Below are 57671 nucleotides of genomic sequence, written 5' to 3' on the forward strand. Positions count from 1 at the left end.
AGCACAAATTGAAGCTGACCCGAACTCACTGACCGGGCAATATATCAGTGGCAAAAAACAGATTACCTTCAAGCTGCCGCGTACAAAACCAGACCCCAAGCGCATGATGAAACTGAATGGCGCAACGGGTAATAACCTGAAAAACGTGAGTGTTGAAATCCCGGTGGGCTTGCTGACCTGCGTCACCGGCGTTTCCGGTAGCGGCAAATCTACTCTCATTAACGATACCTTATACCGCGTGGTTGCCATGCATTTATACGGCAGCACCACCGAAGCGGCGCCACACGACAGCATTGAGGGCCTGGAATTTTTTGATAAGGTCGTGGATGTGGACCAAAGCCCGATTGGCCGTACGCCACGCTCTAATCCGGCGACCTACACCGGCTTGTTCACGCCTATCCGCGATTTATTTGCCAGCGTGCCAGAAAGTCGAGCTCGCGGTTACGGCCCGGGTCGTTATTCTTTCAACGTCAAAGGTGGCCGTTGCGAGGCGTGCCAGGGTGATGGCGTGATTCGCGTGGAAATGCACTTTTTGCCCGATGTGTATGTGCCTTGCGATGTGTGCAAAGGCCAGCGCTACAACCGCGAAACGCTGGAAATCCAATTCAAGGGCAAAAACATCCACGAAGTACTTGAGATGACAGTAGAGCAAGCGCATCAGTTTTTCAATGCGCAACCCGTGATCGAACGCAAACTGAAAACCCTGCTTGATGTCGGCCTCGGTTACATCACCCTGGGCCAATCGGCAACTACACTGTCCGGGGGGGAAGCACAGCGCGTTAAACTGTCGCTAGAACTCAGCAAGCGCGATACGGGTCGCACGCTCTATATTCTGGATGAACCGACGACCGGCCTGCATTTTGCGGATATCCAGCTGCTGCTGGATGTGATTCATCGCTTACGTGATGCTGGCAATACAGTGGTGATTATCGAGCATAACCTGGATGTGATTAAAACCGCAGACTGGCTGATTGATATGGGCCCAGAAGGCGGTGACGGCGGCGGAACAGTGGTCGGTGTAGGCTCACCAGAGGAACTGGCAAAAAATACGGCCAGTTATACTGGCCGTTACCTCACACCCTTGTTGAAACATCTCGCTGTAAAGGGCTAAGGTCAACATGCAACCGGCCCCCAGACGCACATTTAATCCATAGTGCATCCAATACGGATGTGGTTGGCCACATACATATATTTATATCAAATATTGTATGTGGCGGTGATTGGCTTCGATCACCTAAACAAGCGCTGAAAATCAGGGTATTTTGACCAATCGCATGCGTGCCTGTATGGTGGCAGCATGTCGGCTCAGGTAGCGCGTACTGCGATGTAGATCATAAAAACGCGGGTTGGGGATCATGGCCGCGAGTCGTGCAGCCTGCGCTGGCCCAAGCGCCCGTGCACTCCCATGAAAATAATGGCGCGCAGCCGCTTCAGCACCAAACACGCCTTCACCCCACTCAATCACATTCAGGTAAATCTCGAGAATACGGCGTTTGGTCATGAGCTTTTCCAGCATGAAGGTGATCACGGCCTCTTGGGCTTTGCGCCAGGGCGTTCTATGTCCGGATAAAAACAAATTCTTCGCCAGTTGCTGGCTAATGGTAGAACCGCCAGCGACAATTTTGCCTTTCTTGAGGTTTTTCTCAAAAGCGGTTTCTATCCCCACCCAGTCAAAACCCTCATGCTCGACAAATTTGCTGTCTTCCGCCGCGATCACGGCCCGTTTCAAATGGTTGCTGATGCGGGCATAAGGCACCCATTGCTGTTGCAACTTTGCGTCGGGACGGCGCTCCTGGATGACTTCAAGCCGCGTCTCCATAAATGCGGTGGATGCTGGGTTGTGATCTACCCACCACAAAATGTGCAGCAGCACCCAAACCTGGTACAAAAGCACCCACAGCAACAAGATGCCAAAGAAAAGTTTAATGGCTTGTTTCATTGAAAGATTAAGATTGGCGGAAAGACTGAATCACCGGGGCGGTCTCCGGACGCAAACCATGCCAAAGAAAAAACGCTTCAGCTGCCTGTTCCACCAGCATACCCAAACCATCCGCCACCTGCGCCCCTGCCGCACGGGCCTGCTGCATAAATGGCGTTTCACGGCCATACATCATGTCGTAGGCCAGGGTATTGGCCTGAAATATGTCCACCGGGAGTTGTAACGAGCTATCCGTTAATCCGGCTGAGGTCGCATTAATGACGATGTCATATGCTAGAGATAAATCCACGAAAGTCTTCACTTGCAATATTGTCTCACCGGAGACAGGGTGACTGGAAAATTTGTCCAACATCGCTTGTGCCTTGTCGACGCTACGATTGGCCACGGTCAAATGTGACGGCTTTTGTTGCAGCAGAGGCAGCATCACGCCTTGGGCCGCACCGCCAGCCCCAAGCAATAACACTTTTTTTCCAGCTAACAGGGTATGCTGATGCTGGAGAATGTCGTTCACCAGCCCACAGCCATCGGTGTTATCACCGGCGATATGCCGCTCATTAAAGCTTAAGGTATTGACTGCACCAGCTGCCTGCGCACGTGCAGACAATGTCTGGCAGGCATTAAAAGCCTCAAACTTAAAAGGCACGGTCACATTGGCACCCAAATAACCTTCCGCACGCAACCGTTGTAGCGTGACATCGAATCCATCCAGCGGTGCCAAAACCTTTTCATAAACAATCACTTTACTGAACTGTTTAGCAAAAGCCTGGTGAATCAACGGCGATTTGCTGTGTTCAATCGGATTGCCAATCACTGCATATTTTTCAACGGCCATACGATATGAAATTAATTAGTCCAGGGCAATCCGGCATGTTTCCAGCCATTGATCAAAGTGCGTTGTTTGTGCTCGTTTGCCTCACCTTCAAAGCCCTCCAACATATTATAAACTTTGGTATAACCCAGTTTTTGAGCCAATAATGCAGCATTGTGGCTACGGCCACCGGTGCGGCACATAAAGATCACGGTGCTATCTTTGTCCACCTGCTTTTGTAATTGATCGCAGAATTCAGGATTTGCCACCATCCCAGGATAAAAAGCCCACTCAATATGCATCGCCAGCGGTACACGCCCCACTAACTCGAGCTCCGCACGTGATCGCACATCCACAAGCTTGATGGCACTGTCTTGACTGATGGCTTCAAACACTTCTGTCGGCGTCAGGGCACCAGCGTACGGCAAATTATTTTCAGCACCTCTGACATTTGCCTCGTTCAATATTTTTTGTAACTTATCCAAACTTAACCTTCTTCTGAATCAAACTATAAAATAGCGAGTATACCTTTGAAATTCCTACAACTGACAATGCACCATTTAAGTGCTCAATTTGTTGCAATGCACACAAATAGTGCTTACCGTTTTGAATATTTTATGCACGTTCCCCATAAACCACCACAAATGCATATGTTTGCGTGGCATGCTTCCTGCTAATATTACATACTAAGATTTAATGTAATTCCGGATTTCCAGAATCCAGACTCACCAAAATCCATTTGTACTTGCTCACGTTTCGGGACATCCGCAACATGCCCCGTTTTTTGCGTGAGCAATTTGAATCATTTTAGACCTTGATCACTGAGGAGAATGTAATGTCCGTTGCAAACGTAATGAAATTGGTTGCGGAAAACGACATCAAATTTGTTGATTTCCGTTTTACCGACACCAGAGGTAAAGAACAACACGTGTCCGTGCCTGTTTCTCACTTCGACGAAGATAAATTTACTGAAGGCCATGCGTTTGACGGTTCTTCAATTGCAGGCTGGAAAGGCATTCAAGCCTCCGACATGCAATTGATGCCTGACCCAACGACTGCATTTATCGATCCATTCTTTGATGAGCCAACCCTGGTTTTGACCTGCGACGTGGTTGATCCAACAGATGGTAAAGGTTATGACCGTGACCCACGCTCTCTGGCAAAACGCGCTGAAGCTTACCTGAAATCCAGCGGCCTGGGCGATACAGCATTCTTCGGTCCTGAACCAGAGTTCTTCATTTTTGACAGCGTTGAGTGGAATGCCGGCATGCAAGGCTGTTCCGTAAAAATCAACTCCGAAGAAGGCGCTTGGGCATCTGGCGACAAATTCGAAGGCGGCAACACCGGCCACCGTCCAGCGGTTAAAGGCGGTTACTTCCCAGTACCACCCGTCGACTCATTCCAGGACATCCGTTCTGCCATGGTGATGACTTTAGAAGAGCTGGGCGTGCCTGTTGAAGTACACCACCACGAAGTAGCAACTGCTGGCCAGTGCGAAATCGGTACTAAATTCAGCACTCTGGTACAACGTGCCGACTGGACTCAAATCCTGAAATACGTCGTGTTAAACACAGCTCACGCTTATGGCAAAACAGCCACATTCATGCCAAAACCAATCGTTGGCGACAACGGTTCAGGCATGCACGTTCACCAGTCTATCTGGAAAGACGGCAAGAACCTGTTTGCAGGTAATGGCTACGCTGGCCTGAGCGATTTCGCCCTGTACTACATCGGCGGTATCATCAAGCACGCACGTGCCCTGAATGCGATCACCAACCCAGGTACCAACTCCTACAAGCGCTTGGTTCCAGGCTTTGAAGCGCCAGTAAAACTGGCTTACTCTGCGAAAAACCGTTCTGCTTCTATCCGCGTACCATTCGTACACAGCGATAAAGCACGCCGTATTGAAGCGCGTTTCCCAGACCCTACCGCTAACCCATATCTGGCATTCGCTGCCTTGATGATGGCGGGTCTGGACGGCGTTCAGAACAAGATTCACCCAGGTGAACCAGCCACTAAAGACTTGTACCATCTGCCACCAGAAGAAGATGCATTGATCCCAACCGTGTGTTCATCACTTGATCAAGCACTGGAGCACTTGGACAAAGACCGTGAGTTCCTGACACGCGGCGGTGTATTCTCTGACGACTTCATCGATGCATACATCGCGTTGAAGATGGACGAAGTGACTAAACTGCGTATGACACCTCACCCAGTTGAGTTCGGTCTGTACTACTCCTGCTAAGCTAGTCTTGCTAACTTAGAGTACGCACTAAAACAGGGCAGCCCAGGCTGCCCTGTTTTTTTATGTGCGCATTTGTCCGTCAACGTTTTTAGGCAAGCAGACGTTGATACCCTTAACGATCTACTCTAAACTATTGCCATGAAAAGACTTTTTTACATTTGCATCTTCGCGCTCATGTGCAACCAAAGCTGGGCAGATATTTACAAATATACCGACAGCAACGGGGTCACGACCTACACCAATATTAAGCCAGAAGGTAAAAGTAAAGCTGAATTGATTATTAGCGGCCCAAAAACTACAGAGTCTCCTCCAGCACTTCGTGAAAAAAAACCAGCCACCAAAACGCCAACCCCGGCTAACTTTCCCAAGGTGGATAATCAGACACAAAATCAGCGTGACCAGAAGCGCCGCGAGCTGCTAATGAATGAATTAGCTCAAGAAAAACAAGCACTTGAGAATGCACGACTCCTCTATGAAGAGGCCCAGAACACACCAGAAGTTTACAGAGGTGCCAATGGCAAAACATTCAGGAATGTCGCCAAATATGAAGAGAAACTACGCGTGATTGAAGCAGAAATCCAGGCACATGAACGGAATATCGAATTACTGAATAAAGAACTCAATCTTTAACACGCACCATTTTTGGGATTTTTTAAACCTTCTTTGCTAAGTAAGTTAGAATTGGCTTGGGTTTTGCTTTAAAACAGGGCGTGATTCACTCTTTTTAACAAACTTAGGATATGGTTCAAAAATCTCCCCAAGGGTTTAGCGGTTTAGAGCACATTGCGACAGCAGTGATCCTGCTCAACAACCAGCTGGAAGTCACCTATGCCAACTCGAGTGCGGAGATACTGTTCGCCTTCAGCGCCAATCAAATCCAGGGTTTACATATTCACGATGTATTTGTGAATTGCGAGATTTTGCAAATGGCTGTGACCAATGCCATCCAAACACAAGGTCCTTTTCGTGAGCATGAATTCACACTGACCACTCAACGTGGCCATACCACTGCCGTGACATGTACCGTCACACCAATCTCTACCACGTTTAACCAGACAGCTGAAGACATGCTGATTCTGGAATTTGTACAAATGGACCAGCAATTGCGTATTGCGCGCGAAGAGCGCATGCTGATTCAGCAACAGGCGAATTCAGAGTTATTACGTAACTTGGCTCACGAAATCCGCAATCCTTTGGGAGGCTTACGTGGTGCCGCGCAGTTACTCGAATTTGAACTGCCGCAACCAGGCTTGAAAGAATATACCCAAGTCATTATCAAAGAAGCTGACCGACTCCACAGCCTCATGGACAGGTTACTGGCACCGCATCGCGTACCCAAATACGAACCTACCAACATTCATGAAGTCCTTGAGCGCGTGCGTAGCCTGCTTCTGGCCGAATCGCCCAACTATATTCGCGTGATTCGTGATTACGATACCAGCCTGCCTGAAATCATTGGTGACCGCGAAAAACTGATCCAAGCCGTACTCAATATTGCACGCAATGCCGCACAGGCCATGCAACAAAACCAGACTGAGAATGCGAGCATCACCTTTAGGACACGAGCAGAGCGTCAAATCACGCTCGCGAGGAAGCGCTATCGCGTCGGCATCCACCTTGAAATTATCGACAATGGCCCAGGCATTCCAGCTGGTATCAAAGAGCGTATTTTCTATCCGCTCGTTTCTGGCCGCGAAGGTGGCACTGGCTTGGGGCTTGCTCTGGCACAAACTTTTATTACCCAACACCATGGCATGATCGATTGTGACTCGCAGCCTGGCAAAACAACTTTCCATATATTGCTACCCATTGAAAGTACGCAATTAAAATCAGCACAATAATACGAGAATAGCTATGAAGCCAATCTGGATCTTAGACGACGACAAATCAATCCGCTGGGTGTTTGAAAAAGCCCTGGCCCGGACCGACTTTGATTTCAAAACCTTTTCCTCTCCGGCAGAAGCACTCAACGCGTTAAACCGGGAACAACCTCAAGTCATCGTCAGTGATATCCGTATGCCCAACGGTTCAGGGCTGGATTTCCTGTCAGAGGTCAAACAACGCTACCCCGAAATTCCTGTCATCATTATGACTGCCTACTCTGATTTGGAAAGTGCGGTTGCCGCTTTCCAGGGTGGGGCGTTTGAATATCTGGCTAAACCATTCGACGTCGACCAGGCGATTGAGATTATCAAACGCGCGGTTGAAGAGAGCATGCGCCAATCTGTTGAGGCCGTTGAAGACACGGGGCCTTCACCGGAAATCATCGGCCAGGCTCCTGCCATGCAGGAAGTATTTCGTGCTATTGGCCGCTTGAGTCGCTCGCACTCTACCGTATTGATTAATGGTGAGTCTGGTAGCGGTAAAGAATTGGTAGCCAGCGCATTGCATAAACATAGCCCACGTGCAGACAAGCCGTTTATTGCCATCAATACGGCAGCGATTCCCAAAGATCTATTGGAATCCGAATTATTTGGTCATGAACGCGGTGCATTTACTGGCGCAGCGGCGGCAAGAAGAGGGCGATTTGAACAAGCAGATAACGGTACATTATTTCTGGATGAAATTGGTGATATGCCGGCGGATTTGCAAACGCGTTTGTTACGTGTGTTATCCGATGGCCAGTTTTACCGCGTGGGCGGACATCAACCGATTAAAGTGAATGTACGCGTGATTGCAGCCACGCACCAGGACCTTGAAGAACGCGTAAAACAAGGCTTGTTCCGAGAAGACCTGTTTCACCGCTTGAACGTCATCCGCCTGCGCCTGCCACCCTTGCGCGAGCGCAGGGAAGACATCCCCTTGCTCACCAAACATTTTCTCGCCCACAGCGCTCAACAGCTAGGCGTAGAGCCTAAACAATTATCCCAGGCCGCCATCAAATACCTGATGTCAGTGAACTGGAGCGGTAATGTCCGCCAACTGGAAAACGTCTGTCATTGGCTCACCGTGATGGCGCCCGGCCAAAATGTGGACGTCAATGATCTGCCCCCGGAGTTGAAAGAAGATACCGGTAAACATAGTACAGGCGGCTCCTGGCAAGAAGCATTGGCCCAAGAAGTCACTGACTCCCTCAATCGTGGTGAGACCAACATCTTGGATGCCAAAACCAAAGAGTTTGAACGTATTCTTATCACCCGCGCCCTCGCCCATACCGATGGCCGACGTATTGAGGCTGCCAATCAACTTGGGATGGGGCGCAATACGCTCACACGAAAGATTCAGGAATTGGGAATTGACGATTAAAATTGTTAAATGTGTACTTGCTGACTACGCCAAAGTGGGAAAGAACTATATTTTTGAGCGTCAATATTACTGACAAAAAACACTTGGGCCAGGCGTGAGTCTTTGAGGGTTTTGCCAAAAAAATTATTAGCCGCATGAAAATGTCTTCCCTCATAAAGAATTAAAGTGTTGTAGACATTATTAATCCGTACGATCTCGTCAAACATGTCATGATAACCCGTGTCCATTTTAACGTTACCGTCAGCAAATCTTTTGTCGTTTTCTTTCAAGGCTTTTTCATAACTAGTCTGATCAAATGTTTTATTTGGTCTAAAAAGTGAAGTGCCAGAATCGAGTGGTGCGTCAGGACTTAAATACAAAACAGCCGCAAAGACTGCATTTCCGTCAGTGTGGATAACACCACGACCGTATTCTTCACTCACACTCTGAAAGTTGGTTGAAATCGCCCAGCGCATGCGTTCATATTCAGCGTTATGAAACAATGAAATAATCTTCGTGCTGACTTTCTCGAACAAAGGTTTGTTAATGACCGATAAATCCTTAGTCCTGGCGCCAGGGAATACATACGGCACATCTTTTAACTGATGCCGGTATTGATATTTCTGGTTTAGTGCAAAAGTACGCACTGCATCAGGATCTTCATAAAAATTTTCAACAATAGTGACTGGATATAAATTCATAATGCATTAAATACAATTGCTAGAACATCGGGAAATATAAAAAAACGGCAACCGAAGTTGCCGTTTTTTCTTACTTTTAATTTATGCAGAATACTCTGCTATTAAATTAGAAGAACAGGATAGCACCCAGAGAGATGGTTTTTGCACGTGCTTCCAAATCTGTCAATACACGTCTGTCCAACTCACGCTCAGTCTGTGAGTATTCAGCAACCAAGTTCAAGTGTTTGGTCAGTGGGTGATAAGCACCAACTGTCCACATAGAGTCTTGAACTTCGCTGAATGTATCAACACCGTTACCCTCTAATGTGGAACGACCATAGCTTACGCCCAATTTAGTACCAACACCTGGTAATGCGTAAGTACCTTGTACATACCACTGATCAGATTCACGTGTGTTACCAACTGCGTCCAAACCACCTTGGAATTGCAGTGTTTGGCCGATACCGTCGCCTTTACCGTAGTAACCTGTCAAGCCAAAGCCAGCCACGTTAACGGTTGTACCCAAGTCCCATGCCCAGGCTCTTTCTTTACCACCAACGCCGCCAACACCAGAAATGTTCTGTGACAACGCAGATGACCAGACTTTACCAGCTACGTCACCTGTCCACTCGTAAGAAGCTTTTGCTTCATAAGCAGATTGGCTACCTGAACGGTCTGTACTACCTAAGCCGCCCAATGCTGCAATTGCGTTCCAGCCTTGTGTTACACCAGCTGTGAATTGGAAGCCGTTCCAGTTTGGAGATGTGTAAGCAATCTGGGATTTCCAGTCAGCGTACATGAAACCTGTACCGATACGACCCAATGTAGTTGTGTTACCAGCCAGGTTACCAGCGCCAGCACCAACACCCAGCAATGTCATATCGTTCAAGATTGCGTCTGAAGCATAAATACCCAGATCTTTACCAACCTTGATAGAACCCCATGAAGCATCACCGAATGTCAAGAATGCCTGACGGTTTTCTTGTTGTGAACCTTGCACACCTGAGTTAGATGTAGAGGCACCTGGGTTGATGCTGATTGTGAAACCAACATCCAGGTCGTTCTGACGTGTTTTACCAGAAACGCTCAGGTAGTTTGGCAACAGACCTGTAGTGATGTTGTTTTGTGAGCTAGCGTCACCAGCACCCAGACCCAGAGGACCTGTACCAGCACCTGTATCACCAGTGAATTTTGTGGTTGTGTAGTAAGCGTTAACAACGCCACCGATGTCCAGAGTCCAGTCACCAGCTGGGATAGTGATGCCAGCTTGTGCGCCAGTAGCGGCAGCGAACAGAGCTGCTGCAACTGCAACGTTCAATTTTGTATTCATACGAATCTCCAAAAATGTTGTTTTCACAACTTGTGTAAGGATATTGCTTGCTAAGATAAGCGCTAAAAACGCTTATCTTTTAGAACTCCCTCAGATCCGCTCCAGGCATTTCCAAGAAGGTCAGTGCAATTTTTGCAAATGCGGCACTCTGGGCGCAAGTGAATACGTCAAATTGCTTAGTGCAAGTTTGGTTTGTTGCGGATTTGCAACAATATGGCTACTTTGCACAAATGAAAAGGAACGTTTTTACAGGGCTATTCAAATTAAATTTACCTAAAAGTTTCTGCTAGCATAGCAATGCTTTACACTACTCTTAGCCATCCGCTTCCTTTTTATTTTAACTATTATCCGGGATTCAACATGATTTCTGACATTCAGTTATGTAGTCGTTTTATTGATACATTAGACTGGATTTGCCAAGTGCTGATCAGACACTCCGATGACTTTCATGTTGCTTTGGTAAGAATTGCATATGGTGACGATAACAGCCTAGGTGAGACTTATGGTGCACCAGAGGCGTTGCGCCAATTGTCGTCATTGACACATGACTTACAAAACTCTTTCAGGCGTTCGGATTTGGTGGGCAGGGAAGGGACTGACTTCTGGATACTATTCCCGTATACACGGATAAGCGACAATGTTTACGACAAGCTGCTGGATGTGATTCAGGGCTCAGAACATCATAACTTGAATATCGTTGAGCGCGAAATTGCCATTTTCGAGTTACCGGTCATTTATACCAAAGCGTTGGTAAAACCTGATAACGGGCATTCTTTGTTGCAACATCTCAAAACCAATCAAGCTGAGCTGGCCAGTCATGTATTTCGGCTAGCCAATCTATAAAGGATACACGGAATAAGTGGCTATGCGGGCAAATTGCTGCGTTGCGCGGTACTCGCAACCTCGCTGTATACCATATATTATCTCAGTTTCTGCGTTCCGTGCGCCTTGCACTTTATCCCGCTCGCTCACTTATTACGTGTATCCTAAATTTAAATACTCGAGAGTTGCAGCGTTTTAATTAAGGTACGTACCGGCGTTGGCAAAGCTGCGTTTATAGCATCTTGGAGTGCCAGCCACTGCATATTAGGGGGGAGTGAAGATCGCCGCCCGGTCAGCAGCAAAGGTTGTGGTGTAATCTCAAGTTTAAAATGAGTGAAGGTATGCCATAACACTGGCAATACTTCCAATGCTTCAACCTCCATGCGCAATCTTTGTTGCACATGCGGCACAGCAATTTGCTCAGTCGATAACTCTGGCAAACTCCACAAGCCGCCCCATATCCCTTGGTTGGGTCGTCTTTCAAGCAGAATTTCACCCGCGTCCAGTATCATCAGCATGGTGACCTGCTTTTCTGGCAATGCTTTACGCGGTTTGGAAGCAGGCAGTCGAGCAACCTGCTGTTGCTGATAGGCGAGACACTGACTTTGCATTGGGCAATCGGTACAGCGCGGCTTACTCCGGGTACACAGCGTTGCGCCAAAATCCATCAAGCCTTGCACATAAGCGGGTAAGTCTTGCTCAGGTAACAAAGTTTCGGCAAGTTGCCAAAGCCGCTTTTCAACGTCTGGTAATCCAGGCCATCCATCAATGGCATACAGCCTGGCCAGCACACGTTTCACATTGCCATCTAGAATGGTCTGCCGATGATTAAAGGCAAACACGCTAATCGCAGCCGCTGTGGATCGGCCTATGCCTTTGAGTGTTTGAATGGTATCGAAATCTGTGGGAAAAATACCACTATGTTCTCGCATGATGGTTTGTGCGGCATGATGCAGGTTACGGGCACGTGAATAATAGCCCAAACCACTCCAGTAACGCATGACTTCATCTTGCTCTGCCTCGGCGAGACTGGCAATCGTCGGGAAGCGCTGCATAAAACGGTCATAGTAGCCAATCACGGCAGACACTTGGGTTTGCTGCAGCATGATTTCAGAAACCCACACAGCGTAAGGATCTCGCGTCTGTTGCCAGGGTAAATCATGACGGCCATGCGCCTGTTGCCAGGCGATTAATTTTTCTGCAAACGCACTCACAACTAAAAATTCAACAGCTTTTTCAAAGCCTTTTGTTTGAGCTGGTCAGCAGGTTTAGCAGGCTCGGATTCCGTCTCGCTTTCGGATTTAGCGGCATCGCCACTGTTGCTCTCGCTGGATGCTTTGCCATTGAGCAAGCCTTTTAAAGCATCGGCCTTACTACCGCCAAGCTTTTCGGTGATTGCATCCAGTGCCGCGGACTTAGCCAACGCTTGCCCAAGCGCAGCCATATCGATACCAAATTTGGGTGCAGCAAAAGTGCCTGTGATTTTCACCGGGATACCGACACTGCCAAGCTGCTCAGCCTCTTTACCGCCTTGGCCTTTGAGTGAGTTCACCAAAGTGGGTTTGGCCAGGTAATTGATCTGCTCTTTACCCATGTCTATATCGCCTTTGCTTTCACCCTTGGTCAAACGAAAAACCGGCGCCTTCATGGCGAGATCGTCATTATGTGCCACGCCGTTTTTGATATTAAAAGTGGCGGTTAGCTCACTAAAGTCTGTTTTTTTACTCTTGTCTGCGTCAGCATTCGACTGGCCTTTCAGCACATTAAGCTTGGCTTTAGCATCCCGGATCGCGCCAGCCAGATCAAAGCCTTTTACGGCGCCTTCGGCCATACGCAAGTCAACCGAGCCGCCCAGCGACTTTTTTAGCGCAGTCACCGTATTGCCTTGCGCTGTCACATTCAGACTCAAATTACCATTACCTGACAACATGTCATTATTAATAGTATCGACTAACATTGGGCCGACCGCGATGTTTTGCAGGTTTTGCTGAATGGCTATAACAGGGGTAGCGCGAGCATCAAGCTTGACCGATCCGCGCACCGTGCCTTGATAAACATCTACGTTAAGCGGGTCCAGGCTGGCCAGACCATCTTGTGCCTTTAAACCGATATTGAGGTTTTTGGCTTCTGTTTTGCCATATTTGAGCCAACCAATACGAATATTACCTTGGGCATTCAGGGCTTTTAATGCGGATAAATCAATCGCTTGCTCGGGGCTGTTTGCAGTTTTCTCAGCGGCTTTGGTTTCAGAGGCTTTCGCTTCGGCAGCGGGCAAGTAACGGTTAAGGTCCAACTTGTCGATATTCAGGTCAAACGTATACAAAGGCTTACTAAACTGGCTGATGCCCACATTGCCCTGAATATGGCTGTCATCAAGCTTGACGTCCAGACCTTGCAAGGCGAGCTTCTGCCCATCTGCCTTGATGCCGAGATTCAGGCCTGTCAATGTATATGGGCTATACAAAATCTTGCCGATATTAATACTGCCATCAAGGAATAAGGTTTTTAAAGCGCTTAAATCTGCTGGCTTATCTGATTTTCCACCGGCTTTATTGCTGCCCGCCGCCGCTTCTTTTTTGCTGCCTGTATTGCCAAGCAAGGCATTTAAATTCAGCGTATCGGCATGTACTTTAAAACCGATATGCGGTGTGCTGAACCCGGCGACGCTGACATCGCCATTGAGCTTAGTCTCGGCCAGGGTTAAATCAAATGTGCTTTTGACCTGCTCCTGCTTCACGTTGGCAAGCGCCGCCAGCTTGAATTGGCCCTGCATGACACCATTAGGCAAGGCTGGATCTTTAATATCAAACTGACCAGCGAGCGATGGCACTTCAAAGATCATATCGGCCAGGTTGGCCTTTACGGGAGAGGCGAAATGTCCTTCTACTTTGCGCGCACCCGCATTCACCTTCACATCTGCCGTCAAACCCTTGCTTTCTACCGCTTGCTGATTGCCTTTTAATTCTGCGAGTGTCACGTCGACGCCCAGATCACCATTGGCATCTTTTTGCTTGAGTGTCAGTACCACTTTTTCACTGCTGATCAATTGCGGATTCACAGCCAGGGCGGGTGCTTGCAAACTGAGCTCACGCTCAACCCCTTTGAAGTTACCCTGCATTGCCAGCTTGAGCCCAGAAACATCCAGAGCTGTTTTCGCGGCATCCACATCTACCGCACCAATTGCGGTCACGCTTACATCCTGACCATCCAGCAGGGCTCCTTTAAGCTGTGCATCCAGGTCTTTCACTACAAAATGTTTGCCTTCAGGATCAGCCATCACATTAGCTTTGATCACTGCTTTGGCATCGACAGCGGGCTGATTTGCCACCAGGTGGAAATCAGTCGCAATATCAAACGGTTTTTTGAGCGCCACCTGGCCGGTGGTCAGGTTAAACTGGTCTATTGTATATTTGGCCCCGCTTTTTTCGTTGGTAAAACTGGCCTGGGTATTAGTGACCTTGATACCTTGAACATCAAAATTGATCTGCTGTGATTCTTCCTCTTCTTTACTCAGCAAATCATCAAAGTTAAAACTGCCATCCTCATGTTGAATGACATTGACCTGCGCACCATTCAGGTAAACAGTATCCACAACGATTTCATTTTTGAGTAAAGGCAGCACCGCCAACGCCACTTTAGCGCTTTTAATTGCGGCGAACTGTTTATCTGACTGGTGTTCGGACAAGGTAATTTCACCTAAGTCAGCCCCGATTTTGGGCCAGAAACTCAGTTTGATATCACCCTTAATGTCCAGCGTGCGCTGTTTTTTGTCTTTGACCAACTGAATCACGGTTGGCTTGTAATCATTAGGGTTGAACGTGACTGCCAGATACACCACCAACAATAGCAATACGCCTAGCAGTGCGGCGAGAGCAAACGCGATTTTTTTAAACAGCGTACGATTCATGACTCATACCCTAAACAAGTTAATGTGCAAAAAACACTAACACCAGAATCCCAAACACGATGCGATACCAGGCAAACACCGCAAATGAATGCTGGGCCACAAAACGGATCAGCGCACGAATGACCATCAACGCAGACAAAAATGAGACCACAAATCCAATTAAAAAGATCAAGGCGTCATCAGCAGACAACAAGTCTTTTGCCTGGTACAGGTCTAGCCCGGTGGCGGCAAACATAATGGGTAGCGCCAAAAAGAATGAAAACTCGGTTGCGGTCTGACGGCTCAGGCCAAAACACATGCCACCCATAATGGTAGCGCCGGAGCGGGACATGCCAGGGAATAAAGCAAGTGATTGCGCAAAGCCAATCTGCAGAGCCTGCTTTGCAGTGATCTGGTCAATCTCGCGCGTTTGGCCTTCAGGTGCAAATTTTTCAATGAGTAAAATCAGTATGCCGCCCACCACCAGCGCAATACCGACGGTAAATGAGGAAAACAAATGCTCTTTAATTTGATGGTGAAACGCGAGGCCAATCAGCGCCGCTGGCAAGAAAGCAATGATCAGGTTACGGACAAAATGCTGCGCATTGGTATCGGTTTGAATACGTTGTACGGTATGCCACAAGCGTTGCCGATACTCGACACAGACGGCAAGAATAGCGCCTAATTGGATGATGATTTCAAATACATCGCGTTTATCTTTAGAGAGAAAATCCAGCCACTCCCCGGTAATGATCAAATGTCCAGTACTGCTTACAGGAATAAACTCGGTCGCGCCTTCGACCAGGCCCATGATCACGGCCTTCAGCATCAAATAAATATCCATGCCTGTATTCTAGCAGAGCAATGCGACAGTGCGATGATTACGTGTTTACATAAAACAACAGGCGCCATGTTGATACAAGGCGCCTGTTTGCGGCTAACAATAATTACTTCAGGTCAAAACGGTCTGCATTCATGACTTTTGTCCAAGTAGCGACAAAGTCCTCTACAAATTTCTGCTTGGCATCATCTTGTGCATATAACTCCGCATAACTGCGCAGTATTGAATTAGAGCCAAACACGAGGTCGACGCGTGTGGCGGTCCATTTCACTGCGCCCGAGCGGCGATCACGGACTTCATACAGGTTTTTACCTGTCGGCACCCAGGTGTAACGCATATCAGTCAGGTTGACAAAGAAGTCATTACTGAGCACACCTGGCCTGTCAGTGAATACACCATGCTTACTGCCGCCATGGTTGGTATCGAGTACACGCAGACCGCCAATCAGCACTGTCATTTCCGGTGCAGTCAGTCCCAACAGTTGCGTGCGGTCCAGCAGCATTTCTTCCGGTGTCGGCACAAAGTCGCCCTTGAGCCAGTTTCGGTAGCCATCATGCACGGGTTCCAGCACCTCAAACGACTCCACATCTGTCTGTTCAGCCTTAGCGTCACCGCGACCAGCAGCAAAGGGGACTGTCACTGCCACACCAGCGGCTTTGGCTGCTTGTTCAATCGCAGCCGACCCGCCCAGCACGATCAAGTCAGCGATACTGACAGGCTTGGCAAAAAGTTTCTGGATATTTTCTAATACGGCCAGTACTTTTTGTAACCTGACCGGTTCATTGCCTACCCAGTCTTTTTGCGGTGCCAACCGGATACGTGCACCATTGGCACCTCCCCGGTAATCAGAACCACGGAATGTCCGTGCGCTGTCCCAGGCGGTGGCAACCAGTTCCGGTGTACTGAGGCCACTGCCCAGAATTTGCGCTTTCAAGGCAGCAATATCTGCATCGTTCAGAGCTACATTACCTGCAGGCACCGGGTCTTGCCAGATCAGGTCTTCTGGCGGCACATCCGGGCCGATATAGCGTGCTTTCGGCCCCATATCTCGGTGTGTGAGCTTGAACCAGGCTCGTGCAAATACTTCCGAGAAATAGGCTTGGTCATCGCGGAAACGCTCAGAGATTTTCCGGTAAACCGGATCCTTGATCAGGGCCATATCCGCATCGGTCATAATAGGGTTATAGCGTATTGATGGGTCCTCCACATCCACTGGCTTGTCTTCTTCCCTGATGCTGACGGGCTCCCACTGCCAGGCACCTGCCGGGCTCTTTTGCAACGCCCACTCATGATTAAACAGCATGGCGAAATAACCGTTATCCCACTTGGTAGGATGTGTAGTCCAGGCACCTTCAATCCCGCTGGTCACCGCATCTCGCCCCACGCCACGACCGACATGATTGTTCCAGCCGAGTCCTTGCTCATGCACATCAGCAGCTTCGGGATTTGGACCCAGATTACCAGCCTGGCCATTGCCGTGGGCTTTACCGACGGTATGCCCACCTGCCGTTAATGCCACGGTCTCCTCATCATTCATTGCCATGCGCGCAAAAGTGACACGCATATCCTGCGCCGTTTTTAATGGGTCAGGATTACCATCCACCCCTTCCGGGTTCACATAAATCAAGCCCATCATCACAGCAGCCAACGGATTTTCAAGGTCACGTTCACCGGAGTAACGGCTACCCTGGCTGCCAGTTTTTGCCAGCCATTCTGTTTCGTTGCCCCAGTAAATATCCTTTTCCGGATGCCAGATATCTTCGCGGCCAAAAGCGAAACCAAACGTTTTAAGGCCCATGGATTCATAAGCAATGGTCCCGGCAAGCGCAATCAAATCCGCCCACGACAGTTTATTACCGTATTTTTTCTTGATTGGCCAAAGCAGGCGGCGTGCCTTGTCGAGGTTACCGTTATCCGGCCAACTATTGAGCGGGGCAAATCGCTGGCTGCCAGTCCCTGCACCACCACGGCCATCCGCAACACGATAGGTCCCGGCTGCGTGCCAAGTCAGGCGGATCATCAACCCGCCATAATGTCCCCAATCTGCTGGCCACCATTCCTGGCTATCGGTCATGAGGGCATGCAAATCTTTTTTAACGGCAGCGACATCCAGTGTGGCGACTTCCTTACGATAATCAAAAGCCTCCCCCAGTGGATTTGTTTTGCGGTCATGCTGATGCAAGATATCCAGGTTGAGTGCATTTGGCCACCAATTGGTATTGGTTTTGCCTGATGCTGTCATTGCCCCATGTCCAAAAGGACATTGACCAGCTGTATTTTGTTTATTCTCCATGTTGAGCTCCTTTTGATTGCTGTTCATCAAACCAAGATGCACAGGTGATAAATATACTACTTGTTAAATATTGCGATAATAATTCACTATAAAAATAATTAGGTTCATACGCTTGCCGCATAAGCAGCCAACATTTCCTGTACAAGGGATGATTCTTGAGTTAGCCAGGCGAACATATTTCCTCCAAAAGACTTCCTGTGTGGTGAGTGCATGGAGGGCATTCTAGGCCTCGCTGTTGAATTTTCATAATTGTATGTTTTGATATTATTGATTAATAAAATTAATCGTATTAGACTGTAGAAAATACCTTAAGAGATCACCATGACCTTAATTGAGCTGAAGTTTGTGTTAGCCGTGGCGCAAGAGCGTAACTTTCGCCGTGCTGCAGAAAAATGCTTTGTGACGCAACCTGCGTTAAGTTTGGGCATTAAAAAACTGGAAGAAGAATTAGGCGTTTCTTTGTTTGAACGCAACCGGAACGAAGTGACTCCAACCGAAATAGGTGAGCAGATTATTGCGCAGGCAAACGTGGTTCTGGAACAGGCTGCAAAAATCAAGGAAATGGCCAAACAGGGCAATGATCCGTTAAATGGCCCATTCAAGCTGGGCATGATTCACTCAGTGGGCCCGTACTTGCTACCGGAGATTATTCCGCCGTTGATTAAAACCGCACCGCATATGCCACTGGAAGTAGAAGAGAATATCACGGCCACGCTGGAGCAACAGTTAAAAAATGGCGTCATTGATGCTGCTGTGATTGCTCTGCCTTTTGATGTACCAGGCATTGAAACGATACCGCTTTACGATGAAGATTTTAATGTAGTGGTGCCTGTGAATCATCCGTGGGCGAAACGCAAGACGATTGATGCTGATGAGTTAAGTAGCGAAAAAGTATTATTACTCAATACCGGCCACTGCTTTAGTAACCAGGTCACACAGGCCTGCCCGGAGCTAAGCCGCAAAGGGGAGGTATTACAGGGCAATTCTTTGGAAACCATCCGTAATATGGTCGCTTCAAACTTGGGGATTACAGTCTTACCCGCCATGGCAACAGCGGCACGCTACCAGAATCCGCTGATACGCGTGATCCCATTCAGCAAACCTGCACCCAGTCGTCGCATTGCACTGGCCTGGCGCAAAAGCTTTGTGCGTACGGCCGCGATTGAGGTACTCGAAAAAGTGATGGCAGAAGTGGGTGAAGGGCAGGCGCAAATCGCACGCCTGTGACAAACATTTAGTAAGCGATAGCGACGCGGAAACCCGTCACCAATTTTTCGTCTACGCCCAGTAACACTTTCACTGACTGCTCTTGCTGAGGAGCCAGTCCTAAGGTGTGGTTAACCGACGCAGGCAGATAATCCGCTGGTTTCAGTATTTTGCGCAACACTGCTTCATCTGCCGTATTGGTCAAGGTCAACTCCACCTTTGGGTAAGCTTGAGGAACTGAGCCATGATTCATGAGCACGCTGGAGAAAGCCAACACGCCCTGGCGCTCTTTATGCTCCTGAATATCAGCATCATCTATAGTTAACTGGGTGATATCTTGTGGCAAACTCACATCACAATGGAGTTGCTGGCAGAATGCCTGTAAAAAAGGTTTGGTTTGCGGATAATTGGCAGCTAGGCTGGTGCGCGAGAAATAGACGAATTGCAACAATAACAATAGCAGCAACATGCCGGAGAGCGTGACGAATAGCCATTGACTGGCAGGGCTCTCAACGGGCGCTGGCCGTTCATCCGACAGCGAAACATTACGCAAGAATGCAGGGACTTCACGTTCTGCATGTTCCGTTTCATCCACCCGCAGATTCCAGGTAGGTGTAGGTTCTTCCAGCGCTATGTCAGGTTTCAAAGAGATATCAGGCGTTTCAGCCGGAGTATCAATCTGTGCGGCTTCAGCACTCACCTTGAAATAGACTTCGGCATCACTGGCTGTTGCTACAACGTCAGATTCAGACTGAGGGAATGCGCCGGTGACTACTAGATGCGAACGGGCATCAAACACATGGTTGCATTCCCCACAACGTACCTTACCTGCATAAGCCTGCAGTTGTTCGTCGGTGACTTCGAATTGTGTTTGGCAGGCCGGGCAGGCCGTAATCAAGGACATTTTCTGGTTCCCGTCAGCAAGACCCATCCATCTTGCTGGATGGGGGCATCCATTTCAAACCACTGTGAGTAATGTGCCAGCAACATCTCCTGCTGGCTATCCAATATGCCCGATAATGCAACTTTGCCGCCATTTTTGCAAGATTTGGCAATCACGGGCGCCAACACCATCAAGGCGCTGGAAAGAATATTGGCCACCACGATATCAAACGGCTCGTGCAGATAATCTGCAGAATCGTAAAAAATCGCATCTACCTGGTTATTGACCGCATTATCACGGCTGGCAATCACCGCCTGTGGATCAATATCCACGCCTGTCGCCGTTTTCGCACCCAGCTTTTTGGCTGCAATCGCCAAAATACCTGAGCCACAGCCGTAATCCAGCACATTCGCCTGTGCCAACAATGGTTTTGACAATTGTGCCAACCAGCTCAGGCATAAATGCGTGGTCGGATGGCTACCGGTACCAAACGCCAGACCAGGATCAAGCACAATGTTGATCGCCTCTGCATTAGGAGCCTTATGCCACGAAGGCACAATCCATAAATTATCGGTGACGCGGATAGGATCAAACTGGGCTTGCGTCGCGCGTACCCAGTCTTGCTCCTCAATCTGCTCAACCTGGTATTTCAATCCATCCAGTTGCAATTCAGCTTGTACATTTGCCAGTAGGGCCTGCACATCGGCGTCGGCCTCGAGCATGGCCGTCACCACGTTTTGCTGCCAGATACCAGGCGGCGGATCACCCGGCTCGCCGAAAATGGCCTGCTCGGCCATGGTGTCCGCGTGCGCATCTTCGATGCTAACCGATAAGGCACCGTATTCCATCAGCGCATCACTGAGCGCTTCGGCCTGCGGTTCGGTCGATTGAATTTTAAGTAACAGCCAGTGCAAGATTATTTCGAGCTGATACCCAGCTTCTGCTCCAGATAGTGAATGCTGGTGCCACCTTGCTGGAATGCCAGATCGGCCATCAGGTCGGCATGCAGGGGCGTATTAGTTTTGATGCCTTCCACATACATCTCAGACAAAGCGACACGCATCCTGGCAATCGCCTGCTCACGGGTTGCGCCATGCGTGATCAGCTTGCCTATCATGGAGTCATAGTGTGGTGGCACGGTGTAACCACCATACACATGGGTATCCATGCGCACACCCGGGCCGCCCGGCATATGGAAACGATTGATAAAGCCCGGAGAAGGTACAAAAGTGTACGGGTCTTCTGCGTTAATACGGCATTCAATCGCATGACCATTGAGCACGATATCACGCTGGCGGAATGGTAATTTTTCACCTGCTGCAACAAAAATTTGCTGTTGTACCAGATCTATCCCGGTAATCATTTCGGTGACTGTATGCTCTACCTGTAAGCGAGTGTTCATCTCGATAAAATAGAACTCGCCATTTTCATACAGAAACTCGAACGTACCTGCACCGCGGTAACCAATCTTGCGGCAAGCCTCTGCGCAGCGTTCACCAATTTTGTCGCGCAATCGTGCAGGCAATAATGGCGAAGGCGCTTCTTCAATGATTTTCTGGTGACGACGCTGCATGGAGCAGTCACGGTCACCGAGAAATACCGCATTGCCATGCTGGTCAGCCAGAATCTGAATCTCGATATGGCGAGGGTTTTCCAGGAATTTTTCCATGTAAACCATGGGGTTGCCAAACGCAGTTTGTGCTTCGGCTTTGGTCATATTCACAGCATTGAGCAACGCGGCTTCCGTATGCACCACACGCATGCCACGGCCACCACCGCCACCTGCTGCTTTAATAATGACGGGATATCCAACACGCTTGGCTGTTTTGATGATTTCGGCCGGGTCGTCCGTCAGCGCGCCATCAGACCCTGGCACACAAGGCACACCGGCTTTTTTCATGGCGTCTTTGGCAGAAACCTTATCGCCCATTAAACGGATAGTCTCAGCACGCGGACCAATAAAGACAAACCCGCTCTGCTCAACACGCTCGGCAAAATCGGCATTCTCAGACAGGAAACCATAGCCAGGGTGAATGGCCTGCGCATCTGTCACTTCGGCGGCACTGATGACCGCCGGAATATTGAGGTAACTTTTGGCAGAAGGGGCTGGGCCGATACAGACAGACTCATCAGCAAGTTTGACGTATTTGGCATCACGGTCAGCTTCAGAGTGCACAGCAACCGTTTTAATCCCCAACTCACGGCACGCACGCTGTACGCGCAGGGCGATCTCGCCGCGGTTGGCAATCAGAATTTTCTCAAACATAGCGGTTTAACCAATCAGGAACAGTGGCTCGCCATATTCGACAGGCTGACCGTTTTCAACAAAAATCTTTTTAATCGTGCCGGAAAATTCGCTCTCAATTTCGTTGAGCAACTTCATCGCCTCGATAATACACAGAGTATCACCGGTATTCACACTGCTACCCACATCAACAAAAGACTTGGCATCAGGTGAAGACGCGCGATAGAACGTACCTACCATCGGTGATTTCACAACTTTGCCATCCAGCGCCTCGGCTGGTGCGGTCGCGGGAGCCGCTGCTGGGGCAGGGGCGCCTGCAGCCACCGGGGCTGGAGCAGGTGCCGCCACGTATTGTGTCACCGGCGCAGCACCTGGCGCCATGGCGCGACTGATACGTACTTTTTCCTCACCCTCGGTCAGTTCCAGTTCGGAAATCCCCGATTCCTCTACCAGATCAATCAGTTTTTTGAGTTTGCGTAAATCCATAAAAGCCTCGAATGTATAAATGTTTTAAGTGTTATTGGAGTTGTTGGATATAGCGATAAGCGGCGAAATATCCCTCTGCGCCCAAACCGCAAATGACTGCGGTAGCAATATCGCTGAAATAAGAATGGTGCCGGAATGACTCTCGTGCATGCACATTCGAGAGATGTACTTCAATAAACGGCACCTTGACTGCAGAAATGGCATCGCGGATAGCGATAGAAGTGTGCGTGAAAGCCGCAGGATTAATAATGATGTAATCCACACGATTCACGGACAATGCATGTATTTTCTCAATAATCTCAGCTTCGGCATTACTCTGGAATGTTTCCAGACGCACTTGATCAGCACGAGCCAAGGCTTGCAAACGTTGGTCGATGTCTGCAAGCGTTTGGCTGCCATAATGCTGCGGCTCGCGGGTGCCCAGCATATTTAAATTGGGTCCGTGAATCACCAGGATGGATTTGGTGCCCATGTCACATGCCTCTCATGGAGAAAAATACAACCTTCATGGCGTCGAAGTTTGCCGAAGTTATCGCATTTTGTCCAGCAGAATTCGCAATTTAAAGAAAATTGAAAGTCGCCAAATGAGAAGTTAAGTGAGGGAGTTTTGCAGCGAACATGCAGGATATAAGCCATCGCCAAAGTGGCTGCAACCTTGACGGATGACTTACAAATTGAGTGCTTTTTGCAGCATTTGGCGGTTTACACGCCCGAAGAAGATGTTCGTCACTTCACCCTGAGCTGAAATGATTACTGTATACGGTAATACACCTTTGTTATTACCCAATACCTCGGCTAAAGGCATGCCTTCATTTTCTGCAATCAGCAGGGGGTAACTGACAGGAGTGCTTTCAACAAATTCATGCACAGCCGCTGCTTCATCGATCGCCAGGCCAAGCACGGCAATCTCGGGATGCTGGCTGGCCAATTCGGAAATTTCCGGCATTTCGTCACGACAGGGCTCACACCAGGTTGCCCAGAAATTTAAAATCAGTGGCTTGCCTTTAAATTGCGACAAGGCATAGGTTTTACCGGCATGATCGGCTAAAGTGGTTTCCCACAAAGACGCAATTTCACTAGCCGCAGGCAACGCAGATTCTGTATTCATAAACTGGGCGCGGTTGAGATAAAGCCAGCGGAAACCACTGCCTAACACAACGATTAGTAAGACCGTCATCACCACACGCGCGACATTACGCATCTGAGGCATCCTCAGCTGGCTGCAGTTTTAGCGCACGCACCGTATCCAGAAATCTGGACGCATCCTGGTAACCTTTAATCACAGGTTGTAGCGCTTGCCCTTGCGCGTTGAAGAAGACGATCCCTGGAGGGCCGAACAAGGAAAAATGCTTCAATAGCGCGGCATCCTGTTCGCGATTATCCGTCACATCTGCCTGTAACAGCACCACGTCTTTTAGCGCTGCCTGCACTTGCGGGTCAGTAAACACAAACTGCTCATATTCTTTGCACGATACGCACCAGTCCGCATAAAAATCCAGCATGACAGGTTTCCCCTTGGCTGCATTTACCGCTTGTTGCAGCGCCTGCAAGCTGTGTATCCGCTGAAAAACTAACGGTTGAAGATTGTGAGTGGATGCCATCGTCAAGTTCTGTAACGGTTGCAGAGGAGAGCGTGCCCCAGACCAGGCTCCGAAGAGCAACGCTATGCCATACAGCAGCACAATGACTGCAAAACCTTTGAACACACGTTGCACATTGCCAGCAGTTGCCGGTAAAGGATCAATGGCACGCAAATATATGGCCGGCACGATGCATAGCGCAGACCATAACAGCAACTGTAGAGCCACAGGCAAGATTGGACTCACGACCCAGATTGCCACCCCTAACATGAGCACACCGAACAGACGGCGAACCGCATTCATCCACTCACCCGCTTTGGGTAAAATAGTCCCGGCGGAAGCGCCAATCAACAGCAATGGGACTCCCATGCCCAAGGACAATGAGAACAATGCGACCGCCCCCAGCGTCACATCGTGGGTTTGGCTGATATAAAGCAGGGCACCCGCCAGCGGGGCTGCCACACAGGGGCTGATAATCAGTGCTGAAATCGCGCCCATCAGAAAATCACTCAGCAGATGCCCGCCCTTAAAGCGGTTGCTCCAGTTAAAAAAGTAATTTTCTACTGCGCTCGGCAATTTGAGATCATAGAAGCCGAACATGGAAAAAGATAGCACAACAAAAATCAAGGCGCCAACAATCAAAGCGGCAGGCGTTTGCAATGCATTGCTTAAGAGCTGACCGGAAAGTCCGGCAGCCACGCCTGCCAGCGTATAAGTCAGGCACATCCCCAAGGTATAGGCCAGTGACAGTGTAAAAGCTTTGCCGCGCGACACATGTGCATTTTTGCCGACAATAATCCCCGACAAAATGGGGATCATGGGAAACATGCAAGGTGTGAATGCCAGCAATAAGCCAGCGCCAAAGAAGCCCGCCACAATCTGCCACCAGTGGCCAGATGACAGCAGCTTGCCGGAAAATTCGTCGTCGCCCTCATCAGCGGCAGGCGCCATTGAGAGTGGGTTAGCAGGCGAGGCTGAAACGGCGGTGCCTAGTGTGAGCAATTTGGTTTGCGGCGGGTAACACAGACCCTTTTCGCTACAACCCTGGTAACGCACCTGCAAACTCGAAGGCTTAGTACCAACAAATGTCACTTCGGCTAAAGTATCATGGTGAAATACTTGTTGCTCACCAAAATTAGGATCATTTTTGGTTTCGCCAGCGGGCAATGAGATTTTCGCAGTTTCCCCTGCCGACATCAGCTGTATACGCTCGCGATATAAATAGTGTCCAGGGGCGATCACAAATTTGAGCTGGGCATGACTGGCATCAATGAGGCCAGCCTCGACTTTAAACGCCTGATCAACGGGCAGAAACTCTTCCGAATCACTGTCAGTAAACAGCTTGGAAAACTGTGACGCCGCCTGCGCTGGCACCGCTGCCGCCAGCACCATCGCCATGACCCAGCACTTCATCCACATTTTAATCAACGATTGACTCCCGCCCCATTGTTTCTGCCACCACCCAAGCCAGATATTCCGGCAAACCCTCGTTCACATGGATACCTACAATCTCCGGAAGTTCATAAGGATGCAGCATCCGTAGCTTAGTCTCGCAAGCAGCATATGCCTTACAAGAGGTTTTAATGACAAGGCCAATCTCTTCTGCGCGCTCCACTTGGCCCTGCCAGCGATAGATAGAGGTGACAGGACTTGAAATATTCACACATGCCGCCAACTTCTCTGTAACCAGCGTCTGCGCGATATGCTCTGCACATGCCCTGTTCGGCACATGCGTAAACACGATTATAATTTCCTCTTTTGGCGTCATGGGCGCTGACTCACAGACAGGATTCTGACATGCGTTTTCTCATCTTTGCTATTTTACTGGCTTTTCCGTTCCTGGAGATAGCCATCCTGATTGAGCTTAGTCAACGCTATGGCTGGTGGGTGTTAGTTTATCTGCTGACTATCGGCTACCTCGGCTTGCAACTGATCCGCAGCGAAAAAGACCTGATCGCCGCCCGTATGTTCCAGCAGATGGGGGCGGGGGGCAATCCTGTCTCTGCCATGTTTTCCACCGCCCGCAATATGTTGGCCGGTGTATTGTTACTCATCCCTGGCGTGATCAGTGATGTCATTGCCGTTATTTTGTTGCTCATCCCGGCGAATAATCCAGGTTTGGGTCAAGCTGGCCAAAAAAGCAGCGCGCAGTACCGGGCCAGTGCCAATGATGAAGTGATTGAAGGCGAATTTACCGAAGTGGAAGAAGCCAAACCGACGGATAATGTGGTCCATTTGCCACGCAAAGATTAACCCATAGAACACAAAAATCATGAATCACGTATTGATTGAAAACAGCGGCCATACGTTTGATGTACGTCCGAGCCAAACCGTGCTGGAGGCAGCGATTGAAGCAGGCATCAATATGCCCTACGGCTGTCGCAATGGCGCCTGTGGTGCCTGCAAGGGCAAAGTACTCACTGGAAAGGTCATGCACGATGATTACCAGGGCAATGCCTTAACAGACGATGAACTCGCCGCAGGCATGGCGTTGTTTTGCTGTGCCAGACCGCTCGAAGACCTAGTCATAGAATGCCGCCAGATAGACATGGTGCAAGGCATCAAGCCCCGCATCCTGCCCGTGCGTGTACAGCACAAAGAACAGCTTGGCGATGACGTCATGGTATTGCACCTGCAATTACCCGCCACCGAGCAACTCACTTTCATGGCCGGGCAATATATTGAATTCCTGCTCAAAGATGGCCGCCGCCGCGCGTTCTCCATCGCCAATGCCCCACATGAAAAAGGCTTTCTTGAGTTGCATATCCGCAAAATTGCCGGTGGGCATTTAACCGAACAGGTGTTTAACGAGATGCCTTTAAAAACCATTCTTCGCATTGAAGCCCCTCTGGGCAGTTTTTTCCTGCGCGAGCAAAATGACAAACCCATCATCATGGTTGCTGGCGGGACCGGTTTTGCGCCAGTGAAAGGCATGATAGAACACATGATTTTTAACCAGATTCAACGACCAGTCTACCTCTACCGCGGAGCGCGCCAGATCAGTGATTTGTATATGGATGAGCTGTGCCAGCGCTGGACACAGTTTGTGCCTAACATCCAATATATTCCTGTGATCTCAGATGGTAATGAAGAAGATGGTTGGGATGGCCGCCGTGGCCTGGTGCATCAGGCGGTGCTTGAAGATCATGCAGACTTGAGTGGGTTTGAAGCTTACGTCTGTGGTGCACCGGGCATGGTGGAGATTGCTAAAGAGACATTTGTGAAGCAAGGGTTACCGGAAGAAGAGTTTTACAGTGATGCGTTTACGTTTGCGCCCAAGTAAACTGCAGTGACGCCAAAGCTACCTTCCTGATCTTTATTATTAACCCATCCAAAAGTCTGAGCGCCTTAACTACCGATCCCGCCAAGGCGCCACCTTAAACAACAGCAACATCCCTGGAATCGCCAGCAAAGTACACACATAAAAAAACTGCTGCCATCCCAAAGCTTCCACCATGCCGCCCGTGAGTGCATTGAAGACTGAACGCGGGACGGCTGACAGGCTGGTAAACAATGCAAGTTGGGTGGCAGTATAGGCCGGGTTGGTTTCACGTGCCATGTAGGCCACATAAGCGGCCGTCCCCAGGCCGACACCAAAGGCTTCAAAACCGATCACAATCGCCAGCATGCCACGTTCAGCCGCGCCAATCTCGGTAAATGGACCACTCGTTGCCAGCCAGGCGAAGCCGAGGATGGATAAAGCTTGTACCACGCCAAATACCCATAAACCACGGTTGATGCCCAGTTTTAGCATCCATAGGCCACCAACAAAGGCGCCCGCAATTTGCATGACAAGACCGCTGCCTTTGGCGATCGCACCGATGTCGGTTTTGCTAAAGCCCATGTCGATATAAAACGGAGTGGCGAGTGCGGTGGCCATGCTGTCGCCCAGTTTGTAGAGCAGGATAAACAGTAACACCCATAGCGCATGCTGCCAGCCGCTGCGATGTATGAATTCTTTGAAAGGCTCTACGACCGAGGCCAGCAAGGTTTTGGGGGCGCTGACAATCACGGGCTCTTGCGCCCAGAGCGTAAATCCTATGCCAGGCAGCATAAACAAACCCACGACCAGAAACACCTGTGACCAAGCCAGATGGTCGGCCAGGATCAAGGCCAGTGACCCAGGCACCAGGCCTGCGATGCGGTAGGCGTTGACATACAGACTGTTACCTAATCCCAACTCTTCATCGCTGAGTGTTTCGCGGCGGTATGCATCAATGACAATATCCTGGCTAGCAGAGAACAAGGCGACCAGGGTGGCAAGTAGCGCAACCATGGCGATATTCAGTTGAGGCTGGCACATACCCAAACCGACAATGCTGGCGAACAGCGCCATTTGCGTGGCTAATATCCAGCTGCGCCGTCTGCCCAAACGTTCTAACAAGGTGTAGCGATCCATCAGCGGTGACCATAAAAACTTCCAGGTGTAGGGCAACTGCATGAAGGCAAACGCAGCAATGGTTTTGAGGTTTAGGCCTTCGCTACGCAACCAGGCGGGCAGGAGTTGCAACAAAAGATATAAGGGGAGGCCGGAACTGAAGCCAAATGCCACGCACATCAGCATGCGGCGTGTAAACAGGGTTTGCGAGAGAGTCATGCCCGCATTGTAAACGCTTTTACAAGGCGGCTAATATGCGAACAAAAAAAAGCCAACCCTTGCGGGTTGGCACACTCGGAGATCAATGGTAAAACTTTGGAAATCTGGCGCCAGCGGATCAGTCCTTGGTCATGCGGAACAGCCCACTGACGCCATATTTCACAGGCGAACTACAAACTCAACACCCACTGGACAAGGGTCTTAATATCCTCATCCTTTACCTGTGGACTGTTAGGTGGCATGGGCATATCACCCCATACGCCCGCACCGCCAGCTTTTACTTTCTGGATAAGCTTGGCTTCAGCAGATTTATCGCCTTTGTACTTGGCGGCCACTTCTTTATAGGCTGGGCCCAGTACTTTTTTGTCTACGCCGTGGCACAGTAAACAACCGCTTTTTTGTGCCAGAGCTTCAGCGCCGCTACCGGCGATGGCTGACGCTGTTGCCGCTAACAATGCCGTTGCCAGCAAGGTTTTATTGAATAATTGCATCTGGGTTCCTTCCTTACAAACTGAATACATTCATTGCGCCACCACCAGGAGCCGCATTGTATTTAGTCAGTTCCTTGTAACCACCAGCCGCACCCAAGCCATCAGTGTCGTTAGTCAAGCCGAGGTTCATGGCCACTGCAGCCCAACCACCAATACCTGACAATACACCCACGTATTGCTTGCCTTTGTGGCCATAAGTGATCATGTTGCCAACCACGCCAGAACCGACCTGGAACTTCCACAACTCTTTACCAGTTTTGGCATCCAGTGCTTTTACCCAACGGTCCAGTGTGCCGTAGAACACCAGATCAGAAGCGGTCACCAATGCACCACCCCAGGCAGAGAATTTCTCTTTGTTGTACCACTGGGCTTTGCCTTTCAAACCATCCCAGGCCATAAAGCCACCCATCACGCCATCCGGACCAGCAAACATAGTCAGGGTTGCGCCTACCCACGGTTGACCAGCCACGTATTTAGACTCCACTGGTTCGTAAGTCATACACACATGGTTCAAAGGCACGTAGAAGGTTTTGTTTTTTGGGGAATAAGCTGCTGGCTGCTCATCTTTCACACCCAGGGCAGAAGGACAAACCCCTTTGGCGTTGTAATCCTGGTGCGTGGAGTATTTGGGATCCTTCACCGGGATACCTGTTTTCAAGTCAATCTTGGTTGCCCAGTTAACGAATGGGTGCATTTTTTCAGCGACCAGCAAGGTGCCGTTAGTGCGGTCGAAAGTATAACCAAACCCGTTACGGTCAAAGTGTGAAGCTAATTGCTTGCCGTTGGCTTCCCACAAGATGATCTCGTTCATGCCGTCATAATCCCACTCGTCATGCGGGGTCATCTGGTAGCCCCAGCGTGCCATGCCGGTATCAAGATCGCGTGCAAAAATGGTCATTGACCATTTGTTATCACCAGGACGCACGTCCGGGTTCCAGGTGCCTGGGTTGCCGGTACCGTAGTACATCAGGTTCAGTTTGGGATCATAAGAGTACCAACCCCATGTTGGGCCGCCGCCATTTTGCCAGCCGTCTTTTTGCTGTTGTGGTTTCAGCCAGGTGCGTACCCCCAGGTTAGCTTCTGGATATTTCAATTGCGCTTTATCCAGATTTTTAAAAGAGCCACCCATTTTGTTGCCGCCATTCACATCTTCATACAGTGACAGTGCATTGTAGTGCGGGTTTTCTTTGTTGAAATCTGGTCCGATCATGACTTCGTTGTCCGGGCCGGTACTGTAGGCTTTCCAGATCAGACTACCATCCTTGATGTTGTAAGCACTGATGTGGCAACGCACACCAAATTCACCGCCTGAACAGCCAGTGATCACTTTGTCTTTAAACACGTGCGGAGCGTTGGTGTTGGCCGCGCCGGTTCTTGGATCGTTCACCGTCACTTCCCAAGCTTTGGCGCCTGTTTTTGCGTCCAGCGCGACCAGTACGCCATTATTCTGTTGCAGCAGAATCTTGCCGTCACCGTAGCCCAAGCCTTTGTTCACGTTGTCGCAACACATCACAGATTGCACATCCGGGCTCTGTTTAGGGAAATAAGACCACAGAATTTTCTGGTCATCGTTCAAGTCCAGCGCATATACATTGTTAGGAAATGCGGTATGGATATACATGGTATTGCCGATCACCAGAGGCGCACCTTCGTGACCACGGTTCACGCCAGTGGCAAAAGACCAGGCTAATTTCATTTGCTTAACATTGCTTTTTTTGATCTGCGACAGGCGGCTGTAGCCCTGATTCGCGTAGTCTTTACGCTGCGTTGCCCACTGGTTGTCGTCTTTCATTAAAGCGTCCAGTTCGGCATTTGCCCATGCGCTGGTGCTAATGCTGCCTAACAGTAATGCGCTGATGGCAAGCTTGATACGTTGTTGCATAAATAACCTCCAAAATGGTTGCTTTGAAGCTGGATGAATTGTTTAACACGCCGGTAACAAACGCTTCTTTTGTAACGGCTTGATCACTCATTGCAATGCGTGTGCCAAGCGCAACATTTTTTTGGAAATTTTTAAAAAATATATTAAAATCAGTGAGTTATTCAGATATGCCAACTGTCCGAGAGTGCGCGCAAGATTGCCTGCGCTGTTCACGACTGTGTCATACTGGTACAGTTGTTCAATCCGATGTGACAGGTGTTCAGTTTTCCATGCCCAACAAGTATTCCCCTTCATCCACAACTCAGCCAACATTGGGTTTGCGTGACGATCAACGCGCCATTGCCGAGGCGATTGCCCGCTCATGGCGGCGTTGCATGGTCAAGGGTGTGGATGAACAGGCAACAGCTGAAGACCAAGTGATCACCGCGCAAGAGCTGGCGCAGCGCCTGGAGAAAAACCGCCTGTTGCTCACCCATGCCGAGCCGGAAATGATCACCTTGAGTGAGCAAATTGCCCATACGCGCAGCCTGGTGATTTTGACCGATAACGAAGGCGTGATTTTGCGCACCATGGGTGAAGGCGTGGATGAAAACCAGGTTAGGGCATCCTTATTGCCTGGGGCTTCATGGAGCGAGGAGCATCGCGGCACCAATGCGATTGGGACCGCGCTGGTAGAACGTTTGCCTATCAGTGTGCAAGGCACTGAGCATTTCATGGCTTACCACCATTCACTCAGTTGTTCCGCTGTGCCTATCTTTGCTGCTAATAATCATTTAGTGGCAACGCTCGATGTGTCCAATGACCTGAATGCACCGCAGCAACATACTTTGGCCTTGGTGAAAATGGCAGCACAAATGGTAGAAAACCGGCTGTTCCATGCCACGGCAGAAGGTGAGATCGGGGTGCACTTTCATGTGCGACCAGAGTTTATTGGCACTTTGTGGGAAGGGGTTGCCTTGTTTGATGCGGCGGGTCAATTGCAGACCATTAACCGCAGTGGCCAATTCCAGTTTGGCTTGCCGCTGGACCAGGATAGCCTGTCTGCGCGCCAGATTGCCTTTGAAGACATTTTTGACGAGTCATGGGCCTCGTTCAAGCAGCGCGGTTTAAATGCTGATGTCCTGTTTCCCTTGCATCTGCGTAATGGCGCGCGTTTATTTGCGCGTGCATCGGCCAGCCAGCCAGCCACTATCGCCAAAAAGCCAGTGGCGATGACGCCACGCGAATCTGCGGCCAGCCTGGAGCTGCTCGATAGTGGTGACCCCCAATTTAAATTGGCCATCACCCAGGTCAAACAAGTGCTGGATAAAGACATTCCAGTGCTGATTCTCGGCGAGACCGGCGCCGGTAAAGAATTATTTTCACGTGCCATTCACGACGCCAGTGCGCGCCGCAACAAGCCGTTTATTGCCGTCAACTGTGCGGCTTTGCCAGAAGGGCTGATTGAAGCCGAACTGTTTGGCTATGAGGAGGGCGCGTACACCGGGGCGAAACGCAAAGGCAATATTGGTAAGATTCAGCAGGCGGATGGCGGCACCTTGTTCTTGGATGAGATTGGCGACATGCCCTTGTCGTTACAAGCGCGCTTGTTACGCGTGCTGCAAGAGCGCAGCGTGACGCCATTGGGCGGCAGCAAGGCGATTCCGGTCAACTTTATGCTGCTCAGTGCGACGAACCAGAAGTTAAAAGACAAGGTGGCTGCAGGCGAGTTTCGCAGTGATTTGTATTACCGCATCAATGGTTTGAGTGTGCAATTACCTGCGCTACGCGAACGCTTGGATATGGCAAGGCTGATTCAGGTGATTCTGCAAATCGAACAGGCGCCACAAGCCAGCTTAAGTGATGAGGTCATGGCATTGTTTAATGCGCATCCTTGGCCAGGCAATGTACGCCAGTTGCATAATGTGTTGCGCACGGCCGTGGCCTTGGCAGATGGCGGCGAGATTGGCCGCCAGCATTTGATGCAGGACTTTCTGGATGAAATGGACCCCATCAGCGCACCTTCTACGCCCGCGGGTTCTGCACGACCAGCGTTAGCAGCCGGCAACTTGAAAGCCCAAAACGATGAAGCCATCCGGCAGGCCATGCTGCAGCATGGCGGCAATATTTCTGCCGTTTCCCGTCAGCTGGGGTTAAGCCGAAATACCCTTTACCGGCGCCTGAAAGCGCTCAATCTTTCTTAGAGGCACCCTTTTGGTCTCTTATAGGGATCAGGCGGCGCGTTTTAAGCGGTACATTGCCAGGTTGCCCAGCAAGTTAGGCAAGAAATGAATATCCTGGCCATCGGTAATCACTTTACGTTCGATGACTTGAATGTTGTGCTGGCGGCAGAAGTGGTCAAAGTCGTGGATGGTGCATAAATGCACATTGGGCGTGTCATACCATTGATATGGCAGGCTTTTGGAGACCGGCATATTCCCCAGCGTGATTTGCAGGCGGTTGCGCCAATAGCCAAAATTGGGGAAAGTCACGATGATTTCGCGGCCAACTCGCAGCATTTCGTGCACGATGCTCTCAGTATTGTGCATGGCCTGCAAAGTCTGCGACAAGATTACCGTGTCGAATGACTGGTCTTCAAAGCCGGACAGGCCTTCTTCGAGGTTCATTTGAATCACATCCACCCCGTTTTTTAAGGCTGCCAGCCAGTTACCATCATCTTTTTCGATGCCATAACCGGTGGTGCGCAGGGTTTCATGCAAATGCGTGAGTAGTGTGCCATCGCCACAACCGAGATCCAGCACCTTGGCTTTTGTTTGCACCCAGTTTGTAATTAATGCAAAGTCTGGGCGAATATTGGTAATATTTGCATTCGTCATACTTTGATTTGCTCCAGGTAGGCGCGCATGATGGCGTGGTAATGCGCATCCGGCATCAAGAAGGCGTCATGGCCATGGGCAGAAGTCACCTCGGCATATTTGACGGGCAAGGCATTATCCAGCAAGGCTTGCACAATTTCGCGTGAGCGGGCAGGCGAAAAGCGCCAGTCAGTGGTAAACGAGATGACGACAAACTTTGCCTTGGCACGACTCAGTGCTTTGCTTAAATCGCCGTCATAATCGAGGGCCGGGTCAAAATAGTCCAGTGCGCGCGTCATGCGCAAATAGGTGTTGGCATCAAACTCCCCGGCAAACTTGTCGCCCTGATAGCGCAAGTAAGATTCCATTTCAAATTCGACATCAAAGCTGTATTTCACATCGCCATGGCGCAATTTACGGCCAAATTTTTCACCCATGGCGTCATCCGACAAATAGGTGATATGCCCCAGCATGCGTGCAATACGCAAGCCGCGGCGGGGGACGGTGCCATGATTGTAATAATCGCCGTCAAAAAACTCGGGGTCGGTGATAATCGCTTGGCGTGCCACTTCGTTAAACGCCATGTTCTGTGCGGTCAGGTTGGGCGCCGAGGCAATCACAAAGGCATGTCGCACACGCTCGGGGTAGACAATATTCCAGTGCAGCGCTTGCATCCCGCCCAAACTGCCGCCAATCACGGCTGCAAGCTGGTCAATGCCAAGGTAATCCAGCAGGCGCGCCTGAGATTCCACCCAGTCCTCTACCGTCACGACCGGGAATGTGGCACTGTAAGGCCGGTCCGTCAGTGGATTTACGCTGGAGGGACCACTACTACCGTGACAGCCGCCCAGATTGTTGAGGCCAATCACAAAAAACTTGTTGGTATCCAGTGGCTTACCCGGGCCGACAAGGTTATCCCACCAGCCAGGATATTTATCTTCCGGCGAATAGCGGCCTGCGACATGATGGTTGCCAGACAAGGCGTGACAAATCAACACAGCGTTGGTTTTGGCCGCGTTGAGTTCACCATAGGTTTCATAAGCAAGATGGTATTGTGGCAACACAGCGCCGCTTTTGAGGGTGAGCGGCTGGGTGAAGTGCGCAACTTGCGCTTTAACGATACCAACAGAATTCGATTCAGACATGCCGCGATTATACTATGCAGCATGCCGAAACGGCGAGACAGGCGACGTTGCGTTTAATGGGCCTGAATCGATAAACAACCCAGCAATGCAGGAAGATCTGCGACGGATTGGATAATTGCATCCGGTTCAACTGATGAAAGCCGGGTATAGGTTTCGCGATACTTGCCGGTTTTTACCAGAATGCCATGCAGTCCAGCATCCTGCGCGCCACCCACATCGGCATCAATATCGTCACCCACCATCACGATATCAGAAGGCTTCATCCGTAATGTATCCACCACCTGATTGAAAAAATGGCGGGAAGGTTTACCCATGAGCATGGCCTGGGTGTTGCTGGCATATTCCAGGCCGGTCACAAAGGCACCAATATCCATTTGCAAGCCAGTTTCAGTTTGCCAGAAACGGTTTTTATGAATAGCGATTAACTGGGCACCATTCACCAGGCAATGAAATACTTCATTCAATAATTCATAAGACCACTGGTCACCGATATCACCAATCACCACATAATTGGCTGCGGTTGCAGACTGGTCAAAGCAGGCAAAGTCCTTTTTAACGTCCTCTGCCAGCAATAGTTTGCAAACCGGATTGGGTTGCTTTTTTAAATACTGGATGGTCGCTTGTGGTGCACTCATGATTTCTTCGGGCACCGTATTGAAGCCGAGGTCGTTCAGCTTTTGCTGGAGTGAGTTTAGGGAAAGTGTACTGGTATTGGTGACAAAGCGCACGGCAATCCCTGCTTTGCGCAACTGTGCCACAGCGGACAATGCGCCGGGAATCAGCTGTTTGCCGATGTAGAGCACGCCATCCAGGTCAAATAAAACGGCTTTGATATGTGGAATAGATTGCATAATGTGTTTTCCAGAAAATGATACTTGAGACTAACTTATCTTTACTCAAGCAAAAATCATACTGGGTTGGTACTGTCTATTTGTCCAAGAGTGACGCGAGGATTGTCGCCCAGATCCTTGATGGTTTGGATGTCTTGAAAACCATGTGCGTTCAATATTTTTTGGACTGCTGGCGCCTGGTTGTAACCATGCTCCAGCATCAACCAGCCCCCTTCATTTAAGTAGGCGGGTGCCTGTGCAATGATCTGGCGGATATCTTGCAGACCATCAGCACCGGATGCCAGGGCTGATAAAGGTTCGAAACGCAAATCGCCTTGTTGCAAGTGTGGGTCATTGTCTTCGATATAAGGCGGGTTGCTGACGATGAGGTCAAATTTGCGTTCAGGCAGGGCCGCGAACCAATTGCTGGCTACGCATTGCAGGTTGCCGAGTTGGAATGCTGCTGCATTTTCTTTGGCAACGGCAAGTGCAGCAACTGACGCATCCACGGCAATGACCTCACATTGCGGAGCATGTCTGGCAATCGCCAGGGCGATGGCACCGGTCCCAGTGCCCAAATCCAGAATACGCATAGGCCGATTGATTTTTTCCAGCGCGGCTTCTACCAGCGTTTCGGTATCCGGGCGGGGAATCAGCGTATCCGGTGTGACTTTGAGTGTCAGTCCAAAAAACTCCCGAGAGCCTAAGATATGCGCAACAGGCTCCCCTTGCAGGCGGCGCTGAACCAGCTTTTCAAAATTGTTGGCCGCAACGGCTTCCAGCAGGTCAGTGGCATGCGCAATCAGCCAGGCGCGATTCACATTGAGCACATGCATCAACAGTAACTGAGCTTCGATCGTCGCTTCATCAGGCGGCACAAACTGAGCCAGTTGTTGCCGTGCTGATTGCAACCATTGTTGCACGGTCTTCGGCACTATCTGCCCCCTGCTGCTTTACGTAAGGCAATCGCAGTAGCATGACCCTGTTTGGCCGGATGACGCACGGCATGGCGGATCACCCATTTCAGGTCTTTGTCAGCATTTGTGAGCCAGCGCTCACATAGCTCAAACGCCAATTCCGGATGGTCTTTAGCAATATCACCCAGATGATTGGCAACACTGCGGCGCACATACAGGCTGGGGTCATTTTTCAGTGCCTCGAGGATTGGCAGCGTCGGCCTGGGGTCTTTAATCAGCTGGGGAATGCGAGCACCCCAAGGCAGCCGTGGGCGGCAACCTTCTGTACACAAACGGCGCACATGCGGGTCAGGATCATCAAGCCACAAGGTCAGTTGATTCAAGGTGCGCTCAAAATCATGTATTAAAAACGGACGAATGGAAAACTCGGCAGTAAAGCGGCGCGTCAATTCATACTGTGCACGCATCGCCACATCAAAGGGATCTTCGCCGCCATTATGTTGTGGGTCACGTCCGTATTCCGCGACAAAGCGGGTATGGGGCAGATAAAAAAACACACTCAGCCCGAGGCGTTCGGTATGCACATTGGGCGGAGTTAGCGTATTGAGTAGGATATCAGTGGCATCTGAGAATTTGGCTGGCAATGTCGCCTTTAAAGCCGCGGCAATGTGTGCCGAACGGTCCATAATCCCTAACGCCGCAATGTTGGTGATTGCCAAGGTTTTGAATACTTGCGGATCAAAGTGGGAATGCACTAACGCGATATTATGTGCCAGGCAATCAATGGCTTCGGCATCCAGCAAAAACTTGATTGGATTGTCTTTCTGGATGCTGCTAGGCGCAACAGGCGTCCGGAAGGCATGCACAGTGCGCTAACCTTCTTCACCTAAACTCGCCAGCAAATCCGCCTGATATTCAGTTGCCAGCGCATTAATCAGCTCATCCATATCGCCTTCGGTAATTGCTTCAATTTTATACAGCGTCAGGTTGATGCGGTGATCGGTAATGCGGCCTTGCGGGTAGTTGTAGGTGCGGATGCGCTCTGAGCGGTCACCCGAACCAATCAGGTTGCGGCGTTCGGAGGCGATTTTGCTTTGTTGTTCATCGACTTGCTTGGCTTTGATGCGTGCTGCCAGTACCTGCATGGCTTGTGCTTTGTTGGCGTGCTGGCTGCGGCCATCCTGACATTCCACCACGATGCCGGTGGGGGCGTGGGTAATCCGCACCGCAGAATCGGTTTTGTTGATGTGCTGACCACCTGCACCAGAGGCGCGGAAGGTGTCGATACGGATATCGGCCGGGTTGATTTCTACATCACCCACCTCTTCCACTTCTGGCAAAATCGCGACGGTACAGGCTGAAGTGTGGATGCGGCCTTGTGTTTCAGTATCGGGGACGCGTTGCACACGGTGACCACCGGACTCGAATTTGAGTTTTGAATACGCACCGTAGCCGATGATTTTGGCAATAATTTCTTTGTAGCCACCGACTTCACCTTCGTTGGCCGAGACCACTTCTACCTTCCAGCCCTGGCGGTCGGCAAAACGCGAATACATGCGGAACAGGTCGCCGGCAAACAAACCAGATTCATCGCCACCGGTGCCGGCGCGGATTTCGAGGAAAATATTTTTGTCGTCGTTGGGGTCTTTGGGCAGCAAGAGCTTCTGCAACGCGAGTTCAACCTCTTCAAGACGTCTTTTGCCGTTCTCGATTTCTTCCTGCGCAAACTCCTTCATCTCCGGGTCAGAGAGCATGTTGTGCGCCTCTTTGAGATCGGCCTCGGTCTGCACATATACATGGTACTGCTCAACAATAGGTGTGATTTCCGTATGTTCCTGCATGATCTTACGGTAGTTGTCCATATTGTCGGTCACGCCTTCGCTACTGAGCAGGCGGTTGAGCTCTTCAAGGCGCTCGCTCAGGTTAGCGAGCTTTTGCAACATGCTTGGTTTCATAGTATCCGTTACCTAATATTCAATGATTGAGCCGGGTGCTCACCTTGAACCTTATTCTTTGATTTGAAAGAGTTGTTTTACGAGATGCTCCATATGCGCATGGGCATCGCCGTGGCTATTATTCAGCGCATGGCTGGGGCCGTGTAAAAATTTATTGGTGAGCGCATTGCTCAAGGCTTCTAATGCTTTTTCCGGCGGCTCACCTTTTTGTAACAGTTTGAGCGCTTTTTCCAGCTCGGCCTTGCGCACGGCGTCCACCTGGTCGCGCAATGCTTTAATCGTAGGCACGGCTTCGCGTTGCTTGAGCCACTGCATAAAATGTTCAACGCGCGAATTGACAATCAACTCGGCGTTCACAGCAGCTTCCTGGCGGTTGCCTAAGCCTTCTGATACCACTTGCGCCAAATCGTCTACGGTATACAAAAACACATCATCCAGCGCCGAAACTTCAGGCTCGATATCGCGCGGCACGGCGAGGTCAACCATAAACATCGGCCTATGCTTGCGCGCCTTGATCGCACGCTCTACCATGCCCAGGCCGACAATCGGCAACTGGCTGGCGGTGCTGGTGATAACGATATCAAATTCGTGAAAGCGTTCGGGCAGATCGTTGAGCAAAATGGCTTGCACATTCAGACCCTGGCCGCGGATTTTGTCTGCCAGTTGCTCACCGCGCTCCAGCGTGCGGTTGGCAACCGTGATTTTTTTGGGTTTTTGTGCAGCAAAGTGGTCGGCGCACAGCTCTATCATTTCACCGGCACCAATGAACAGCACGCTTTGGCTACTTAAGTCACCAAAAATACGCTGTGCCAGTTTGACTGCGGCGGCGGCCATGGAAATCGAACTGCCACCAATATCGGTGTTGGTACGCACTTCTTTGGCGACTTCGAATGTACGCTGGAACAATTTGTGTAACATGGTGCCCAACGTACCGGTGTCCTGTGCAATTTTGACGGATTGCTTGAACTGCCCCAGAATTTGCGCCTCGCCCAGCACCATACTATCCAGCCCGCTAGCGACGCGGAAGGCGTGCTTGACTGCTTCGTGGCTGCTCAAGGTGTAAGTGTAGGGCAGGAGTTTGTCGGCTTCGAGGCGATGATAAGCCGCTAACCAGTCAATCACGACTTCTGGCCGGATGGATTGCACATAAATTTCGGTACGGTTGCAGGTGGACAAGATCGCCACCTCTGCCACGTTGTGACGTGCCAGATCTGCCAGCGCATGCGGCAAAGTTTCGTTGTTAAACGCAACATTCTCGCGGATGGCGATGGGGGCGGTGGTGTGGTTAACACCAATGGTATACAGCTGCATGGCGCTATTTTACCTGTGGGACAGGGTCAAAAGATAAACAAATCGGCGCTTGCAAGCAGTTCATGGGCGTTTGGATGGAAATCCATATCTAAAGTGCCGACATTTTCTTATATTCACGCGCCACAAGCAAGAATCCTGTTAATTTGACATAAAATGACGTTAAAATATTGGTTTTGCTAAATTTTTATTAGATTCATTCACGGAACTCAAGAGACGGAACACCAGCATGGACAAAACTTTTCGCATTGCCCCAAGTATTCTTTCTGCCAACTTTGCCAAACTAGGCCAGGAAATCGAAAACGTCATTAAATCTGGCACAGACATCGTTCACTTTGACGTCATGGATAACCATTACGTCCCTAACCTGACCATTGGCCCATTGGTCTGTGATGCGATTCGTGATCTGTCACACAATGTAGGCGCCCTGATTGATGTGCACCTGATGGTCAAACCAGTAGACCGCATCATTCCTGACTTTGCCAAAGCGGGAGCTGACATCATCACATTCCACCCGGAAGCCTCTGACCACATTGACCGTAGCCTGGCGTTGATTCGTGACAGCGGTTGTAAGTCTGGCCTGGTATTTAACCCAGCCACACCGTTGCATTACCTGGATTACGTGATGGATAAAGTGGACATGATTTTACTGATGTCCGTGAACCCAGGCTTTGGTGGCCAAAAATTCATTCCAGCGACCCTGGACAAACTGAAGCAAGCGCGTGCCCGCATTGATGCCTACTACGAAAAAACCGGCCGTCAAATCTGGCTGGAAGTAGACGGTGGTGTCAACGCCAACAACATCGCAGAGATCGCCAAAGCCGGGGCTGATACCTTCGTTGCAGGTAGCGCGATTTTTGGCTCACCTAAAGACACCGACCCTAACCGTTACGACACAGTTGTGGCGGCAATGCGTGCGTCTTTAGCCACTGTTTAAAAACAACATAATCCGTCACGATGCTTCGTTGCTGCTTAAAAAATCAGGACTTACCTACTACTTCTAGGCTGCGTCCTGCTTTTTTGCGCGCGCCTTGCCTCGTTTAGGCTATGTTGTTTTTTTGAGGTTTAAGTGATGCGGTTTCAAGTCAAAGTCGTGATGTTCGATCTGGACGGCACCCTGCTTGATACCGCACCGCAAATTGCCGAAGCTGCCAACCGTATGTTGGTGGCTTTGGGCAAGCCGATGTTGCCACAAGCACAAATCGCCACTTATATTGGTGAAGGCGTGCAAAACCTGATCAAGCGCTGCCTTACCGGGAGTGTGCAGGTGGAGCCAGACGCTGATTTTTTTGCGCAGGCGCAGCCGCTGTATCATGACTTTTACACCGCCAACGCCACGCAAAGCCAGCCATTCGCAGGGGTTGTCCCTGCCTTGCAGCAGCTGAAGAAACAGGGCTATCACCTGGCGTGCGTGACCAATAAACCCGAAAAATTCACCTTGCCTTTGCTACAACAAGCCGGTTTGGCTGATTTTTTTGAGCTCATTATTTCTGGCGACAGTTTGCCAAAAAAGAAACCTGACCCCTTGCCGTTGTTGCATATTTGCCAAAAGCTAGGTGCCTTGCCAGCTGAAGCCATGCTCGTTGGCGATTCTGAGACCGACATTCAGGCCGCGCATGCTGCCGGATGCTTTGTCGTGACCGTGCCTTATGGGTATAATCAGGGTCGCGCAATTGATGCCGCGATGGTGGATGCCACCATACAGCAACTCACAGATGTGGTGGATTTGCTGGAGTTACCTGCTCTCTTAAAGCAGGGATCATAAAAAAACAGACCTTATTATCATGATGTTTTGTGCTCATCATTCTTCCAGTTGGCCAGTATTAAGCTGGCGTCGTTCGTGGCGGGGCTAGTCCTGCCACACGCGCAGGTGCGCGCCATTTGCACCGAACTGCTGTGATTGTTTGCACGGCACTCTACGAATCAAACTGGAAAAAAGCATCATGTTAAGCACATTAAGCAAGACCGAATTCGACGCGCTAGCGGCGCAAGGTTACAACCGTATCCCGCTGGTGCTAGAAACCTTTGCCGATCTGGATACACCCTTATCACTGTATCTCAAACTGGCCAATAAACCTTATTCCTACCTGCTCGAAAGCGTACAAGGCGGTGAACGTTTTGGCCGTTATTCGATTATCGGCTTGCCAGCCACCACCCGCATTGTGGTGCGTGACCAGCAATTACAGGTGATTCAGAATCATCAGGTCATAGAATCACATTCCGATCAAAACCCGCTGGACTTTATCAAGGCGTACCAGGCGCGCTTTAAAACACCGCCTTATGATGGTTTGCCGCGCTTTACCGGCGGCCTGGCCGGTTATTTTGGCTACGAGACCATTCAATACATCGAAAAACGTCTCGGCAAACAGAAAAAACCTGACGCGATAGGTGTACCCGATATCCTGCTGATGGTGTCTGAAGAGATTGCCGTGGTAGATAACCTCTCGGGCAAGCTCTATTTTATTGTGTATGCAGACCCCGCAAAGGCAGATGCCTACGAAACGGCTTGTGCCCGTATGCATGATTTATTGGCTAGATTACGCACTCAGGTTGACATTCCTGCCGCATTAGCCACCCATAAAACACAGGCGGTGTCTGAGTTTGGTGAGGATAACTTCAAAGCAGCTGTCAAAAAAGCACAGCAATATATTTTAGAAGGCGACATCATGCAGGTGGTAATGAGTCAGCGGATGTCCCAAGAGTTTGACGCGTCACCATTGAGCTTGTACCGCGCCTTGCGTAGTCTCAACCCCTCCCCATATATGTTCTATTACGATATGGATGACCATCATGTGGTCGGCGCCTCGCCAGAGATTCTGGTGCGCCTGGAAGAGACCACCGTGACTTCACGGCCAATTGCCGGTACGCGTCCACGTGGTAAAAACCGCGACCATGACCTGGCGCTGGAAGCGGAGTTGCTGGCTGACCCGAAAGAGCGTGCCGAGCACGTGCAACTGATGGATCTGGGCCGCAATGATGTGGGCCGCGTCGCACTGACTGGTACGGTTAAAGTCACTGACAATATGACTATTGAGCGCTACTCGCACGTGATGCATATTGTCAGCAACGTTGAAGGTCAGCTCAAGCCAGGCTTGGATGCGATTGATGTGCTCAAAGCGACTTTCCCTGCCGGGACTGTGTCTGGAGCGCCTAAAGTACGCGCCATGGAAATTATCGAAGAACTGGAGCCTTCCAAACGTGGCATTTATGCAGGGGCCGTCGGCTATTTAGGCTTTAATGGCGATATGGATGTGGCGATTGCGATTCGTACCGCCGTGATTAAAGACAAAAAACTCTATGTGCAGGCGGGCGCCGGCATTGTGGCCGACTCGGTGCCGCAAAGCGAATGGGAAGAAACCCAAAACAAGGCCAAAGCCGTGATCCGCGCCGCGGAACTGGTGCAGGCAGGCTTGGATAGCCAGGCCGCGAATGTTCAAACCCATGCAGGAAAAGGAGCCTGATATGTTGTTGATGATTGATAACTACGACTCTTTTACCTATAACCTCGTGCAGTATTTTGGCGAGCTCGGGCAAGATGTACATGTGCACCGCAATGACGAAATCACGCTAGAGCAGATCAAAGCGATGGCGCCGGAAAAAATCGTGATTTCTCCCGGACCGTGTACACCCAACGAAGCCGGAATCTCCGTGCCTTTGATTCATGAGTTTGCTGGCAAGATTCCTTTACTCGGGGTGTGTCTGGGTCACCAGAGCATAGGCCAGGCGTTTGGTGGCAATATCATCAAGGCGAAAACGCTGATGCATGGTAAAACGTCATTGATTCACCATACCAATACCGGCGTGTTCAGAAATCTGCCTAACCCTTACACCGCGACGCGGTACCACTCCCTGGTCATCGAGCGTGAAACCATCCCGGATTGTCTGGAGATTACGGCCTGGACTGAAGATGGCGAGATCATGGGCGTCAAGCATAAAACACTGGCCGTGGAAGGCGTACAGTTTCACCCCGAGTCTATCTTGACTGAATATGGGCATGAGCTGCTGGACAACTTCCTGAAAGGCTATTGATGGCCATCACGCCTAAAATCGCCTTACAGCGCCTGATTGACCATACTGATTTCACGCATGAGGAAATGCTGGAAATCATGCAGCAGATCATGAGCGGGGAATTCACGCAGATCCAGATTGCCGGCTTTTTGTCGGCCTTGCGCGTCAAGGGCGAAACCGTCACCGAAATTGCCGCCGCTGCGCAGGTGATGCGCGAGCTTTCCAGCAAGGTAGAGATCACCGATACCCGCTACCTGATTGATACCTGTGGCACCGGCGGTGCGCCGAACAAGGTATTTAACGTCTCCACCGCGTCAGCCTTTGTCGCCGCGGGCGCAGGTGCAAAAATCGCCAAGCATGGTGGTCGCGCAGCTTCTTCAAAAAGCGGCTCTGCCGATGTGCTGGAGGCGTTGGGCGTCAATATCGTGTTAACGCCTGAGCAAGTGGTGCGTTGCGTCAATGAGGCCGGTATCGGTTTTATGTTCGCGCCTAATCACCATGCCGCCATGAAATACGCAGCACCCGTGCGCCGCGAACTGGGTGTACGCACCATGTTTAACCTGCTGGGCCCGATGACCAATCCGGCCGGCGCCAAACGCCAGGTGATGGGCGTGTTTCATCGTGATTTAGTGCCATTGCTGGCGCAAACCTTGCAAACACTCGGTAGCGAACACGTGATGGTGGTGCATAGTGCCGATGAAATGGACGAAATTTCGTTTTCTGCGGATACGTATGTGGCAGAACTAAAAGACGGACATATCACTGAATACACCTTGAATCCAACCCAGTTTGGCATGCCTTTGCACGACATCAACAGCATACGCGTTGAAAGTGCACAGCATTCCAGCGAGATTATCCTGGGTTTGCTCTCTGGCGAAAAAGGCCCAGCAAGAGATATTGTATTGCTGAATGCCGGTGCTGCGATTTATGTTTCTGGACTGGCAAATGACTTGCCGTCTGGCATTGCACAAGCAGCACAATCGATTGACTCAGGTGCGGCGTTGAATAAATTGCAGCAACTGAAAGCATTAAGCCAGGCCGCATGAAGCGCTATGCACTAATTGCGCTGTTTAGTGTGCTGGCCGCCTGCCAGCAAACTCAGCCGCAGGGTGTAAGCAATCAGCCACAGTCCACTGTAGAAGTGAAATCGCAGGTTCAGGCGCTGAATCTGCAACCACTTTCTTCCGGGTTGGCAAAGGAAGACAATGCGGCACTCAAACAGGCCTTTGCGCAAAAGCAGAGTCATTTGTGGCTAGAGGGCAGCGGCATCGTAAAAAAACTGTTGCCAGACGATAACAAGGGCGACCGACACCAGCGGTTTCTGGTCAGTGTGTCGCCTGAGCAAACCCTACTGTTTGCACACAATATTGACCTTGCGCCACGCGCAGATTTAAACCTGGGTGACCAGATAGCATTTAGAGGCGAATATATCTACAACCCCAAGGGCGGCATCATGCACTGGACACATCATGACCCGAATGGAAAACAAGGCGGTTGGATTAAAGTAAACGGACAAACTTATGAGTGATATTTTAAATAAAATCCTGGCAACCAAAGCTGAGGAAATCGCTGCGGCACAAGCAAGATTGCCATTGGCCGAGGTGCAAGCGCTCGCGGCGCAACAAGCACCCACACGTGATTTTGTCGGCGCGATTCGCAGCAAAATCAACGCAGGCAACGCGGCCGTGATTGCCGAGATCAAAAAGGCCAGTCCTTCCAAAGGCGTGATCCGTGCCGATTTCAGGCCAGCCGACATTGCGGCCAGTTACGAGCAAGGCGGTGCTGCATGTTTGTCCGTGCTCACTGATGAACAGTATTTCCAGGGTTCGGCAGACTACCTGAAACAAGCCCGTGCGGCCTGTAGCCTGCCAGTGTTGCGCAAAGATTTTATGATAGACCCATATCAGGTCTACGAAGCGCGCGCCATGGGTGCGGATTGTATTTTGCTGATTGCGGCGGCGCTTACCCTCGCACAAATGCAGCAACTGGAAGCCGTGGCGCATAGCCTGGGCATGGCGGTGCTGGTCGAAGTACACAATGGTGAAGAGCTGACGCAAGCTATTCAGCTGACCACGCCATTACTAGGCATTAATAACCGCAACCTGCGTACGTTTGAAGTCACGCTGGATACCACGCTCGGACTGCTGGAAAAAATCTCCGGCGATAAAATTGTGGTCACCGAAAGCGGCATCTTCACAGCAGATGACGTGAAACTGATGCGCGACCATGCCGTGCATACCTTCCTGGTGGGTGAAGCCTTTATGCGCCAGGACAACCCGGGTGCCGAGCTGGCCAAGGTCTTTGCCTGATTGCGGTCAACCGGCAGTAAGTAGCACGCTACCGCCCCTATTGAACAAAGTTGAGGATGTGATGAGTAACCAGTTTTTAGCCATTCGACCACGCCGCATGCGTAAAGACGAATTTTCACGCCGCTTGATGCGTGAGAATGTACTGACAACTAATGACCTGATTTACCCGGTGTTTGTGCTCGAAGGTGAAGGCAAGGTAGAAGATGTAAAATCCATGCCGGGCGTACAACGCCAGAGCCTGGATATTTTGCTGAAAACGGCTGAAGAATGCATGAAACTCGGTATTCCTGCCTTAGCGTTGTTCCCGGTGGTCCCGCAGGAATTCAAGAGCCTGGATGCTAAAGAAGCATACAACGCAGAAGGCCTGGTGCCACGTACCGTACGCGCGTTGAAAAAAGCCTTCCCGGAACTGGGAGTGATCACCGATGTCGCGCTCGATCCTTATACCACGCACGGCCAAGATGGCCTGATCGACAATACCGGCTATGTACTCAATGACGAAACCGTTGAGGTGCTGGTCAAGCAGGCCTTATGCCACGCAGAAGCAGGCGCAGATGTCGTCGCCCCTTCGGATATGATGGATGGTCGCATAGGCGCGATTCGCGATGCGCTGGAAGAAAATGGCTACATCTACACCCGCATACTCGCTTACTCTGCCAAATATGCCTCCGCGTTTTATGGCCCTTTCCGCGATGCGGTTGGCTCAGCTGGGAACCTTGGTAAAAGCAATAAATACAATTACCAGATGGATCCTGCCAATTCAGATGAAGCGCTCAAAGAAGTCGCGCTGGATCTGGAAGAAGGCGCCGATATGGTGATGGTTAAGCCTGGGATGCCGTATCTGGATATTGTGCGTCGTGTCAAAGACGAGTTCGGTGTGCCCACCTATGCCTATCATGTGAGTGGTGAATATGCCATGCTCAAAGCCGCAGCACAAAATGGCTGGCTGGATGAAAAAGCCTGTGTGCTGGAAGCGATGTTGGGATTTAAGCGCGCCGGGGCGGATGGGGTGTTGACTTATTATGCGATGGATATCGCGAGATGGTTGAAATAAGCCCTGTAGTTACAAAAAAGGTTATTTATAAAATTACCTATCCAAATGGGAAGATCTATATTGGTAAAGATCTCACAAATAGCCTGACATACTTTGGTAGCGTCAATGATGCACTAGTCAAAATGGATTTTTCAGAAGAGCAAAGAAAGCACTTTACAATTACTAAAGAAATTCTTTTTGAATCTGAAAGCATCGAAGAAGTTAACCGCATTGAAGCAAAGCTTATCGTGCAATATGAAGCGAATAATCCTGAAAAGGGGTATAACCAATGGCCCAAGTTTTTGGGTTAAGCTTTTTCGCCTTTAGGCGAGTCACTTTCTGTTGCTTGCCCCACAGAAAGTAACCAAAGAAGAGGGCACCCAGCCATCACGGCCTAACGGCTTCCTTGCGTTGCTCAACAAAGTAAGCGGTCACGAAACTCGCCCTAGCAGCTTGCATACTTCACAAGCTGCTGCGGAGCTCAGACAGTCGCTCCCTTCTCTCTTACTTTGTTTCCGCTACTCAGCGTGATGGGATGGGACTTTTCTCGCCAAACTCACAGTGTAGAAATTGGGATGTTGAAAAACTTAAATTCTGTTATTCAGTTCGCAAATCGTGGCTCTCCTGGATTTTTCGGGCCCCTATCTGCCGCGCCGAGTAGCGCAATCAGCGTGGGAGGTGTCGGCCAGCGGCTGTTCGAGTTCCGCGGTGGCTTGCGTAGTGTGCAAGCTGCTAGGGCGAGTTTCGCTGGACGCCCTCGCTGACGAGCAACGCAGGAAACAAGCGGAAGCTAGGGTGCACTTTCTTTTGGTTACTTTATCTTTGGGCAAGCAAAGAAAAGTCACTCGCCGAGGGGCGAAAGAGAACATCACAGACAACAAAAAACCATCCGCGTGGGCATACATGCCCACCCTACCACTTAACGTTAGCCTCGTCTGGATTTCGACCTGCGCCCAAATTGCGTAAGGTACTATCCCAGCAAACCGAAAAGAACCACCTACCTTACTCAATCCGCATAATCCACAATCAACGGTGCATGGTCACTAAACCGTTCTGCCTTATACACGCTCGCCGCCATCACCTTCGCACCCAATGCTGGCGTCGCAAGCTGGTAATCAATCCGCCAACCAACATTCTTAGCCCAAGCCTGACCACGGTTACTCCACCAGGTGTAACAGTCATCCGTGGTATCCGGATACAAACCACGATAGGTATCCACCCAACCCACTCGCCCCAGCACATCGGTCATCCAGGCACGCTCTTCCGGCAAAAAACCAGAGTTCTTGCGGTTGCCTTTAAAGTTCTTTAGGTCAATCTCCTGATGCGCGATATTCCAGTCGCCGCAAATCACGACTTCACGACCACAGGCAATCAACTGCTCTAGATGCGGCAGAAATTTCGCCATGACCGCAAACTTGAATTGCTGGCGCTCTTCTCCGCTAGAGCCGCTCGGCAGGTATAAAGACACTACGCTTAGATTGCCGTACTGACATTCCAGATAGCGCCCCTCAGCGTCGATTTCGGCATGGCCCAGACCAATAATCACCTTGTCTGCGGGCTGCTTACTGTAAATGCCCACCCCACTGTACCCTTTTTTCTCGGCATAATGAAAATAGCCGTGATAACCAGGCGGCTGCAACATCTCAGGCTGCATATCACCTACCTGAGCTTTAAGCTCCTGCAAACAGACAATATCGCCGCCACTATTCGCCAGCCAGGGCAAAAAGCCTTTGTTGCAGGCTGACCGTATGCCATTGAGGTTCAAGGTTATAATACGCATTGTTCAAATTCTTTCTGTTTTTTTAAAATGACTGCCAACACACTCAGCGCCGATTTTATTGCTTTTTCCATCCAGAAACAGGTGTTGCGCTTTGGTGAGTTTAAAACCAAAGCAGGGCGATTGAGCCCTTACTTTTTTAATGCTGGCCTGTTTGATGATGGTGAAAGCATGCTCAAACTGGGTGAATTCTACGCCAACAGCATTCTACAGTCTGGCTTGCAATTCGACATGTTATTTGGCCCTGCTTATAAAGGGATTCCACTGGTGACAGCGATCAGCATCGCCTTTGCACGCATAGGGAAAAACTACCCTTATGCCTATAACCGCAAAGAGGCCAAAGACCACGGTGAAGGTGGCACGCTGGTAGGCGCAGCACTCAAAGGCCGCGTACTGATTATTGATGATGTGATTTCTGCGGGAACCTCTATCCGCGAGTCGGTCGAATTGATCCGGCAGGCAGGCGCCACTCCTTGCGCAGTCAGTATTGCGCTGGACCGCCAGGAAAAAGGCTTGGGGGAGTTATCAGCAGTACAAGAAGTGGAACAAACCAACCAGATGCCGGTAGTCAGCATTGCCAAACTGGCTGACCTGTTTGCCTATTTGCAAGGCAACGAAAAACTGGCGCAATACTTCCCCGCCATTGAAGCCTATCGCGGACAATATTGCGTGGGATAGGACGCGTTAAGCCAAGCAATAAAAGCGAGCTGATGCTCGCTCTATTTATTTGAGCATGCCCATTAAGCGGGACATGATCAAGGCAGGGTTATTTTCTACAACACCGTTCGGCGTCAGCTGATTGACCACATCGGGCAAATACTCGGCAATTTTGTCGCTCAGTTCGTCAGTGGTCATATTCAGCTTAGCCGCAATCCCAGCCAGCACAGAACTGCCTAAAGCGGCACCGATTTGGTCGGCATTGACGTTCATATTGGCGCCTTTACCCACCCAGGAATCCACCTGCTGAGATAAACCGCCATTTTTCAGGGTTTGTAAAATACCCGGTAAACCACCATATTGCTGAAACAGCTCCATGGCCAGTTTTGCCAGAGGGCCTTTGTCTCCCATGACTTTGTTCATCATGGCACCAGCGACGCTATCGAATAATCCCATTATGGGCTGCTCCTAATTAATTGTTTAAATTTTTGTTTCGCCTTTAGGCGACCATTCTTTCTTATGCTTGTCCATAAGAAAGAAGGCAAAGAACAAGACACCCTAGCTCCCGCTTGTTTCCTGCGTTGCTCGACAAAACAAGCGGTCACGAAACTCGACCTGGCAGCTCACAAAATACGTGAGCTGCTGCGGGACTCGAACAGTCGCTCTCTTCTTCCTTGTTTTGTCTGCGCTACTCGGCGCGGCAGATAGGGGCCCGAAAAAACCAATGAGCGCCACCGATTCTAGAGTAAAGAAAGAATTTGAGTTTTTTTCACGGTCCAAATTCTACAGTGTGAGTTTGGCGAGATAAATCCCATCCCATCACGCTGAGTAGCGGAGGCAAAGTGGGAGTTTTCGGCCATCGGCTGTTCGAGTTCCGCGGTGGCTTGCGTCTTGTGCAAGCCACTAGGGCGAGTTTCGATGGACGCCCACTTTGTTGAGCAACGCAAGGGAGCCTTTAGGCCGTGATGGCTGGGTGTCGTCCTCTTTGGTTACTTTCTGGGGGACAAGCACCAGAAAGTAACTCGCCAAGAGGCGAAAGAAATCTAATAAGAACCCATCATCCGCGTGGGCATATATGCCCACCCTACTAATTAACGTTACCCTTGCCTGCATTCCGGCCTCCACCAGAATGACGCATAGGTAATTAATCTGTTTTGTAACTGCCCTAAAGATTGAATGTTTTCACATTCAGAAAAATCGATCAGAACCGCTCATGCACCCCCAAATACCGCCATTGCCCCGGCGGTAATTTCCCCAAGTTAATACTCCCAATCCGAATCCGCTTCAATCCAACGACATGCAACCCGACTAACTCACACATCCGGCGGATCTGCCGTTTACGTCCTTCACGCAACACAAAGCGTAACTGGTCCTCATTTTGCCAGGAAACCTTGGCTGGCCTTAGCTGAACGCCATCCAGACTGAGACCATGATTGAGCAATTCCAACCCATTGGCACTGAGCTGACCCTCTACCCGCACCAGGTATTCTTTTTCTACGTTGGAGTCATCCCCAATCAGCTTGCGTGCGACGCGGCCATCCTGGGTGAGCACCAAAAGCCCAGTGGAATCGATATCCAGGCGCCCAGCCGGTGCCAAGCCGCGTAAATGTCCGCGCTTGAAACTGATACCACTCGCATCTTCTGACCATTGATTGTCGGGATTGCATAACACCACTGCTGGCTCATAGCCATCCTCTGCCTGACCACTCACATAACCGACGGGCTTGTGCAATAGAATAGTGACGGTTTCTGCCTGGTGCTCTTTGGCATAGGCACTGATGATGATTTCGGCATCAGGGTCTATGCGTGTACCCAGGGTTTCCACAATTTCACCGTTGACCTTGACCCAGCCATTGACGATCCAGTCATCGGCTTCACGACGTGAACATAGCCCACGGTCAGCCATGACTTTGGATAATCGCGGCTGGGCATCTGGGTCTGGTGTATGCACCGGTCTTGAAGAAGTTGTAAATGGGCGACGTTCGCGGTTATCTGTACGCTGTTCTGACCGTTTATCGGGATATTCCGATCTGTGACGCGGCTCTTTGAATGATTCCTTGCGCGCGTATGGCTTATCGCCCGCTTTATTGTCACGCCCGCTACGCTCCTGGCGTGCCGGTTTTTCTGCATGTGTTTTTTGTTTGGCAACACGCGCTTCTGACTCTGTCCTTTTTGGCGCTGCTTTCGGCGGTGGCTGGGTACGGTCACGCAGTGTTGCCGGGCCACGACGCACGGGTTTGCTGCGTTTAGGCGGCTCACCGTCAGCAGAAGATTTGTTCAGTTTGATGGTACTCAAAATAGCGGTCTCGACTTAAGATTGCTCGGGTGACAAACATCCCGATGCATAAAGTGCTATTGTAAATTATCCGGCTGCTTTACCGGCCTAAAATTCAAACTTCCCGGCGCTTTACGTGCGCTGCGCGGCATAAAATGTAGAATACTTTCAGCCCGGGTTAAATCTGGCTGCTGCTGGATATATTGTTTTTTCCAGGCGCGATGCGGATTACTGATAATGCCAGCCAACCATGCTGCTTGTATCGGATTCAATTTATCCGGGGTCAGATCGAAATAGTAGCGGGAGGCCGCATGGGCACCGCAAAGGCTGGGGCCTAAATCCACCGTATTCAGGTAAAGCTCAAGGATATCGGTTTTTGTCAGCGCTGACTCCAGTTGCACGGCATAAAGCAATTCTTCGACTTTGCGCTTCCAGGTACGCGCACCGTTGGTGAACATGTATTTCGCCAGTTGCTGGGTAATGGTACTGCCTCCCACCTGCTTATCTGTACTTTCCTTACCTAGCAAATGCTGCATTTGTGCCATGACATAACCGGGATGATGCTTGAATTCGGCATCTTCAGCGATAATGGCAGCCACTGGCAACCAGCGACCAAGATTTTCGTAAGCCACCCATTGCATCTTTTCGGGATATTTATGCTCATCCAGTAACGGGCAATCATACTGTATGGGTAGCGTGGTAGCGGCCCTGATGTTCAGGCCTGAGACAGCCATGGCATTCAGTTGCGGTAGTGCACTCCACTCCTGCTTGGGCCAACGCAGCGTTCCCGACGCGGTCAACGTGCCGGAAACGATGGCTTCGCGTATGACAGCAGAATGCGGCTGCAACGGTTTAAGCAATGCCTGCAAAGGTGTACTCGGCAACTCCCAGGTCAGTTTCAAACTGCGCATGCTGACCTTGCCGTTAAAATCTACTTTAAACAGTGGCTGGGTCTCGCCTACCGAAAGGTAACCATGGATATGCTGCTTGTCCATTTGTAGCCACAGCTCCAGCATAGGGATCACGATGGGCTGGTCACTCACCGATTTGGCTTCTATCCAGCAATGCCGGCAGCGCACACGCAAGCCGTCTTCGTCATGCAACTGAATATCGCCATGATTTAAACTGAACGCCTGCCTGTCGAGTACCCAGCGCCCAGGCGCAGAAGTCGCCATCATCAGCAGTGGCACTACCCGCACTTCGACACCGCCAGCCACAGGCAACCTGACACGCCATGCTTCTGTGTCATACGGTTGCCAGATCCAGCCAGCCAATGCCAGCAGCGCTACCAATATGCCAGCTAGTAGCGTCAGTGCAATTCTTTTAAGCCAGACTCCCGCCATGACTTGCCTAAACCAGTAACCGCTCCACGACTTTGCCGTGCTGCAAATGGCTCTCAACGATCTCATCTATATCTTCATGATCGACAAAGGTATACCAGACTGCATCAGGGTACACCACCATCACTGGCCCCACTTCACACCGGTCCAGGCACCCGGCGCGATTCACTCGCACTTTGCCGGCACCGGCCAGGCCCTGCTGCTTAACCTTTTTTTTCATATAGTCAAAGGCGGCTTCAGCGCCTTTGTTCATGCAGCAATCCTCACCTGGTTCGCGTTGGTTAAGACAAAAAAATACATGATATTGAAAGTGACTCTGCGTCATATTGTTTGCCTTTTTAAAACTATGCCCCTGATTTATTCAGTGGAGAGCTGGTCTTCACGTGTAAAGGTCCAGGTACGGGTAATGCTCAGCACATCGGTATCCTGGCGGATATCTTCCGGGAATGTTGGGAAGGGGGCAGCCAACTGGACAATGCGCCGTGCAGATTCATCCAGCAATCTATGCCCGGAGCTCTGGTGTATGCGAATACTCTCTATACTACCATCGGCCTTCACCGAAACAGTCATTTGCAATTTGCCATACAATTTTTGTATGCGGGCAGTCTGCGGGTAATTCAAGTTACCCACGCGTTCAATTTTTTGTCGCCATTGTTCAACATAATTGGCAAAACGGTATTCACGGGTTCGCGCACCAATAAACTGACGTTTGGGGCGCATTTCATATTCTTCCTGCTGCTTGGCAATCAATGCTTCCAATTTAGCCATCTCTTGAGTGGCGGCGGTTTGCGGCTGAGGTGTTACCGGTACATGCTGCGAAGGCGGTTGCTGCTTGCTCGCCGGATGAGGCTGTGACAACGGCGGCGTTTGTAAACTGGTGACCGACTGACTGGCTTTTAACTGTGTGAGCAGTGCTTGCGCCTCCTGTTCGAGCTGAGCCACGCGCTGTTTTTCAAGCATCAGCTCGGCTTCATGGGGGCTGGCAGCAGTGGTTGTGGAGGGCAGGGTGGCTTGCGCAGCATGCGGTATGGAGGCCTGCCTCTGTTGCACGCTGGGCAGCGGACTTTTCATCTGCCGTTTTTCATCAGTGTTGCCGCCTCGGTCGAGATTGGCTTGTGCCAGTGCATCAGCTTTTTCAGGCGCACTGCGGGTTTTGCTGTTGACCAGCAACACTTCCAATGACGGAATCTGGTCTTTTAATGCTTTTAGCTCAGGTTGAAAATGGAGCGTCAACAGCACCGCATGTGCCAGTAGGGAAAACCACAGCGCCCATACCAGAGGTGAACGTTTACGGAATCCGTCGCGGAAACCCATCGTTGGTCTGCCTGCTTATCCCTGCAAGGCCTGCAACAGTTTTTGGTGTACCCCGCCAAAACCGCCATTACTCATCACCAGCACATGATCCCCCGATGCGGCCATGGCCGTGACAGCCGCCACCAGCTGGCCGAGGTCATCAAAGGTTTGTGCTTTATGCTGGATGGGTGCCAAGGCAGCTGCGGCATCCCAGCCAAGGTTATTGGCATAACAAAATACCGCATCGGCATCTTTGAGACTGTCGGGTAGGGCGTCTTTCATCACCCCCAGTTTCATGGTGTTTGAACGTGGCTCGAGCACCGCCAGGATTCTGGCCGCGCCCACCTTGGCGCGCAAACCCGCCACCGTCGTGGCAATCGCTGTCGGGTGATGAGCGAAATCGTCATACACCGTCACCTCATTGGCAACACCCTTGATTTCCATGCGGCGTTTGACGTTTTTGAACTCACTTAACGCCTCGATAGCAATACATGGCGCAACACCGACATGACGTGCGGCGGCAATCACGGCCAGTGCATTGCTGCGGTTATGCTCACCGAGCAATTCCCAGCTCACGTTACCCTGGCGTTCGCCATTAAAATACACATCAAATCGGCCTTGTGCATCCACATTTTGTACCTGCCAACCACTCGCAGTATCTATGCGTTCCAAGCCACTCCAGCAACCACGCGCAATCACGCGATCCAGGCTATCCTGCTGGTTGGCAACCACCAGCCCTTGTTGTGGCACAGTGCGCACCAGGTGGTGGAACTGTTTTTCAATCGCTGCCAGGTCTTCAAAAATATCGGCGTGGTCGAATTCAAGGTTATTGAGTACGGCCGTGCGTGGGCGATAATGCACAAACTTGGAACGTTTGTCGAAGAAAGCCGTATCGTATTCGTCTGCTTCGATCACAAAAAATGGTGAAACTGATTTGGGATCCTGCCTAGGTGTTTGCGGTAAACGGGCAGAAACACCAAAGTTTTCCGGGACGCCACCAATCAGGAATCCTGGTGCCAGGCCTGCATATTCGAGTACCCACGCCAGCATGGAGGCAGTCGTCGTCTTGCCGTGCGTACCTGCCACAGCCAGCACCCATTTGCTTTGCAGCACATTCTCGGCCAGCCATTGCGGGCCAGAAATATAAGGCAAACCCTGGTTGAGGATTTCTTCCATGAGCGGATTGCCACGTGTCACCACATTGCCTATGACGTAGATATCAGGATTGAGACTGGTCTGCGAAGGATCAAATCCTTCAATGAGCTCTATGCCCTGTGCCTCGAGTTGCGTACTCATGGGCGGATATACGTTGGCATCACACCCGGTGACACGATGCCCAGCCGCTTTGGCCAGGACGGCGATGCCGCCCATAAAAGTGCCACAAATACCTAAGATGTGAATATGCATAGACTTTACCAGATCAGATTAACGCAGGCATTTTACCAAACAACGCCTGGTAAAGCGGTAGCAATTACCGCTCAATGTTGGGCAAATAAAGATTGATACTGGCGGCAACGTGCAGCGACATCACCGGCCTGAAAAATATCAGTAATCACCGCCAATGCATCGGCGCCTGCTGCGATGAGCGGGCGGGCATTTTCCACTGTGATGCCCCCAATACCGACCACTGGGACAGAGAGCGCTTGCCGGGCACGTGTAAACAGGTCAGGAGTGGCCCTGGGTGCGTTTGGTTTGGTAGAGGAGGGGTAGCAGGCGCCAAAAGCGACATAATCAGCACCGGCAGCTTGCGCCTGCTCGGCCAGTTCGAAGCGGTTATAGCATGAGGCGCCAATGATTTTTTGTTCACCAAGCAGGGCACGCGCGTCCGCAATGGCACTATCATGCTGGCCGACATGCACACCATCTGCATCGATTTCGGCTGCCAGCGCGACATGATCATTGATCAGTAATGGGACATTTGCAGAGCGGCAAATCGCAAGGAGGGCGGCTGTCTGCTTCAGACGTAAGGCGTCACTGGCAGTTTTATGCCGGTATTGCACCAGACATACACCGCCTTGTAAGGCTTGTGTTATTTTTGCGCAAAGCAGTTCAGTGTCGTCACAATCGGGCGTGACCAGGTATAAACCGTTAATGCTGAAGCTCACTGGCTTTTTCCTGCACGTCTGATTCACGCGCCCAGAAGAACCGGTCTGGAATAAATTGACCCATACCAGGGCGGAAGGCGTGGCGCAAGGTTTGCCAGGTGAATTCCTGCGCCTCGTGCACGGCTTCTTCCATAGTCAATCCATGTGCCAGGCAAGCGGTAATTGCACTGGTCAGCGTACAGCCAGAACCATGATAACTGCCTGGCAAACGTTCCCAGTGATAATCCTTGATCAGTCCTGGCGCACCATTTTGCAAACCATAGAGACTATTCACCACATCATTTGAGCGCTCATGGGTACCGGTAATCATCACATACTCTGAGCCCATGCCTAGCAAACGCAAAGCGCATTCTTCAAGCGAACTGTGCTTCACCTCATCACTTTCGTCATAATAGGCAAGCCTGCGCGCTTCCAGGCTGTTAGGGGTGATGAGTGTCGCCTGCGGAAACAGCAACTCACACATGGCTGCCTGCATTTCTTCGTTA

56 protein-coding genes (2 of these 56 only partly in view) are annotated in these 57671 nt (G+C 50.5%); 20 read left to right on the top strand and 36 right to left on the bottom strand.

Features of this window, described 5'->3' with window-relative positions; all coding sequences use genetic code 11:
* Nucleotides 1-1111, top strand: partial view of an excinuclease ABC subunit UvrA gene (gene uvrA, locus ACJ67_RS14010; RefSeq protein WP_049639593.1) — the final stretch only. 1724 nt of this gene lie to the left of the window's left edge; 1111 of the gene's 2835 nt are visible here — the last part of the coding sequence; the start codon falls outside the window, past its left edge; its stop codon occupies nucleotides 1109-1111.
* Nucleotides 1112-1252: 141 nt separating this feature from the next.
* Here the strand turns inward: uvrA and mtgA are convergent, their stop codons facing one another.
* Genes mtgA through ACJ67_RS14025 form a run of 3 tightly spaced genes read right to left on the bottom strand, consistent with a single transcriptional unit; the run spans nucleotide 1253 to nucleotide 3232 of the window.
* A complete protein-coding gene (mtgA, locus tag ACJ67_RS14015) occupies nucleotides 1253-1939 on the bottom strand; it encodes a monofunctional biosynthetic peptidoglycan transglycosylase (RefSeq protein ID WP_049639594.1) in 687 nt (228 codons plus the stop codon).
* A 7-nt stretch (nucleotides 1940-1946) separates the two neighbouring features.
* Entirely contained in the window at nucleotides 1947-2771 is an 825-nt protein-coding gene (gene aroE / locus ACJ67_RS14020) for a shikimate dehydrogenase (RefSeq protein WP_049639595.1), read from the bottom strand.
* Between the two features lie 11 nt (nucleotides 2772-2782).
* Entirely contained in the window at nucleotides 2783-3232 is a 450-nt protein-coding gene (locus ACJ67_RS14025; RefSeq protein WP_049639596.1) for a rhodanese-like domain-containing protein, read from the bottom strand.
* 350 nt (nucleotides 3233-3582) lie between these two features.
* Here ACJ67_RS14025 and glnA point away from each other — a divergent pair, with 350 nt between their 5' ends.
* The 4 genes from glnA (at nucleotide 3583) to ntrC (ending at nucleotide 8238) form a co-directional block, all read left to right on the top strand.
* On the top strand, nucleotides 3583-4992 hold the full coding sequence (gene glnA, locus ACJ67_RS14030) for a type I glutamate--ammonia ligase (RefSeq protein WP_026295545.1): 1410 nt from the start codon (nucleotides 3583-3585) through the stop codon (nucleotides 4990-4992).
* 174 nt (nucleotides 4993-5166) lie between these two features.
* Nucleotides 5167-5622, top strand: a complete 456-nt coding sequence (locus ACJ67_RS14035) for a DUF4124 domain-containing protein (protein ID WP_231587202.1) — start codon at nucleotides 5167-5169, stop codon at nucleotides 5620-5622.
* Between the two features lie 110 nt (nucleotides 5623-5732).
* Entirely contained in the window at nucleotides 5733-6833 is a 1101-nt protein-coding gene (glnL, locus tag ACJ67_RS14040) for a nitrogen regulation protein NR(II) (RefSeq protein WP_018987274.1), read from the top strand.
* A gap of 13 nt (nucleotides 6834-6846) precedes the next feature.
* Complete coding sequence (gene ntrC, locus ACJ67_RS14045; protein WP_049639598.1) at nucleotides 6847-8238, top strand: nitrogen regulation protein NR(I); 1392 nt, start codon at nucleotides 6847-6849, stop codon at nucleotides 8236-8238.
* 5 nt (nucleotides 8239-8243) lie between these two features.
* On the opposite strand, the gene ACJ67_RS14050 is transcribed toward ntrC, so the two are convergent.
* Together ACJ67_RS14050 and ACJ67_RS14055 are read right to left on the bottom strand one after the other, a co-directional pair.
* Entirely contained in the window at nucleotides 8244-8918 is a 675-nt protein-coding gene (locus ACJ67_RS14050; RefSeq protein ID WP_049639599.1) for a DUF6445 family protein, read from the bottom strand.
* Between the two features lie 106 nt (nucleotides 8919-9024).
* A complete protein-coding gene (locus ACJ67_RS14055) occupies nucleotides 9025-10227 on the bottom strand; it encodes a porin (protein ID WP_049639600.1) in 1203 nt (400 codons plus the stop codon).
* 360 nt (nucleotides 10228-10587) lie between these two features.
* Between ACJ67_RS14055 and ACJ67_RS14060 the strand changes: the two genes are divergently transcribed.
* Nucleotides 10588-11070: a hypothetical protein gene (locus ACJ67_RS14060; protein WP_049639601.1), complete on the top strand. Its 483-nt coding sequence runs from the start codon at nucleotides 10588-10590 to the stop codon at nucleotides 11068-11070.
* Nucleotides 11071-11219: 149 nt separating this feature from the next.
* Here the strand turns inward: ACJ67_RS14060 and mutY are convergent, their stop codons facing one another.
* From mutY to katG, 4 genes are all read right to left on the bottom strand, one after another.
* On the bottom strand, nucleotides 11220-12263 hold the full coding sequence (mutY, locus tag ACJ67_RS14065) for an A/G-specific adenine glycosylase (protein ID WP_049639602.1): 1044 nt from the start codon (nucleotides 12261-12263) through the stop codon (nucleotides 11220-11222).
* A gap of 2 nt (nucleotides 12264-12265) precedes the next feature.
* The gene (locus ACJ67_RS14070; protein ID WP_049639603.1) at nucleotides 12266-14956 is read right to left on the bottom strand and encodes an AsmA family protein; all 2691 of its coding nucleotides are present in this window, start codon (nucleotides 14954-14956) and stop codon (nucleotides 12266-12268) included.
* A gap of 19 nt (nucleotides 14957-14975) precedes the next feature.
* Nucleotides 14976-15779 carry an undecaprenyl-diphosphate phosphatase gene (locus tag ACJ67_RS14075; RefSeq protein WP_049639604.1) on the bottom strand — a complete coding sequence of 268 codons (804 nt, stop codon included), beginning with the start codon at nucleotides 15777-15779 and terminating at the stop codon, nucleotides 14976-14978.
* Nucleotides 15780-15882: 103 nt separating this feature from the next.
* The gene (gene katG, locus ACJ67_RS14080; RefSeq protein WP_049639605.1) at nucleotides 15883-18069 is read right to left on the bottom strand and encodes a catalase/peroxidase HPI; all 2187 of its coding nucleotides are present in this window, start codon (nucleotides 18067-18069) and stop codon (nucleotides 15883-15885) included.
* A gap of 321 nt (nucleotides 18070-18390) precedes the next feature.
* On the opposite strand from katG, the gene ACJ67_RS14085 reads away from it, so the two are divergent.
* A complete protein-coding gene (locus ACJ67_RS14085) occupies nucleotides 18391-19296 on the top strand; it encodes a hydrogen peroxide-inducible genes activator (RefSeq protein ID WP_018987266.1) in 906 nt (301 codons plus the stop codon).
* Nucleotides 19297-19303: 7 nt separating this feature from the next.
* Here ACJ67_RS14085 and ACJ67_RS14090 read toward each other — a convergent pair whose 3' ends face one another.
* The 8 genes from ACJ67_RS14090 to cutA all read right to left on the bottom strand — a co-directional run bounded on the left by ACJ67_RS14090 (nucleotide 19304) and on the right by cutA (nucleotide 26237).
* On the bottom strand, nucleotides 19304-20179 hold the full coding sequence (locus ACJ67_RS14090) for a DUF3426 domain-containing protein (RefSeq protein WP_049639606.1): 876 nt from the start codon (nucleotides 20177-20179) through the stop codon (nucleotides 19304-19306).
* Nucleotides 20170-21072, bottom strand: coding sequence for a 50S ribosomal protein L11 methyltransferase (gene prmA / locus ACJ67_RS14095; RefSeq protein ID WP_049639607.1), 903 nt, complete (start codon nucleotides 21070-21072; stop codon nucleotides 20170-20172). Before prmA ends, ACJ67_RS14090 begins: the two co-directional genes overlap by 10 nt.
* A 2-nt stretch (nucleotides 21073-21074) precedes the next feature.
* Complete coding sequence (accC, locus tag ACJ67_RS14100; protein ID WP_049639608.1) at nucleotides 21075-22424, bottom strand: acetyl-CoA carboxylase biotin carboxylase subunit; 1350 nt, start codon at nucleotides 22422-22424, stop codon at nucleotides 21075-21077.
* Between the two features lie 6 nt (nucleotides 22425-22430).
* Nucleotides 22431-22889: an acetyl-CoA carboxylase biotin carboxyl carrier protein gene (accB, locus tag ACJ67_RS14105; RefSeq protein ID WP_049639609.1), complete on the bottom strand. Its 459-nt coding sequence runs from the start codon at nucleotides 22887-22889 to the stop codon at nucleotides 22431-22433.
* A 31-nt stretch (nucleotides 22890-22920) separates the two neighbouring features.
* A complete protein-coding gene (gene aroQ, locus ACJ67_RS14110) occupies nucleotides 22921-23361 on the bottom strand; it encodes a type II 3-dehydroquinate dehydratase (RefSeq protein ID WP_049639610.1) in 441 nt (146 codons plus the stop codon).
* 195 nt (nucleotides 23362-23556) lie between these two features.
* Nucleotides 23557-24090 carry a TlpA disulfide reductase family protein gene (locus tag ACJ67_RS14115; RefSeq protein WP_049639611.1) on the bottom strand — a complete coding sequence of 178 codons (534 nt, stop codon included), beginning with the start codon at nucleotides 24088-24090 and terminating at the stop codon, nucleotides 23557-23559.
* Complete coding sequence (gene dsbD / locus ACJ67_RS14120; protein ID WP_049639612.1) at nucleotides 24083-25888, bottom strand: protein-disulfide reductase DsbD; 1806 nt, start codon at nucleotides 25886-25888, stop codon at nucleotides 24083-24085. The genes ACJ67_RS14115 and dsbD overlap by 8 nt, the downstream gene beginning before the upstream one ends.
* 1 nt (nucleotide 25889) lies before the next feature.
* The gene (gene cutA, locus ACJ67_RS14125; protein WP_049639613.1) at nucleotides 25890-26237 is read right to left on the bottom strand and encodes a divalent-cation tolerance protein CutA; all 348 of its coding nucleotides are present in this window, start codon (nucleotides 26235-26237) and stop codon (nucleotides 25890-25892) included.
* 29 nt (nucleotides 26238-26266) lie between these two features.
* Here cutA and ACJ67_RS14130 point away from each other — a divergent pair, with 29 nt between their 5' ends.
* Both ACJ67_RS14130 and ACJ67_RS14135 read left to right on the top strand, forming a co-directional pair.
* A complete protein-coding gene (locus ACJ67_RS14130; protein WP_049639614.1) occupies nucleotides 26267-26722 on the top strand; it encodes an FxsA family protein in 456 nt (151 codons plus the stop codon).
* Between the two features lie 19 nt (nucleotides 26723-26741).
* Entirely contained in the window at nucleotides 26742-27752 is a 1011-nt protein-coding gene (locus ACJ67_RS14135) for a CDP-6-deoxy-delta-3,4-glucoseen reductase (protein ID WP_049639615.1), read from the top strand.
* 69 nt (nucleotides 27753-27821) lie between these two features.
* On the opposite strand, the gene ACJ67_RS14140 is transcribed toward ACJ67_RS14135, so the two are convergent.
* The 3 genes from ACJ67_RS14140 to ACJ67_RS14150 form a co-directional block, all read right to left on the bottom strand.
* Nucleotides 27822-29066: an AmpG family muropeptide MFS transporter gene (locus ACJ67_RS14140; RefSeq protein ID WP_049639616.1), complete on the bottom strand. Its 1245-nt coding sequence runs from the start codon at nucleotides 29064-29066 to the stop codon at nucleotides 27822-27824.
* A 170-nt stretch (nucleotides 29067-29236) separates the two neighbouring features.
* On the bottom strand, nucleotides 29237-29557 hold the full coding sequence (locus ACJ67_RS14145) for a c-type cytochrome (RefSeq protein ID WP_049639617.1): 321 nt from the start codon (nucleotides 29555-29557) through the stop codon (nucleotides 29237-29239).
* 13 nt (nucleotides 29558-29570) lie between these two features.
* A complete protein-coding gene (locus tag ACJ67_RS14150) occupies nucleotides 29571-31439 on the bottom strand; it encodes a methanol/ethanol family PQQ-dependent dehydrogenase (protein ID WP_049639618.1) in 1869 nt (622 codons plus the stop codon).
* 269 nt (nucleotides 31440-31708) lie between these two features.
* On the opposite strand from ACJ67_RS14150, the gene ACJ67_RS14155 reads away from it, so the two are divergent.
* Nucleotides 31709-33622, top strand: coding sequence for a sigma-54-dependent Fis family transcriptional regulator (locus tag ACJ67_RS14155; protein ID WP_049639619.1), 1914 nt, complete (start codon nucleotides 31709-31711; stop codon nucleotides 33620-33622).
* 27 nt (nucleotides 33623-33649) lie between these two features.
* On the opposite strand, the gene metW is transcribed toward ACJ67_RS14155, so the two are convergent.
* The 7 genes from metW to hemA are packed head-to-tail and all read right to left on the bottom strand — an operon-like array spanning nucleotide 33650 to nucleotide 40392.
* Entirely contained in the window at nucleotides 33650-34255 is a 606-nt protein-coding gene (gene metW, locus ACJ67_RS14160; protein ID WP_049639620.1) for a methionine biosynthesis protein MetW, read from the bottom strand.
* Nucleotides 34252-35379 carry a homoserine O-acetyltransferase gene (locus ACJ67_RS14165; protein WP_049639621.1) on the bottom strand — a complete coding sequence of 376 codons (1128 nt, stop codon included), beginning with the start codon at nucleotides 35377-35379 and terminating at the stop codon, nucleotides 34252-34254. The genes metW and ACJ67_RS14165 overlap by 4 nt, the downstream gene beginning before the upstream one ends.
* Before the next feature lie 53 nt (nucleotides 35380-35432).
* Entirely contained in the window at nucleotides 35433-36230 is a 798-nt protein-coding gene (locus ACJ67_RS14170) for a TIGR01458 family HAD-type hydrolase (protein WP_049639622.1), read from the bottom strand.
* Between the two features lie 56 nt (nucleotides 36231-36286).
* Nucleotides 36287-37144, bottom strand: a complete 858-nt coding sequence (prmC, locus tag ACJ67_RS14175; RefSeq protein ID WP_049639623.1) for a peptide chain release factor N(5)-glutamine methyltransferase — start codon at nucleotides 37142-37144, stop codon at nucleotides 36287-36289.
* Entirely contained in the window at nucleotides 37144-37992 is an 849-nt protein-coding gene (locus ACJ67_RS14180; RefSeq protein WP_049639624.1) for a DNA alkylation repair protein, read from the bottom strand. The genes prmC and ACJ67_RS14180 overlap by 1 nt, the downstream gene beginning before the upstream one ends.
* A gap of 6 nt (nucleotides 37993-37998) precedes the next feature.
* On the bottom strand, nucleotides 37999-39081 hold the full coding sequence (prfA, locus tag ACJ67_RS14185) for a peptide chain release factor 1 (protein ID WP_049639625.1): 1083 nt from the start codon (nucleotides 39079-39081) through the stop codon (nucleotides 37999-38001).
* 51 nt (nucleotides 39082-39132) lie between these two features.
* Complete coding sequence (hemA, locus tag ACJ67_RS14190) at nucleotides 39133-40392, bottom strand: glutamyl-tRNA reductase (protein WP_049639626.1); 1260 nt, start codon at nucleotides 40390-40392, stop codon at nucleotides 39133-39135.
* Nucleotides 40393-40618: 226 nt separating this feature from the next.
* Between hemA and rpe the strand changes: the two genes are divergently transcribed.
* The 9 genes from rpe to ACJ67_RS14235 all read left to right on the top strand — a co-directional run bounded on the left by rpe (nucleotide 40619) and on the right by ACJ67_RS14235 (nucleotide 48050).
* Entirely contained in the window at nucleotides 40619-41326 is a 708-nt protein-coding gene (rpe, locus tag ACJ67_RS14195) for a ribulose-phosphate 3-epimerase (protein ID WP_049639627.1), read from the top strand.
* 135 nt (nucleotides 41327-41461) lie between these two features.
* Nucleotides 41462-42154, top strand: a complete 693-nt coding sequence (locus tag ACJ67_RS14200) for a phosphoglycolate phosphatase (RefSeq protein ID WP_049639628.1) — start codon at nucleotides 41462-41464, stop codon at nucleotides 42152-42154.
* 178 nt (nucleotides 42155-42332) lie between these two features.
* Nucleotides 42333-43850: an anthranilate synthase component I gene (gene trpE / locus ACJ67_RS14205; RefSeq protein ID WP_049639629.1), complete on the top strand. Its 1518-nt coding sequence runs from the start codon at nucleotides 42333-42335 to the stop codon at nucleotides 43848-43850.
* A 1-nt stretch (nucleotide 43851) separates the two neighbouring features.
* Nucleotides 43852-44418, top strand: a complete 567-nt coding sequence (locus tag ACJ67_RS14210; RefSeq protein ID WP_026295541.1) for an aminodeoxychorismate/anthranilate synthase component II — start codon at nucleotides 43852-43854, stop codon at nucleotides 44416-44418.
* Nucleotides 44418-45443 (top strand): anthranilate phosphoribosyltransferase, encoded by a 1026-nt coding sequence (gene trpD, locus ACJ67_RS14215; RefSeq protein ID WP_197080633.1) that lies wholly within the window; start codon nucleotides 44418-44420, stop codon nucleotides 45441-45443. The genes ACJ67_RS14210 and trpD overlap by 1 nt, the downstream gene beginning before the upstream one ends.
* Nucleotides 45440-45925 carry a DUF3465 domain-containing protein gene (locus ACJ67_RS14220; RefSeq protein ID WP_049639631.1) on the top strand — a complete coding sequence of 162 codons (486 nt, stop codon included), beginning with the start codon at nucleotides 45440-45442 and terminating at the stop codon, nucleotides 45923-45925. The genes trpD and ACJ67_RS14220 overlap by 4 nt, the downstream gene beginning before the upstream one ends.
* The gene (trpC, locus tag ACJ67_RS14225) at nucleotides 45918-46706 is read left to right on the top strand and encodes an indole-3-glycerol phosphate synthase TrpC (protein WP_049639632.1); all 789 of its coding nucleotides are present in this window, start codon (nucleotides 45918-45920) and stop codon (nucleotides 46704-46706) included. Before ACJ67_RS14220 ends, trpC begins: the two co-directional genes overlap by 8 nt.
* A 61-nt stretch (nucleotides 46707-46767) precedes the next feature.
* Nucleotides 46768-47760, top strand: coding sequence for a porphobilinogen synthase (hemB, locus tag ACJ67_RS14230; protein WP_049639633.1), 993 nt, complete (start codon nucleotides 46768-46770; stop codon nucleotides 47758-47760).
* Nucleotides 47748-48050, top strand: a complete 303-nt coding sequence (locus ACJ67_RS14235) for a GIY-YIG nuclease family protein (RefSeq protein WP_049639634.1) — start codon at nucleotides 47748-47750, stop codon at nucleotides 48048-48050. The genes hemB and ACJ67_RS14235 overlap by 13 nt, the downstream gene beginning before the upstream one ends.
* Before the next feature lie 695 nt (nucleotides 48051-48745).
* On the opposite strand, the gene ACJ67_RS14245 is transcribed toward ACJ67_RS14235, so the two are convergent.
* The gene (locus tag ACJ67_RS14245; protein WP_049639636.1) at nucleotides 48746-49519 is read right to left on the bottom strand and encodes an exodeoxyribonuclease III; all 774 of its coding nucleotides are present in this window, start codon (nucleotides 49517-49519) and stop codon (nucleotides 48746-48748) included.
* A 27-nt stretch (nucleotides 49520-49546) separates the two neighbouring features.
* Between ACJ67_RS14245 and pyrE the strand changes: the two genes are divergently transcribed.
* Nucleotides 49547-50194 (top strand): orotate phosphoribosyltransferase, encoded by a 648-nt coding sequence (gene pyrE / locus ACJ67_RS14250; RefSeq protein ID WP_049639637.1) that lies wholly within the window; start codon nucleotides 49547-49549, stop codon nucleotides 50192-50194.
* A 45-nt stretch (nucleotides 50195-50239) separates the two neighbouring features.
* On the opposite strand, the gene ACJ67_RS14255 is transcribed toward pyrE, so the two are convergent.
* The 8 genes from ACJ67_RS14255 to ACJ67_RS14295 form a co-directional block, all read right to left on the bottom strand.
* Complete coding sequence (locus tag ACJ67_RS14255) at nucleotides 50240-50629, bottom strand: YidB family protein (RefSeq protein WP_049639638.1); 390 nt, start codon at nucleotides 50627-50629, stop codon at nucleotides 50240-50242.
* A 745-nt stretch (nucleotides 50630-51374) separates the two neighbouring features.
* Entirely contained in the window at nucleotides 51375-52469 is a 1095-nt protein-coding gene (locus ACJ67_RS14265; protein WP_049639640.1) for a pseudouridine synthase, read from the bottom strand.
* Nucleotides 52470-52525: 56 nt separating this feature from the next.
* The gene (locus tag ACJ67_RS14270; RefSeq protein WP_231587203.1) at nucleotides 52526-53857 is read right to left on the bottom strand and encodes a biosynthetic peptidoglycan transglycosylase; all 1332 of its coding nucleotides are present in this window, start codon (nucleotides 53855-53857) and stop codon (nucleotides 52526-52528) included.
* Nucleotides 53799-54113, bottom strand: a complete 315-nt coding sequence (locus tag ACJ67_RS14275; RefSeq protein ID WP_049639642.1) for a ferredoxin — start codon at nucleotides 54111-54113, stop codon at nucleotides 53799-53801. Before ACJ67_RS14275 ends, ACJ67_RS14270 begins: the two co-directional genes overlap by 59 nt.
* A 32-nt stretch (nucleotides 54114-54145) precedes the next feature.
* Nucleotides 54146-55102, bottom strand: a complete 957-nt coding sequence (locus ACJ67_RS14280; protein WP_049639643.1) for an energy transducer TonB — start codon at nucleotides 55100-55102, stop codon at nucleotides 54146-54148.
* 15 nt (nucleotides 55103-55117) lie between these two features.
* On the bottom strand, nucleotides 55118-56488 hold the full coding sequence (gene mpl / locus ACJ67_RS14285; RefSeq protein WP_049639644.1) for a UDP-N-acetylmuramate:L-alanyl-gamma-D-glutamyl-meso-diaminopimelate ligase: 1371 nt from the start codon (nucleotides 56486-56488) through the stop codon (nucleotides 55118-55120).
* Nucleotides 56489-56559: 71 nt separating this feature from the next.
* Complete coding sequence (thiE, locus tag ACJ67_RS14290; RefSeq protein WP_049639645.1) at nucleotides 56560-57186, bottom strand: thiamine phosphate synthase; 627 nt, start codon at nucleotides 57184-57186, stop codon at nucleotides 56560-56562.
* Nucleotides 57170-57671: the 3' portion of a hydroxymethylpyrimidine/phosphomethylpyrimidine kinase gene (locus tag ACJ67_RS14295; RefSeq protein ID WP_049639646.1), read on the bottom strand. 356 nt of this gene lie beyond the right edge of the window; the window shows 502 of its 858 coding nt (coding positions 357-858); its start codon lies off the right edge, out of view; its stop codon occupies nucleotides 57170-57172. The genes thiE and ACJ67_RS14295 overlap by 17 nt, the downstream gene beginning before the upstream one ends.

Origin of the sequence: Methylophilus sp. TWE2, assembly GCF_001183865.1 — a bacterium.
In the GTDB taxonomy this organism is placed as follows: domain Bacteria; phylum Pseudomonadota; class Gammaproteobacteria; order Burkholderiales; family Methylophilaceae; genus Methylophilus.

Excerpts from the sequence above, each read along its gene's own strand:
- katG (WP_049639605.1), bottom strand. The coding sequence starts at position 18,069 with ATGGAGAATAAACAAAATACAGCTGGTCAATGTCCTTTTGGACATGGG.
- ACJ67_RS14135 (WP_049639615.1), top strand. The coding sequence starts at position 26,742 with ATGAATCACGTATTGATTGAAAACAGCGGCCATACGTTTGATGTACGT.
- ACJ67_RS14275 (WP_049639642.1), bottom strand. The coding sequence starts at position 54,113 with ATGACGCAGAGTCACTTTCAATATCATGTATTTTTTTGTCTTAACCAA.
- pyrE (WP_049639637.1), top strand. The coding sequence starts at position 49,547 with ATGACTGCCAACACACTCAGCGCCGATTTTATTGCTTTTTCCATCCAG.
- ACJ67_RS14055 (WP_049639600.1), bottom strand. The coding sequence starts at position 10,227 with ATGAATACAAAATTGAACGTTGCAGTTGCAGCAGCTCTGTTCGCTGCC.
- ACJ67_RS14220 (WP_049639631.1), top strand. The coding sequence starts at position 45,440 with ATGAAGCGCTATGCACTAATTGCGCTGTTTAGTGTGCTGGCCGCCTGC.
- ACJ67_RS14090 (WP_049639606.1), bottom strand. The coding sequence starts at position 20,179 with ATGTCCTTGATTACGGCCTGCCCGGCCTGCCAAACACAATTCGAAGTC.
- ACJ67_RS14150 (WP_049639618.1), bottom strand. The coding sequence starts at position 31,439 with ATGCAACAACGTATCAAGCTTGCCATCAGCGCATTACTGTTAGGCAGC.
- ACJ67_RS14155 (WP_049639619.1), top strand. The coding sequence starts at position 31,709 with ATGCCCAACAAGTATTCCCCTTCATCCACAACTCAGCCAACATTGGGT.
- trpD (WP_197080633.1), top strand. The coding sequence starts at position 44,418 with ATGGCCATCACGCCTAAAATCGCCTTACAGCGCCTGATTGACCATACT.
- cutA (WP_049639613.1), bottom strand. The coding sequence starts at position 26,237 with ATGACGCCAAAAGAGGAAATTATAATCGTGTTTACGCATGTGCCGAAC.
- glnL (WP_018987274.1), top strand. The coding sequence starts at position 5,733 with ATGGTTCAAAAATCTCCCCAAGGGTTTAGCGGTTTAGAGCACATTGCG.
- ACJ67_RS14085 (WP_018987266.1), top strand. The coding sequence starts at position 18,391 with ATGACCTTAATTGAGCTGAAGTTTGTGTTAGCCGTGGCGCAAGAGCGT.
- ACJ67_RS14145 (WP_049639617.1), bottom strand. The coding sequence starts at position 29,557 with ATGCAATTATTCAATAAAACCTTGCTGGCAACGGCATTGTTAGCGGCA.
- hemA (WP_049639626.1), bottom strand. The coding sequence starts at position 40,392 with ATGCAGCTGTATACCATTGGTGTTAACCACACCACCGCCCCCATCGCC.
- ACJ67_RS14140 (WP_049639616.1), bottom strand. The coding sequence starts at position 29,066 with ATGACTCTCTCGCAAACCCTGTTTACACGCCGCATGCTGATGTGCGTG.
- dsbD (WP_049639612.1), bottom strand. The coding sequence starts at position 25,888 with ATGTGGATGAAGTGCTGGGTCATGGCGATGGTGCTGGCGGCAGCGGTG.
- ACJ67_RS14210 (WP_026295541.1), top strand. The coding sequence starts at position 43,852 with ATGTTGTTGATGATTGATAACTACGACTCTTTTACCTATAACCTCGTG.
- trpE (WP_049639629.1), top strand. The coding sequence starts at position 42,333 with ATGTTAAGCACATTAAGCAAGACCGAATTCGACGCGCTAGCGGCGCAA.
- ACJ67_RS14280 (WP_049639643.1), bottom strand. The coding sequence starts at position 55,102 with ATGGGTTTCCGCGACGGATTCCGTAAACGTTCACCTCTGGTATGGGCG.
- ACJ67_RS14070 (WP_049639603.1), bottom strand. The coding sequence starts at position 14,956 with ATGAATCGTACGCTGTTTAAAAAAATCGCGTTTGCTCTCGCCGCACTG.
- ACJ67_RS14270 (WP_231587203.1), bottom strand. The coding sequence starts at position 53,857 with ATGAGATCGTTGAGAGCCATTTGCAGCACGGCAAAGTCGTGGAGCGGT.
- ACJ67_RS14235 (WP_049639634.1), top strand. The coding sequence starts at position 47,748 with ATGGTTGAAATAAGCCCTGTAGTTACAAAAAAGGTTATTTATAAAATT.
- aroE (WP_049639595.1), bottom strand. The coding sequence starts at position 2,771 with ATGGCCGTTGAAAAATATGCAGTGATTGGCAATCCGATTGAACACAGC.
- metW (WP_049639620.1), bottom strand. The coding sequence starts at position 34,255 with ATGACGAATGCAAATATTACCAATATTCGCCCAGACTTTGCATTAATT.
- hemB (WP_049639633.1), top strand. The coding sequence starts at position 46,768 with ATGAGTAACCAGTTTTTAGCCATTCGACCACGCCGCATGCGTAAAGAC.
- mtgA (WP_049639594.1), bottom strand. The coding sequence starts at position 1,939 with ATGAAACAAGCCATTAAACTTTTCTTTGGCATCTTGTTGCTGTGGGTG.
- aroQ (WP_049639610.1), bottom strand. The coding sequence starts at position 23,361 with ATGGGCACCAAATCCATCCTGGTGATTCACGGACCCAATTTAAATATG.
- ACJ67_RS14245 (WP_049639636.1), bottom strand. The coding sequence starts at position 49,519 with ATGCGTATTATAACCTTGAACCTCAATGGCATACGGTCAGCCTGCAAC.
- ACJ67_RS14075 (WP_049639604.1), bottom strand. The coding sequence starts at position 15,779 with ATGGATATTTATTTGATGCTGAAGGCCGTGATCATGGGCCTGGTCGAA.
- ACJ67_RS14170 (WP_049639622.1), bottom strand. The coding sequence starts at position 36,230 with ATGCAATCTATTCCACATATCAAAGCCGTTTTATTTGACCTGGATGGC.
- ACJ67_RS14165 (WP_049639621.1), bottom strand. The coding sequence starts at position 35,379 with ATGTCTGAATCGAATTCTGTTGGTATCGTTAAAGCGCAAGTTGCGCAC.
- trpC (WP_049639632.1), top strand. The coding sequence starts at position 45,918 with ATGAGTGATATTTTAAATAAAATCCTGGCAACCAAAGCTGAGGAAATC.
- ACJ67_RS14130 (WP_049639614.1), top strand. The coding sequence starts at position 26,267 with ATGCGTTTTCTCATCTTTGCTATTTTACTGGCTTTTCCGTTCCTGGAG.
- ACJ67_RS14035 (WP_231587202.1), top strand. The coding sequence starts at position 5,167 with ATGTGCAACCAAAGCTGGGCAGATATTTACAAATATACCGACAGCAAC.
- ntrC (WP_049639598.1), top strand. The coding sequence starts at position 6,847 with ATGAAGCCAATCTGGATCTTAGACGACGACAAATCAATCCGCTGGGTG.
- accC (WP_049639608.1), bottom strand. The coding sequence starts at position 22,424 with ATGTTTGAGAAAATTCTGATTGCCAACCGCGGCGAGATCGCCCTGCGC.
- prfA (WP_049639625.1), bottom strand. The coding sequence starts at position 39,081 with ATGAAACCAAGCATGTTGCAAAAGCTCGCTAACCTGAGCGAGCGCCTT.
- ACJ67_RS14255 (WP_049639638.1), bottom strand. The coding sequence starts at position 50,629 with ATGGGATTATTCGATAGCGTCGCTGGTGCCATGATGAACAAAGTCATG.
- glnA (WP_026295545.1), top strand. The coding sequence starts at position 3,583 with ATGTCCGTTGCAAACGTAATGAAATTGGTTGCGGAAAACGACATCAAA.
- rpe (WP_049639627.1), top strand. The coding sequence starts at position 40,619 with ATGGACAAAACTTTTCGCATTGCCCCAAGTATTCTTTCTGCCAACTTT.
- ACJ67_RS14060 (WP_049639601.1), top strand. The coding sequence starts at position 10,588 with ATGATTTCTGACATTCAGTTATGTAGTCGTTTTATTGATACATTAGAC.
- ACJ67_RS14115 (WP_049639611.1), bottom strand. The coding sequence starts at position 24,090 with ATGCGTAATGTCGCGCGTGTGGTGATGACGGTCTTACTAATCGTTGTG.
- mpl (WP_049639644.1), bottom strand. The coding sequence starts at position 56,488 with ATGCATATTCACATCTTAGGTATTTGTGGCACTTTTATGGGCGGCATC.
- accB (WP_049639609.1), bottom strand. The coding sequence starts at position 22,889 with ATGGATTTACGCAAACTCAAAAAACTGATTGATCTGGTAGAGGAATCG.
- ACJ67_RS14200 (WP_049639628.1), top strand. The coding sequence starts at position 41,462 with ATGCGGTTTCAAGTCAAAGTCGTGATGTTCGATCTGGACGGCACCCTG.
- ACJ67_RS14050 (WP_049639599.1), bottom strand. The coding sequence starts at position 8,918 with ATGAATTTATATCCAGTCACTATTGTTGAAAATTTTTATGAAGATCCT.